Source organism: Leucobacter faecis (assembly GCF_054456635.2).
Genome location: NZ_JBTJEP020000010.1, coordinates 1 through 57,230, shown reverse-complemented (window position 1 = coordinate 57,230; position 57,230 = coordinate 1). Strand labels below are relative to the sequence as shown.

At 62.9% G+C, this 57,230-nt stretch carries 51 protein-coding genes, 2 tRNA genes and 1 pseudogene (1 of these 54 running past the window's edge); 39 read left to right on the top strand and 15 right to left on the bottom strand.

The features are described from left to right. Both ACXR2T_RS09390 and ACXR2T_RS09385 read right to left on the bottom strand, forming a co-directional pair. Positions 1–1,203 carry the 5' portion of a hypothetical protein gene (locus ACXR2T_RS09390; protein WP_489945517.1) on the bottom strand. 582 nt of this gene lie to the left of the window's left edge, so only the first 1,203 of its 1,785 coding nucleotides appear in the window; it begins with the start codon at positions 1,201–1,203; the stop codon falls past the left edge of the window. Between the two features lie 186 nt (positions 1,204–1,389). After that, positions 1,390–1,466, bottom strand: a tRNA-Arg gene (locus ACXR2T_RS09385). A gap of 135 nt (positions 1,467–1,601) precedes the next feature. Here ACXR2T_RS09385 and ACXR2T_RS09380 point away from each other — a divergent pair. From ACXR2T_RS09380 to ACXR2T_RS09365, 4 genes are all read left to right on the top strand, one after another. Next, entirely contained in the window at positions 1,602–2,138 is a 537-nt protein-coding gene (locus ACXR2T_RS09380) for an adenine phosphoribosyltransferase (protein ID WP_458838471.1), read from the top strand. Positions 2,139–2,200: 62 nt separating this feature from the next. Then, complete coding sequence (locus tag ACXR2T_RS09375; RefSeq protein ID WP_458838470.1) at positions 2,201–4,000, top strand: AMP-binding protein; 1,800 nt, start codon at positions 2,201–2,203, stop codon at positions 3,998–4,000. Between the two features lie 83 nt (positions 4,001–4,083). Then, a complete protein-coding gene (locus ACXR2T_RS09370) occupies positions 4,084–5,292 on the top strand; it encodes a cobalamin-independent methionine synthase II family protein (RefSeq protein WP_458838469.1) in 1,209 nt (402 codons plus the stop codon). Positions 5,293–5,563: 271 nt separating this feature from the next. After that, complete coding sequence (locus ACXR2T_RS09365) at positions 5,564–6,829, top strand: CAP domain-containing protein (RefSeq protein ID WP_458838468.1); 1,266 nt, start codon at positions 5,564–5,566, stop codon at positions 6,827–6,829. On the opposite strand, the gene ACXR2T_RS09360 is transcribed toward ACXR2T_RS09365, so the two are convergent. Beyond that, positions 6,819–7,928 (bottom strand): o-succinylbenzoate synthase, encoded by a 1,110-nt coding sequence (locus tag ACXR2T_RS09360; protein ID WP_458838467.1) that lies wholly within the window; start codon positions 7,926–7,928, stop codon positions 6,819–6,821. The two genes, ACXR2T_RS09365 and ACXR2T_RS09360, sit on opposite strands and share 11 nt — an antisense overlap. 387 nt (positions 7,929–8,315) lie before the next feature. On the opposite strand from ACXR2T_RS09360, the gene ACXR2T_RS09355 reads away from it, so the two are divergent. The 3 genes from ACXR2T_RS09355 (at position 8,316) to ACXR2T_RS09345 (ending at position 10,502) form a co-directional block, all read left to right on the top strand. Then, complete coding sequence (locus ACXR2T_RS09355; protein WP_458838466.1) at positions 8,316–8,687, top strand: TfoX/Sxy family protein; 372 nt, start codon at positions 8,316–8,318, stop codon at positions 8,685–8,687. Beyond that, on the top strand, positions 8,684–9,505 hold the full coding sequence (locus tag ACXR2T_RS09350) for a VIT1/CCC1 transporter family protein (protein ID WP_458838465.1): 822 nt from the start codon (positions 8,684–8,686) through the stop codon (positions 9,503–9,505). Before ACXR2T_RS09355 ends, ACXR2T_RS09350 begins: the two co-directional genes overlap by 4 nt. Positions 9,506–9,587: 82 nt before the next feature. After that, entirely contained in the window at positions 9,588–10,502 is a 915-nt protein-coding gene (locus ACXR2T_RS09345; protein WP_458813277.1) for a 1,4-dihydroxy-2-naphthoyl-CoA synthase, read from the top strand. Between the two features lie 65 nt (positions 10,503–10,567). On the opposite strand, the gene ACXR2T_RS09340 is transcribed toward ACXR2T_RS09345, so the two are convergent. Together ACXR2T_RS09340 and ACXR2T_RS09335 are read right to left on the bottom strand one after the other, a co-directional pair. Next, positions 10,568–11,275 carry a LysR family transcriptional regulator substrate-binding protein gene (locus tag ACXR2T_RS09340; RefSeq protein WP_489945520.1) on the bottom strand — a complete coding sequence of 236 codons (708 nt, stop codon included), beginning with the start codon at positions 11,273–11,275 and terminating at the stop codon, positions 10,568–10,570. Positions 11,276–11,323: 48 nt separating this feature from the next. Further along, positions 11,324–11,506, bottom strand: a pseudogene (locus ACXR2T_RS09335) (LysR family transcriptional regulator); the annotation flags it as partial. Positions 11,507–11,684: 178 nt separating this feature from the next. On the opposite strand from ACXR2T_RS09335, the gene ACXR2T_RS09330 reads away from it, so the two are divergent. The 8 genes from ACXR2T_RS09330 to ACXR2T_RS09295 all read left to right on the top strand — a co-directional run bounded on the left by ACXR2T_RS09330 (position 11,685) and on the right by ACXR2T_RS09295 (position 18,843). Continuing rightward, positions 11,685–12,449 (top strand): SDR family NAD(P)-dependent oxidoreductase, encoded by a 765-nt coding sequence (locus tag ACXR2T_RS09330; RefSeq protein WP_458838463.1) that lies wholly within the window; start codon positions 11,685–11,687, stop codon positions 12,447–12,449. A gap of 43 nt (positions 12,450–12,492) precedes the next feature. Next, entirely contained in the window at positions 12,493–13,230 is a 738-nt protein-coding gene (locus ACXR2T_RS09325) for an SDR family NAD(P)-dependent oxidoreductase (protein WP_458838462.1), read from the top strand. 65 nt (positions 13,231–13,295) lie between these two features. Continuing rightward, positions 13,296–14,174: a substrate-binding periplasmic protein gene (locus ACXR2T_RS09320; protein ID WP_458838461.1), complete on the top strand. Its 879-nt coding sequence runs from the start codon at positions 13,296–13,298 to the stop codon at positions 14,172–14,174. A 70-nt stretch (positions 14,175–14,244) separates the two neighbouring features. After that, on the top strand, positions 14,245–15,030 hold the full coding sequence (locus tag ACXR2T_RS09315) for an amino acid ABC transporter ATP-binding protein (RefSeq protein ID WP_458838460.1): 786 nt from the start codon (positions 14,245–14,247) through the stop codon (positions 15,028–15,030). Between the two features lies 1 nt (position 15,031). After that, positions 15,032–15,676: an amino acid ABC transporter permease gene (locus tag ACXR2T_RS09310; RefSeq protein ID WP_458838459.1), complete on the top strand. Its 645-nt coding sequence runs from the start codon at positions 15,032–15,034 to the stop codon at positions 15,674–15,676. After that, entirely contained in the window at positions 15,673–16,317 is a 645-nt protein-coding gene (locus ACXR2T_RS09305) for an amino acid ABC transporter permease (protein WP_458838458.1), read from the top strand. The genes ACXR2T_RS09310 and ACXR2T_RS09305 overlap by 4 nt, the downstream gene beginning before the upstream one ends. 183 nt (positions 16,318–16,500) lie before the next feature. Continuing rightward, positions 16,501–17,808, top strand: a complete 1,308-nt coding sequence (locus ACXR2T_RS09300) for a flavin-containing monooxygenase (RefSeq protein ID WP_458838457.1) — start codon at positions 16,501–16,503, stop codon at positions 17,806–17,808. 162 nt (positions 17,809–17,970) lie between these two features. Continuing rightward, entirely contained in the window at positions 17,971–18,843 is an 873-nt protein-coding gene (locus tag ACXR2T_RS09295) for a PPK2 family polyphosphate kinase (protein ID WP_458838456.1), read from the top strand. Positions 18,844–18,884: 41 nt separating this feature from the next. Here ACXR2T_RS09295 and ACXR2T_RS09290 read toward each other — a convergent pair whose 3' ends face one another. After that, on the bottom strand, positions 18,885–21,137 hold the full coding sequence (locus ACXR2T_RS09290; protein ID WP_458838455.1) for a malate synthase G: 2,253 nt from the start codon (positions 21,135–21,137) through the stop codon (positions 18,885–18,887). A 118-nt stretch (positions 21,138–21,255) separates the two neighbouring features. Between ACXR2T_RS09290 and ACXR2T_RS09285 the strand changes: the two genes are divergently transcribed. From ACXR2T_RS09285 to ACXR2T_RS09275, 3 genes are all read left to right on the top strand, one after another. After that, positions 21,256–21,999, top strand: coding sequence for an IclR family transcriptional regulator (locus tag ACXR2T_RS09285; protein ID WP_458838454.1), 744 nt, complete (start codon positions 21,256–21,258; stop codon positions 21,997–21,999). 83 nt (positions 22,000–22,082) lie between these two features. Continuing rightward, positions 22,083–23,417, top strand: coding sequence for an AMP-binding protein (locus ACXR2T_RS09280; RefSeq protein ID WP_458838453.1), 1,335 nt, complete (start codon positions 22,083–22,085; stop codon positions 23,415–23,417). Beyond that, positions 23,414–24,388, top strand: a complete 975-nt coding sequence (locus ACXR2T_RS09275; RefSeq protein ID WP_458838452.1) for a 1,4-dihydroxy-2-naphthoate polyprenyltransferase — start codon at positions 23,414–23,416, stop codon at positions 24,386–24,388. Before ACXR2T_RS09280 ends, ACXR2T_RS09275 begins: the two co-directional genes overlap by 4 nt. 199 nt (positions 24,389–24,587) lie before the next feature. Here the strand turns inward: ACXR2T_RS09275 and ACXR2T_RS09270 are convergent, their stop codons facing one another. Continuing rightward, positions 24,588–25,001 carry a DUF4229 domain-containing protein gene (locus tag ACXR2T_RS09270; protein WP_458838451.1) on the bottom strand — a complete coding sequence of 138 codons (414 nt, stop codon included), beginning with the start codon at positions 24,999–25,001 and terminating at the stop codon, positions 24,588–24,590. An 82-nt stretch (positions 25,002–25,083) separates the two neighbouring features. Between ACXR2T_RS09270 and ACXR2T_RS09265 the strand changes: the two genes are divergently transcribed. Both ACXR2T_RS09265 and menD read left to right on the top strand, forming a co-directional pair. Then, positions 25,084–25,530, top strand: a complete 447-nt coding sequence (locus tag ACXR2T_RS09265; RefSeq protein ID WP_458838450.1) for a PLDc N-terminal domain-containing protein — start codon at positions 25,084–25,086, stop codon at positions 25,528–25,530. Further along, complete coding sequence (gene menD, locus ACXR2T_RS09260) at positions 25,527–27,350, top strand: 2-succinyl-5-enolpyruvyl-6-hydroxy-3-cyclohexene-1-carboxylic-acid synthase (protein WP_458838449.1); 1,824 nt, start codon at positions 25,527–25,529, stop codon at positions 27,348–27,350. Before ACXR2T_RS09265 ends, menD begins: the two co-directional genes overlap by 4 nt. 104 nt (positions 27,351–27,454) lie before the next feature. Here menD and ACXR2T_RS09255 read toward each other — a convergent pair whose 3' ends face one another. Further along, positions 27,455–28,780, bottom strand: a complete 1,326-nt coding sequence (locus ACXR2T_RS09255; RefSeq protein WP_458813257.1) for an isochorismate synthase — start codon at positions 28,778–28,780, stop codon at positions 27,455–27,457. Between the two features lie 110 nt (positions 28,781–28,890). Here ACXR2T_RS09255 and ubiE point away from each other — a divergent pair, with 110 nt between their 5' ends. Genes ubiE through ACXR2T_RS09240 form a run of 3 tightly spaced genes read left to right on the top strand, consistent with a single transcriptional unit; the run spans position 28,891 to position 32,152 of the window. After that, complete coding sequence (gene ubiE / locus ACXR2T_RS09250; protein WP_458838448.1) at positions 28,891–29,667, top strand: bifunctional demethylmenaquinone methyltransferase/2-methoxy-6-polyprenyl-1,4-benzoquinol methylase UbiE; 777 nt, start codon at positions 28,891–28,893, stop codon at positions 29,665–29,667. Between the two features lie 41 nt (positions 29,668–29,708). Further along, positions 29,709–30,722: a polyprenyl synthetase family protein gene (locus tag ACXR2T_RS09245; RefSeq protein WP_458813480.1), complete on the top strand. Its 1,014-nt coding sequence runs from the start codon at positions 29,709–29,711 to the stop codon at positions 30,720–30,722. Between the two features lie 56 nt (positions 30,723–30,778). After that, positions 30,779–32,152, top strand: coding sequence for an FAD-dependent oxidoreductase (locus ACXR2T_RS09240; protein WP_458838447.1), 1,374 nt, complete (start codon positions 30,779–30,781; stop codon positions 32,150–32,152). Positions 32,153–32,354: 202 nt separating this feature from the next. Here the strand turns inward: ACXR2T_RS09240 and ACXR2T_RS09235 are convergent, their stop codons facing one another. Then, positions 32,355–33,182, bottom strand: a complete 828-nt coding sequence (locus ACXR2T_RS09235; protein WP_458838446.1) for a Sir2 family NAD-dependent protein deacetylase — start codon at positions 33,180–33,182, stop codon at positions 32,355–32,357. 60 nt (positions 33,183–33,242) lie between these two features. Between ACXR2T_RS09235 and pyrE the strand changes: the two genes are divergently transcribed. The 4 genes from pyrE (at position 33,243) to ACXR2T_RS09215 (ending at position 37,108) form a co-directional block, all read left to right on the top strand. Next, positions 33,243–33,797, top strand: coding sequence for an orotate phosphoribosyltransferase (gene pyrE, locus ACXR2T_RS09230; protein ID WP_458813243.1), 555 nt, complete (start codon positions 33,243–33,245; stop codon positions 33,795–33,797). A 172-nt stretch (positions 33,798–33,969) separates the two neighbouring features. Further along, on the top strand, positions 33,970–34,659 hold the full coding sequence (locus tag ACXR2T_RS09225) for a FadR/GntR family transcriptional regulator (RefSeq protein ID WP_458838445.1): 690 nt from the start codon (positions 33,970–33,972) through the stop codon (positions 34,657–34,659). 47 nt (positions 34,660–34,706) lie between these two features. After that, positions 34,707–36,266 carry a gamma-glutamyltransferase gene (locus ACXR2T_RS09220; protein ID WP_458838444.1) on the top strand — a complete coding sequence of 520 codons (1,560 nt, stop codon included), beginning with the start codon at positions 34,707–34,709 and terminating at the stop codon, positions 36,264–36,266. Positions 36,267–36,328: 62 nt separating this feature from the next. Further along, positions 36,329–37,108 (top strand): sulfite exporter TauE/SafE family protein, encoded by a 780-nt coding sequence (locus ACXR2T_RS09215; RefSeq protein WP_458813237.1) that lies wholly within the window; start codon positions 36,329–36,331, stop codon positions 37,106–37,108. On the opposite strand, the gene ACXR2T_RS09210 is transcribed toward ACXR2T_RS09215, so the two are convergent. Together ACXR2T_RS09210 and ACXR2T_RS09205 are read right to left on the bottom strand one after the other, a co-directional pair. Next, positions 37,089–37,625 (bottom strand): hypothetical protein, encoded by a 537-nt coding sequence (locus ACXR2T_RS09210; protein ID WP_458838443.1) that lies wholly within the window; start codon positions 37,623–37,625, stop codon positions 37,089–37,091. The genes ACXR2T_RS09215 and ACXR2T_RS09210 overlap by 20 nt on opposite strands. 166 nt (positions 37,626–37,791) lie before the next feature. Beyond that, positions 37,792–38,580 carry an HAD-IIA family hydrolase gene (locus tag ACXR2T_RS09205; RefSeq protein WP_458813233.1) on the bottom strand — a complete coding sequence of 263 codons (789 nt, stop codon included), beginning with the start codon at positions 38,578–38,580 and terminating at the stop codon, positions 37,792–37,794. Positions 38,581–38,633: 53 nt separating this feature from the next. Between ACXR2T_RS09205 and pgm the strand changes: the two genes are divergently transcribed. Both pgm and pheA read left to right on the top strand, forming a co-directional pair. Continuing rightward, positions 38,634–40,286 carry a phosphoglucomutase (alpha-D-glucose-1,6-bisphosphate-dependent) gene (gene pgm / locus ACXR2T_RS09200; RefSeq protein ID WP_458838442.1) on the top strand — a complete coding sequence of 551 codons (1,653 nt, stop codon included), beginning with the start codon at positions 38,634–38,636 and terminating at the stop codon, positions 40,284–40,286. A gap of 128 nt (positions 40,287–40,414) precedes the next feature. After that, complete coding sequence (pheA, locus tag ACXR2T_RS09195; RefSeq protein ID WP_458813229.1) at positions 40,415–41,356, top strand: prephenate dehydratase; 942 nt, start codon at positions 40,415–40,417, stop codon at positions 41,354–41,356. A 15-nt stretch (positions 41,357–41,371) separates the two neighbouring features. Here pheA and ACXR2T_RS09190 read toward each other — a convergent pair whose 3' ends face one another. After that, entirely contained in the window at positions 41,372–42,031 is a 660-nt protein-coding gene (locus ACXR2T_RS09190) for a helix-turn-helix domain-containing protein (protein ID WP_458838441.1), read from the bottom strand. Positions 42,032–42,303: 272 nt separating this feature from the next. On the opposite strand from ACXR2T_RS09190, the gene ACXR2T_RS09185 reads away from it, so the two are divergent. The 7 genes from ACXR2T_RS09185 (at position 42,304) to ACXR2T_RS09155 (ending at position 51,600) form a co-directional block, all read left to right on the top strand. Further along, on the top strand, positions 42,304–43,131 hold the full coding sequence (locus ACXR2T_RS09185; protein ID WP_458838440.1) for an enoyl-CoA hydratase/isomerase family protein: 828 nt from the start codon (positions 42,304–42,306) through the stop codon (positions 43,129–43,131). Continuing rightward, complete coding sequence (locus ACXR2T_RS09180; protein WP_458838439.1) at positions 43,100–45,283, top strand: acetate--CoA ligase family protein; 2,184 nt, start codon at positions 43,100–43,102, stop codon at positions 45,281–45,283. The genes ACXR2T_RS09185 and ACXR2T_RS09180 overlap by 32 nt, the downstream gene beginning before the upstream one ends. Then, positions 45,280–46,110 carry an enoyl-CoA hydratase/isomerase family protein gene (locus ACXR2T_RS09175; RefSeq protein WP_458838438.1) on the top strand — a complete coding sequence of 277 codons (831 nt, stop codon included), beginning with the start codon at positions 45,280–45,282 and terminating at the stop codon, positions 46,108–46,110. Before ACXR2T_RS09180 ends, ACXR2T_RS09175 begins: the two co-directional genes overlap by 4 nt. Positions 46,111–46,312: 202 nt before the next feature. Then, positions 46,313–47,737: an ABC transporter substrate-binding protein gene (locus ACXR2T_RS09170; protein ID WP_458838437.1), complete on the top strand. Its 1,425-nt coding sequence runs from the start codon at positions 46,313–46,315 to the stop codon at positions 47,735–47,737. Positions 47,738–47,801: 64 nt separating this feature from the next. Beyond that, positions 47,802–48,749, top strand: a complete 948-nt coding sequence (locus ACXR2T_RS09165; RefSeq protein WP_458838436.1) for an ABC transporter permease — start codon at positions 47,802–47,804, stop codon at positions 48,747–48,749. Next, positions 48,709–49,611, top strand: coding sequence for an ABC transporter permease (locus ACXR2T_RS09160; protein ID WP_489945516.1), 903 nt, complete (start codon positions 48,709–48,711; stop codon positions 49,609–49,611). The genes ACXR2T_RS09165 and ACXR2T_RS09160 overlap by 41 nt, the downstream gene beginning before the upstream one ends. 69 nt (positions 49,612–49,680) lie before the next feature. After that, positions 49,681–51,600: a dipeptide ABC transporter ATP-binding protein gene (locus ACXR2T_RS09155; RefSeq protein WP_458838434.1), complete on the top strand. Its 1,920-nt coding sequence runs from the start codon at positions 49,681–49,683 to the stop codon at positions 51,598–51,600. Between the two features lie 3 nt (positions 51,601–51,603). Here ACXR2T_RS09155 and ACXR2T_RS09150 read toward each other — a convergent pair whose 3' ends face one another. Continuing rightward, the gene (locus ACXR2T_RS09150; RefSeq protein WP_458813227.1) at positions 51,604–52,602 is read right to left on the bottom strand and encodes a diacylglycerol/lipid kinase family protein; all 999 of its coding nucleotides are present in this window, start codon (positions 52,600–52,602) and stop codon (positions 51,604–51,606) included. A 73-nt stretch (positions 52,603–52,675) separates the two neighbouring features. Between ACXR2T_RS09150 and serS the strand changes: the two genes are divergently transcribed. From serS to ACXR2T_RS09135, 3 genes are all read left to right on the top strand, one after another. Further along, positions 52,676–53,947 carry a serine--tRNA ligase gene (serS, locus tag ACXR2T_RS09145; RefSeq protein WP_458813225.1) on the top strand — a complete coding sequence of 424 codons (1,272 nt, stop codon included), beginning with the start codon at positions 52,676–52,678 and terminating at the stop codon, positions 53,945–53,947. Then, on the top strand, positions 53,947–54,816 hold the full coding sequence (locus ACXR2T_RS09140) for an HAD family hydrolase (protein WP_458838433.1): 870 nt from the start codon (positions 53,947–53,949) through the stop codon (positions 54,814–54,816). Before serS ends, ACXR2T_RS09140 begins: the two co-directional genes overlap by 1 nt. A 78-nt stretch (positions 54,817–54,894) precedes the next feature. Further along, positions 54,895–54,980, top strand: a tRNA-Ser gene (locus ACXR2T_RS09135). Between the two features lie 555 nt (positions 54,981–55,535). Here the strand turns inward: ACXR2T_RS09135 and ACXR2T_RS09130 are convergent. Beyond that, positions 55,536–56,762: a CAP domain-containing protein gene (locus ACXR2T_RS09130; protein WP_458838432.1), complete on the bottom strand. Its 1,227-nt coding sequence runs from the start codon at positions 56,760–56,762 to the stop codon at positions 55,536–55,538. A 21-nt stretch (positions 56,763–56,783) separates the two neighbouring features. After that, positions 56,784–57,131, bottom strand: a complete 348-nt coding sequence (locus tag ACXR2T_RS09125; protein ID WP_458838431.1) for a hypothetical protein — start codon at positions 57,129–57,131, stop codon at positions 56,784–56,786. Positions 57,132–57,230: the final 99 nt, after the last annotated feature.

Here is a 57,230-nt window from a genome sequence, read left to right as displayed (position 1 = left end):
CTCCTGGGGCGACTGGCTCCACATGACGTTTCCCGTGCGAGGGACGGTGCTGGAAGCTGAGAGAGTGAGCTCCCCGGCATCGGCGCCGGTGACACGAACGACTGCCGTATCTTCACCTTCTGGGTACGTGAGCACGCCCGCGTTCAGCGTGGCGGTTGCCGGGGAAACAATTTCGAGCGTACCGCTCGAAGCGACTAGCGAAACGGGGACTCCCGGGGTTGCTGTTGTAATGCTGAACGAAGCCGTACCGCCGGGCTGGACGTCACCAGTTGCGGGGTCGGTTAAAGAGACCGCCACGTCCGGAGTTGCGTTCATGATGTCGAGAATCGCGTTGAAACCGCTGCCGCCCTCTTCGAGGCCGAGGCTCTTGCACCAGCCCTGAATGTGTCTGCGGCTGTTGCCGGGGTCAGCGGTGTAATTGCCTCCGGCGTAGTCGCTCACACACCAGACGAGAAGCTGACGCACCTGTCGATCGGTGCTGTTGTCGTTTGAAGACCGGTATCCGTCGCCCTGAGGGGAGCTGATGGTCGATTCAACCCAAGCTGCGTACTCTGCTGGGACGAGAGGCAGATCAAAATCGTTCTGGATGAGGTAACTAATGACCTGCTGTTGCTCGGGGGACAGGCGCGGATTGCCGTCTTCTAGTTCTTCTTGTGCCCCAGGGAACGTGCCTGCCTCATTGAGGCGGCCGTCCTCGTCTGTTGACACGCAAGCAGGGTTTGTCTGATCGGTGCAGTAAATCCACTCAGCGACGGCAGTCCTCTCGCCTGAGGTCGCATCCGTTACGAGGCGCAGTGCACAGGCTGCAGGCGTGTTGGCGTTGTCTCCCTGGTTGGCGTAGAGGGGTACAACGTGCCCTGCCTCCAGGTCCGTGATGCGGTTGCCAAAGAGCTGCGTGAGGTTCTCGCCGCCGGCACCAACAGTGACCGTCGCAGGGTTTGAAGGCTGGGGGGCATTGGGCGTGGGGGGCGCAGTAAAGTCGTCTGGGTTCCAGTCCGCTGTCAGCGACTCGGTTGTGCCCACGCATGTGTAAGACCCGTTCGGGTCGTACGGTACCGAATTGATCGGCGCGGGCGCGGCGCCGGCCCCGCCGTCATCAGCAAACGAGGCCGGCACGAAAGCACCGACGAGGGCGGTCGCCGCCGCGAGCGCGGCGACGGGCAGCGCGAGTTTTCGGCGCGCGCCGATAGAAAGCGAAGGCATACGAATATTCCCCTGTGAGTAATCGCACCGAGCGTGCGTGATGAAAAGCCGAACAACTGCTTCGGCGAAAAGTTCTCCCGATTGAAAATTGTAGGTCGACCTAAGGGGATACACAATTCATTTGTGGGTATTGCACTGTAAAACAAAAATCACCCGGCGAGAAATTCTCACCGGGTGATTTTGAAGTGGTGCGCCCGAAGGGATTCGAACCCCTGGCCTTCTGATCCGTAGTCAGACGCTCTATCCAGCTGAGCTACGGGCGCCCTGTCTGCCTGCCTTAGCTTTTCGCCTTGGCTTGCCGACTCGTTAAACATTACACGGGTCCCCTGCAAAACAAAAATCGCACCCCCTAAACGGGCGACTCCCGGGCGGGTCGCGAGATCGCGGTATCCTTGAGCGTGACCGAAAAGACCACGCAGCAAGCACTCGCCCGCGCCGAATCCCTCATCCTCGAGATCCCCGATTATCCGACTGAGGGCATCGTGTTTCGCGACATCACCCCGCTCATCGCCGACGGTTCGGCGCTGCGCGCCACCGTAGACGCGATGATCGCACCGTTCGCGGGCACCTACGACGTCATCGCCGGGCTCGAAGCACGCGGGTTTCTTTTCGCGAGTGCGGCCGCCTACGCGAGTGGTGCCGGGCTGATGCCTATTCGAAAGGCCGGCAAGCTGCCAAGGCCGATTGTGAACGTCGAGTACTCGCTTGAGTATGGCAGCGCCGTTATTGAAGCTCACGGTGACTTTGCACCGGGTGCGCGCGTGCTCATTCTTGACGACGTGCTCGCAACGGGCGGCACGCTCGTGGCGGCGCACGACCTGATGGCGCAGCTGGGGTACGAGGTTGCTGGCACCGCGGTGCTGTTTGAGATCGACGGGTTGGGCGGCCGCGAAGCACTCGGCGGCCGCGAGCTGCACACCGTGTTCTCGAGCTAGGTTCTCGAGCTGAGCCGCGAGGCGGCCCCGCCAAACGCCGGGCTCACGAGACAATAGACCTCATGACCGATGCGACACAGGCCTTCTTTGCGGCACGAGATCAGCTTTTGAGTCTCGCAGGCGACCCTCACGGGGCGCGGCGCGAGTTCGTCTGGCCCGCGGTGGGGGACAGCTTCAACTGGGCGCACGACGTGTTTGACGCGCTCGCGCACGGCAACGACACGACTGCGCTGTGGATCTCTGAGCGCGACGGCCGCGAAACGAAGCTCACCTTCGACGAGATGCGTCGCCGCTCAGACCAGGTCGCCAACTGGATGACCCGCACCGGCCTGCGCCGCGGCGACGTCGCCATGCTCATGCTCGATAACCGCGTCGAGCTGTGGGAGATCATGCTCGCCGCGATGAAGCTCGGGGTCGTGATCCTGCCCACCTCGATCGTGCTGGGGGCGGCAGAGCTCACCGATCGCGTCGACCGCGGCCGCGTGAAGTGGGTGTTTGCGGGGCCAAACGACGCGGTGAAATTCGTGGGGACGAACGGCGAGACCGGGGTGACGGGCAAGTACCGCGGCATCGGCGTGGGCCTCGACGACGGCACACAAGATCAGCGCGCGCTGCTCTGGGACTGGGCCCGATACGAGGAGTCGCGCGCTGCGTCTGACGCGCAGGTCGTCAAGCGCACGGCGAGCGCCGACGCTGCGATCATCTACTTCACGTCGGGTACGACGAGCCTGCCCAAGATCGTCGAGCACTCACACGTGAGCTACCCGCTCGGCCACCTCACCACGATGTCGTGGCTCGGTGTGCGCCCGGGCGACACGCACCTCGTCATCAGCGCGCCCGGCTGGGGCAAACACGCTTGGTCGAGCTTCTTTGGTCCGTGGCATGTGGGCGCCACGATCTTTGTCACAAACTCACCCCGGTTCGACCCGCAGCACCTCATCGCCGAGCTCGACCGCGCGGCCGTGAACACGTTCTGCGCGCCGCCCACGGTGTGGCGCATGCTCATTCAGCACGAGCTCACCGAGAAACCCCGCGCACTACGCGAGGTCGTCTCGGCGGGCGAGCCGCTCAACCCCGAGGTGATCGCGCGCATCAAAGAGTGGTGGGGCCTCGAAATTCGCGATGGCTACGGCCAAACCGAAACCACCGCGCTCATCGGCAACATGCCCGGCGACCCGGTCGTCGCGGGCGCTATGGGCGTGCCGCTGCCCGGCGTCGAAATTGCGCTCATCGATCCGCTCACGGGCGAGGCGGTGACCGGTGCAGGCAGCGAGGGGGAAATCTGCCTGCCGCTCGGTGCGGGTGCTTCTGGCCTCGAATCTCGCTCCGGATCAGGGGCCGCGCCCCGTCCCGTCAACCTCATGACCGAGTATCTCGGTAACCCCGAGGCGACAGCGCGCGCCACAGCGGGCGGCTACTTCCACACGGGTGACGTGGCGGTACGCGGCGAGAACGGTGTCTTGACGTTTGTGGGCCGCACAGATGACATCTTCAAATCGAGCGACTTCAAGGTCTCGCCGTTCGAGGTCGAGAGCGCGCTCATCGAGCACCCCTTCGTCGCAGAAGCCGCCGTCGTCGGCGCCCCCGACGACACGAAGCTCAACATCACCAAAGCGTACGTCGCGCTCGCGGCCGGAGTGCCCGCAGACGCTGAGACTGCCCGGGCGGTGCTGGCGCACGCGCGCGTAGCGTTGCCCGCGTACATGCGGGTGCGCCGAGTAGAGTTCTACGACCTGCCCAAAACGGCGTCGGGCAAGATCCGGCGCGTCGAGCTGCGGCAGCGAGAAATTGCAGCGCACGCAGCGGGCGAGCGCATCGCGACAGAGTGGCGCGAAGACGATTTTCCGGGGCTGAAGGGGTAGTCAGCGCGTCACACTACGACATATGTCGTCATCTGAAGACACGCAGTTTGAAGCGATCTTGCGCCCGCCGATAGCGTCGAAACATGACGAAGATTGAGACCACCACCGCCGGCAGTCTGCCCCGCACGCAGGCCCTCATCGATGCCAATGCGGCGCGCGAGTTCGAGGCCGACGGCTTCACCCTCAAGTCGACGCCCGAGTACGAAGCGCTCGTGGCCGAGGCCGTGCGCGACGTTGTCGAGCGCCAGCGCGAGGCCGGTATCACGCAGCCGGGCGATGGCGAGTTTGGCAAGGCAATGTCGAACGCGGTCGATTACGGCGCGTGGTGGGCGTACTCGTTCCAGCGCAACGCGGGACTTTCGCTCAACGGGCAGACGATCTTCACGCAGCAGCCCGTGCGCTCAGAGCCCGGCAATGTGCGCCTCACGTCGTTCCCAGATCGCCGCGACTGGACAGCGTTCGCCGAGGCGTACAACGACCCCGAGAGTGGCATCTCGACGGGCAAGAACGCAACCGCGTTCCCTGCCACCACCGGCCCCATTAGCTACACGGGCCAGGCGGCGATCGCGGCCGACACGAAGAATCTCGCCGCGGCGCTTGCGCCTGGCGAGACCGGGTTCTTGACGGCGATCGCACCGGGCTCTGCCGCACGCGTTGACAACGAGTTCTACCCGACCGAGCAGGCGCACATTGACGCCTGGGTCGAGTCGCTGCGTGAAGAGTACAAGGCCGTCACCGATGCGGGGCTGATTCTGCAGCTCGACGACCCCTCGCTCGCCGAGAACTGGGACCAGATCAATCCCGAGCCGTCGGTGGAGGATTACCTCGCGTTCACGCAGATTCGCATCGACGCGATCAACGAGGCGATCAAGGGGCTACCGAAGGAGCTCGTGCGCCTGCACCTGTGCTGGGGTTCGTGGCACGGCCCGCACACCACCGACATTGAACTGAAGCACATTCTGAAGACCGTGCTGGGTGCAAACGTCGGCCAGATTTCATTCGAGGCGGCCAACGCTCGCCACGAGCACGAGTGGGCGGTGTGGGAGGAGAACAAGAGCATTATCCCTGATGACCTGGTGCTCGTGCCCGGCGTGATCAGCCACTCCACCAACCTGGTCGAGCACCCCGAGCTCGTCGCCCAGCGCATCGAACGCTTCGCAAACGTGGTCGGCCCGGAGCGCGTGATCGCTGCGACTGACTGTGGTCTCGGCGGCCGCGTGCACCCGCAGATTGCGTGGGCAAAGCTCGATTCGCTCGGCGACGGCGCACGCCTGGCCGCCGCGCGCATCTAGCCTGAGCCTGCGCGCGCTGGCCGCCGTGCTCGTGCCCGCGCTCACCCGCGGCCTGCCGCGCTACTTCAGCTAACAATCGACCTTCACGCACAAGTTTCGCTTGAAACGTGTGCGTGAGGGTCGATTTGTGCGTGAAGGTGGATTGGGCCACGGGCGGCCGTCGAGCACTGGGGGGCGCTCGTGAATCGGGCACCAACGCCCGCCGTGCCCGCGCCGCCGGCCGCTCAGATTCTCCTTGTCCACCACGACAAGTGTGGCTAACGTGTCTTCTATGAAGAAAGATTGCCACGGGCGAGCGTTCAAAATCACCACGACGGTCGCAGTGGCTCTTGGTCTGCTGATGCAGGGCGGGGTCGCGTACGCAGAATCGACTGACGGTGCGCTGGTGGCTCCTGAGCCGCTCTATGGGCCAGAGAAACTCGAAAGCGTCGGTACCGATCCCGACATCGACATCGACATCGACATCGATACCGATACCGATACCGATACCGATACCGATACTGACACTGCGACCGACGCCGACCCAGCCCCACAAGCAGCTGCACCCGCCGCCCCAACGGCGGCCTTAGCATCTGTAGCGAGCGAAGATGCCACAATTCTGCGGCTCGTGAACCAGGCGCGAATTTCGGCGTGCGTGCCGATTTTGAACAGCAACCCCAAGATGAACAAGGTTGCACGAGACTGGTCCAGCAAGATGGCCACGACCGGCGACTTTCACCACAACCCCAATTACTCGACCCAGATTCCCAGTGGTTGGTATCAAGCGGGTGAGAATATCGCGGCCGGGTACGGCAGCGGCCAACGCATGTTCGACGGGTGGATGGATTCTCCGGGCCACCGTGGCAACATCCTGAACCCCGGCTACACTGACATCGGTATCGGCTTTGTCGCGAGCCAGGCCGGCCCGTACGGGTACTACGGCACCTACGGCACGCAGGTGTTTGGCGGCTATCCGGAGCACGCAGGAGGCGTCTTTCTCGACGTGCGCCCCTGGACCAAGTTCTACACAGAGATCGACTGGATGGGCACGAGTGGCTACAGCACCGGCAACAAAGTGCCAGGTTGCGCAACCGAAGTGACCTACAAGCCGAAAGACACCACGTCGCGCGAAGCGATGGCAGCGTTCATCTACCGCATGGAACACGCCAACTACAAGGGCCCCAAGAAATCGCCGTTCACCGATGTGAAACCCGGCGATAAGTTCTACAACCAGATCACTTGGATGCACAAGATGGGCTACTCCACGGGCACCAAGCAGAAAGACGGTTCACTCAAGTACGAGCCGAAGGCGGCCGTGTCACGCGAGGCGATGGCCGCGTTCTTGTACCGGGTCGAGGGCGCCCCCGGGCCCGGCGCAGGCAGCGTGCCGTTCATTGACATGCGCCCCGGCGATAAGTTCTACCGCGAAATCACCTGGATGTACACGTCAGGTCTCTCGACGGGCACGAAGCAGCAAGACGGATCACTTAAGTACGAGCCCAAGAGTAAGGTCACACGCGAGGCGATGGCGGCGTTCATCTACCGTTCTAAGGCGTAGCAAGCAGCGCGTAGCACCGTGCCACCCGCTCCCGCCACCACGCCTCGCGATCCGGAGCCGCGGCATACTGCGCAAGCAACCCTGCATCGGGGGCGGGGCGCCGCACCGCGATCGCCCCGGCCTCGGGCACGAGCGAGTCGCGGGTCACATCGCCCGCGAGCAGCGCGACCGTACCGAGGCCGCAGGCGCCCGCGAGCGCGCCTTCGGGCAGCGCCGCCGCGAGCTGCAGCCCCATCGCGACGCCCACCGACGTGTCGAGCGCGCTCGACACCACGACCGGCAGGCCCGCCTGCTCGACGATCGCGAGCGCGCGGCGCACGCCCCCCAGCGGCTGTGCCTTGATGATGAGCAAATCTGCTGCTCCGGATCGCGCCACCTCGAGCGGGTCACTCGCCTTGCGCACGCTTTCATCTGCGGCGATGCGCACCACGCGGCGCGTGCATAATGTGTGGTCTGAACCCAGACTGTGCTGATCTGGGGTCGAGCTGGTGCTAGATTCGCGGGTGCCGGGATTTAGCGTATTGCCGGTGCTTACGGCGTGGAGCGCCGCGCGTACCTCGGCGAGCTCGGCGATGGTTGCACAGGGCTGCTCGGCATAGTCGAGGTTGAACTGAGCGAGTGCGGTGAGGGCGGTGACCGCCTCAGGGGCGCTCCAGCCGCAGTTGGCGTCGACGCGCACCTTTGCGTGTGGGCCCAAGGCTTCGCGCACCGCACGCACGCGGGCGATGTCGTCGGCGAGGGTTTGGCCGCGCTCGGCGACCTTCACCTTGGCGGTAGTGCAGCCGGGAAAGCGCGCGAGAATGCCGGGCACGTCGCTCGCGGCGACAGCGGGCACGGTCGCGTTCACCTCGACGCTGCGCCTGAGGGCCGGGGGCTGCTCGTTCCAGCCGAAGTCGAGGGTGGCCGCGAGCCAGTGTGCGGCCTCGGCATCACCGTACTCTGGGAAAGGCGAGAACTCGGTCGCACCCTGCGGGCCATCGATGATGACCGCCTCGCGCACACTGATGCCGCGAAACCTGGTGCGCGTGGGGATCGCTACGACTCGTGCACGTTCGAGCACGTCAGCGAGCGGCGGGAGCTGTTGGGCGTTGTCGAACATGCTTCGATCTTGCCACCACTGGCGGTCGAGGGGCAGCGAAGGCCAGCCGGTAGTGATCACGAGCCGGTAGTGAGCACCGGCCGGTAGTGATCACGAGCCGGTAGTGAGCACCGGCCGGTAGTGATGACCAACCGGCATCGAAATGACGAGTCGGCATCGAAAATACGCATTTATCATGCCTACTCGTCATTTCGATGCCGATTGGTGAGTGGTGGAGGGGGCGGGGGCGAAGGGTGAGGGGTGAGGGGGCGAGGGGGCGAGGAGCGGGGTGTGGTGAAGTGGCGGTGGAGCGCTGGTGGAGGGGGTGGTGAAGGGCGGTGGAACGCGGGTGGGGGTGTGGTTAAGGGTGGTGGAGCGCGGGGCGGTCGTGCGCGCTACGCTAGCGACATGAGCACCCGCGCAGAAACGATGGAGTTTCTCACCGATCAGCTGAGCGCACTCCCGGGTGTGCGCACACGCAAGATGTTTGGCGAGTACTGCCTGTATTACGACGAGAAGCCCGTCGCGTTTGTGTGCGACGATGAGCTCTTCGTGAAACCGACCGATGCTGGTCGTGACTACCTCGGCACCCCCGATGAAGCACCGGCGTACCCCGGTTCCAAGCCCTACTTTCGGGTGAGCGGCGACCGCTGGGAGGACCGCGATTGGCTCACCGAGCTCATCAGTCGCACGGCCGCAGCGCTGCCAGCGCCCAAGCCCAAACCCAAACCGAAAGCCAGGCCGCAGCGCGCGCCCAAGCAGAAGAGGGACACACCATGAGCGAAAGCCGCGAAAGCCGCGAAAGCCGCGAAAGCCGCGAAAACTTTGGCAGCCCCGCAAGCCCCGCCGCCCCCGCAAACCCCGCGAACCTCGATGACGTCGAAGCGGCCATTCACCACCTGCATGAGTCGCACGGTGAAAACGTGGGTCAGCGGCTCAACTGGTTGCGCGCCGGAGTGCTCGGCGCCAACGACGGCATCGTGTCGACCGCTGGTGTCGTGGTGGGCGTCGCCGCCGCCACTCCCAGCAACACGGTAGCGATCGCGACGGCCGGCCTCGCCGCCCTCGTTGCGGGCGCGTTCTCGATGGCGGGAGGAGAATACGTGTCGGTGAGTACCCAGCGCGACACCGAGCGGGCGATGATCGCCAAAGAGCAGCGCGAACTCAAAGAACAGCCGGCGGCTGAGCTCGCCGAACTCACCGGTCTCTACCGCAAGCGCGGCCTCTCGCCTGCCCTCGCCCGCCAGGTCGCTGAAGAGCTCACCGCGCACGACGCGCTCGCCGCACACGCCGAGGTCGAGCTCGGCATCGATCCCGAAGAGCTCACGAGCCCTTGGGCTGCGGCCATCTCGTCGTTCATCGCGTTCACTGCGGGCGCGCTGATCCCGCTCGTCATGATCCTGCTGCCGCTCGGGCAGTACCGCATCTTGCTCGCGGCGTTCGCCGTCGTGATCGGGCTGCTGCTCACCGGGTGGATCAGTGCCGCCCTCGGCGGGGCTCCGAGGTGGCGCGCGATCGCGCGCAACGTGCTCATGGGTTCGGCGACCATGGCCGCGACGTACGGCGTCGGCCTGCTCTTTGGGGTCGCTGTCGGGTAGGGACGCGCGATCCGGATCAACATGCGCCGTGCGACAGAAAGGCCTTGGTGCGGTGTGCCGCCGCGCCCAATAGGCTTGGGGCATGACCCAGCAGGTATCTGAGATCTTCGATCCGAGTGTGTGGGAGGTCGCCCCGGGCGCCGCGAACTACACCGACATCACGGCGCACCTGAGCCTCGACGGGCGCATCGCCCGCGTCGCGTTTAACCGCCCCGAGGTGCGCAACGCGTTTCGCCCGCACACCGTCGACGAGTTGTTTGACGCGCTGGAGCGGGTGCGGGTGAATCCGCGGGTGGGCGTGGTGTTGCTTACCGGCAACGGACCGAGTGCGAAAGATGGCGGCTGGGCGTTCTGCTCGGGCGGTGACCAGCGCATTCGCGGGCGTGACGGGTACAAGTACTCAGACCAAGAGGCGGCGGTGGGGCCCGAGGGGCTTGCGCGCGCGGGCAGGCTGCACATTCTCGAGGTGCAGCGCCTCATTCGGTTCATGCCGAAGGTAGTGATTGCGCTGGTCCCCGGTTGGGCGGCGGGCGGTGGGCACTCGCTCAACGTGGTGTGCGACCTGACGATCGCGTCGCGCGAGCACGCCATGTTCAAGCAGACCGACGCCGACGTCGGGTCGTTTGATGCCGGCTACGGCAGCGCCTACTTCGCCCGCCAGGTGGGGCAGAAGAACGCGCGCGAGATTTTCTTCCTCGCCGAAACGTATGACGCCGAGCGGGCCCGCGAGATGGGCGCCGTGAACAAGGTGGTGCCGCACGCCGAGCTAGAGACCGCGGGCATCGAGTGGGCGCGCACGATTCTCGGCAAGTCGCCGACCGCGATTCGCATGCTGAAGTATGCCATGAACGCTGTCGACGACGGGATCGTGGGGCAGCAGTTGTTCGCGGGCGAGACGACGCGCCTCGCGTACGGCACCGACGAGGCCGTCGAAGGCCGCGACTCGTTCCTCGAAAAGCGCGACCCCGACTGGAGTCCGTTTCCGTACTACTACTAACGGGTAGCGCCGTGTGGCGGTGGGTCGCTCGGGGTGCCCCGCAAATGCTGCGGGGCTGCACTCCGTTAGAAACTGGGATCTTGGAGCGGTGAGAGAGCGGCTAACCGCTGCATGAGACGATGCGCGATGCGCATGAACTCGGCGGTCGCGGGAGATATCGCCCCACCTTTCTTGGTGATAAAGGCGTGGCGTTCGTAGTGCGGTGGATCGAGAGGAGCCCAATGGAGGTTTTCTTTCTCGAGGAGTGAGCGAACCACATGGTAGGAAGCGAAGGCGTCTCCGAGCCCTTCTGCCGCGAGCTGGGCTGCGTGAGTGCTGAACTCGACTTCGATGACAGGCTCGAGCCGCCTGCCTTCACGTTGGGCTCGTTCGAGGAGTGAAATGCGGAGCGGGTCGCGCAGCGCCCAACTCGATTCAGCCAGGATGAGCGGGCGCCCCTGCATATCGGCGACGCTCATGCCGGAGGGGTTGGGCAGCGGATCTTTCGAAATATAGATGACCTGATCGGCAAAAATTGCGGGACTTACTTCTAAATCCCGGTCATCAACGGGGAGTTGGATGAGACCAGCTTCAAGCTCACCGGAGCGCACACCGTCGGCCACCTCAGAAGAATTCAATCCTGTGACGTGCACACGTACGCTGGGGTGAAGAGTGCGAAACTCCTTGATGAGATCGGTTAGAAGGTAGAGGTGCGCGCTGCTGAACGTGCCAAACGAGACCATTCCCACCTCGATCGAGCGTAGCCGGCGACTCCATTCTGCAAACTCTTTCATGCTGCGTAGCGCCTCTTCTGCGAGAGGGAGTAGCTGCTTGCCCGCGTCAGTGAGCTGCAGCCCGCGAGAAGTGCGCGTGAACAGAGAAACCTCGAGGCCTTGCTCGAGATTACTGATCTGTTCGGACAAACTGGGCTGAGCAATGTGGTTCTCGGCCGCGGCGCCAGCAAACGTGCCGACGCGTGCGGCCGACGTGAAATATTCAAGTTGGCGTATCGAAGGAAGTGGCATGGTTCACCTTTGAACTGGGCTGCTGGTTGCGTGTCTCGGAACGATAAAGATTTCGGTGGAACGGATGTATTCAGCTCTGAGGTTGCACCTCGAAACGCGTGTAGAGCTGTGGAGACAAGGTGGGTTATAGGTAAAACCTGTAGCCGCCAAGGCTTAATAAGCATTGTCCTGTGTATTGATGCCTGTTGCAATGGTTCGCAACGCAACAAAGGAGTTCAGCGTAATGAATGCATCTCAGCGCACCATCGTAGTCACCGGCGCGGCCTCGGGAATGGGCCGGGCCACAGTGAGCCTGTTTCTTGAGGAAGGTTGGAGGGTCTTAGGGCTTGACGTCGTCGCCTTTGACATGGAATGGGAAGGTGCGGGGACATTTTCAAGTGCCGTCGTAGATGTGCGCTCACGTACTTCAATAGAAACGGCTCTATCAAGCCTTGTTCCTGACGGAGGTCGCATCGATGCGGTTGCGAACATTGCTGGCATTTATCCGCCTACGAGCATTGACACGTATGACGAGGAAACATATCGGCGCATTTTTGATATCAATGTCTTTGGTGTGGTGAACGTAATCGCGGCAACGAAACCTTACATGCTGAGTGGCTCTGCGGTGGTGAACTTTGCGTCAGTTGATGCGTTTGAGGTTTCGCAAGGGCAGCTGTTCTATGGCGCTTCTAAAGCCGCTGTGGTGATGCTTACGAAGGCTCTCGCACTAGAGCTCGCGCCCATGGGTATTCGGGTGAACGGGATCGCACCGGGATGGGTTGCGACCCCGGGCAACGCTGCGACCGGGCGAATGGCCGAGGCCGCGGCGGCGATCCCGCTGGGCCGGGTCGCTGAGCCTGCAGAAATAGCCGATTGGGTCCTGCTGCTGGCTGAACCGCGGTACACCGCCTTCATGACCGGTGACATTGTGACGCTCTCGGGGGGCGCAGTCGTTCGACAGTAGTGTCCCGCAAAGAACACTGAAGTTATAACTGAGGGAGTCGAAGATGACAAAGATTTTTCCGTCGGAAACCACTGTCGTGGTGACCGGGGCCGCACGCGGTCAGGGAGCCGCGCATGCCTCGCTGCTGGGGCGACCAGGGGTGCGCATTATTCTCACGGATGTCCTGGACGACGAGGGAGAGCGAACAGCGGCCGTGTTGCGAAGCTCGGGGGCTGACGCACACTATCGGAGTCTCGACGTTGCGAACCCCGATTCTTGGGCCATGCTTGCCGAGGAATTGCGAGGTTCTTCTCAGCCCCTGCGCGGACTTGTCAATAACGCCGGCATCTTGCGGCACGCGAGCATCAGCGACACAACGCTTGAAGACTGGGCTCTTCACGAGCGTGTGAATGTGCACGGAACGTTTCTCGGGATTCAAGCGTTCGCCCCAATTATGGTCGTCAATGGCGGAGGTGCGATTGTAAATATTGCGTCAACCTCTGCGCTCACTGGCGCGAGCGGATATGCCGCGTATTCAGCGTCGAAGGCCGCGATAGTGGCGCTGACAAAAGTTGCCGCCCTCGAGTACGCGCCAAACGTGCGTATCAACGCAGTTAGCCCGGGTGGCGTCGCTACACAGATGAACAACTATGAACCTCGGGGCGGCTCGAGTGACTCAGCCCCTCTGGGCCGTAGGGCAAGCGTGGAAGAAATCTCGCCGCTCGTGGAGTACCTGCTGAGCGCACGGGCATCGTTTGTGACCGGCTCCAATTACACCATCGACGGTGGGCTGACGATCTAACGTCAGGGAGGGCAACGTCGCCCTCATGACGGGCTCACTACCGAGCAAAGAAAAGGATGAAGAACATGAATTCAAGCAAGAAGTTCACACGGGGTCTCATCGCGGCAGCGGCATGTAGTTTCGTGGCGGCGTCGCTCCTTGGCTGCAGCAGCAGCGCGGGTAGTGACGCTAGCGCGCCGCCCGCTGATTGCACCCCGCAAACCGAGGGATTGACCACCGTCAACGCCGGAGTACTCACGGTCGGGGTGCCCGAAAACCTGCCCTACACGAAGAACGAGGGAAGCGACGCCGACGGGTTCGAAATTGACCTCGTGCGAAAACTCTCAGAAGCGGAATGTCTGGGCGTCAAGTTTGAAGTGATCACCTACGGGAACGGAATTCCCACGATCACGGCGCAGAAGAAAGTCGACATGATCACAGGAGGCTGGTACATCACTCCAGCACGCCAGGAACAGGTGGCGTTCACTGTGCCGACGTTCTACGACTCGATGGCGATCATTTCTGCTGACGGCATCGATACGGTGAAGGGGCTCGAGAAGATAGGAGCGGTAGGTTCTGTCGCTGGATTCTCATGGGAAGCCGACATGAGTAAGGTGCTCGGAAACGAGTTGAAGACATACCCGAGCACGCTTGAGACTAAGCAGGACCTCATGGCAGGTCGCGTGCAAGCCGCGCTCGATGGCTTCGCCGTTGCTAAAGCTGCCTACGAAGGCACCGACTTCCAGGTTGAGATTGCACAGGCTGATGATCGCATCGCCATCACGACTGATCAGCCGATGATCGGTTTTCCAACGTCCAAGGATAACCCCGCACTGACAGACGCTCTAAGTGAACTCATCAATCAGTACCGCGAAGATGGCACGCTTACCCAGATCCTTGCTGACTGGGATCTGCCAGCCGACCTGGTTGTCCCAGCTGACGCGGCTGCAACGGTGAAGAACTAACCGGACCTGGCTCTTGCCACGCGCAGCAACGCGCGTGGCAAGAGCCACCCGAAAGAACGGAGACACACTCATGGGCGTGCCAATCCTTACACGAAATATCGACCTGATGCGGGCCGGTGTAGAAATCAGAAACTTGTCGAAGAGCTTCGGCGATAACCACGTGCTGCAGAGCATATCTATGTCGGTCGAACCCGGTAGCGTGACGGCACTGATTGGGCCGTCTGGGTCTGGCAAAAGTACGCTGTTGCGCTGCATCAATTATCTCGAGACGCCCGACAGCGGCACCGTCACGGTCGGGGCGACGACGATTGATGCGGGGCAAAAAGTGCGTGACAGCCAACTGCTTGAATTGCGACGACAAGTGGGAATGGTGTTTCAGTCATTCAATCTGTTTCCACACATGTCGGTGCTGCGAAACATCGCCTATCCGCAAGAGCAGATCCTCGGTAGGTCCCGGGCTGAATCAGAAGAACGCGCTTTGACTCTGCTCGAAAGGGTCGGGTTGAAAGACAAAGCTAGCCACCACCCCAGTCAGTGTTCGGGGGGACAGCAGCAGCGCATTGCTATCGTACGTGCACTTGCGTTGAATCCGCAGGCGATGCTCTTTGATGAACCGACTTCTGCACTCGACCCCGAGATCGGCCTCGAGGTGCTCGCGGTGATGCGCGATCTCGCTGACAGCGGCATGACGATGATCGTCGTGACACACGAAATGCAGTTCGCTCGTGATGTGGGTGACCACCTTGTCGTGATGGCAGACGGTGGCATCATCGAAGAAGGAAACCCCGAGCAGATTATGTCGGACCCGCAGCAGGACCGTACGAGACGGTTCCTCAACGCGGTGTTGGAGCGTTGAGATGCAGCAGGCATTTCTTGCAGTCATTATTGGGCTGCCCCTCACACTGGCGGTGACCGCTGTCGCGTTCCTGATGGGTGCGGTGCTGGGGTTTCCGATCATGTTGGGGCTTCAGTCACGTATCGTGCCGGTTCGCTGGATACTGCGCTTTGCCGTAGATCTAGTTCGCGCGATTCCGCCCATTGTGTGGCTCTTTCTCATCTATTTTGGCGTGCAGATCGGCACGATCCGGTTCGACTCCTTTACCGCGGCCGTCATCGGCTTAGGACTGATCGCGAGTGCTTACCTGGCTGAGGTATACCGCGGTGGGTACAGTACTTTGCCGCGAGGCCAACAAGAAGCAGCGCTCGCGCTTGGACTCACCCGCTCCTCGACATTTATACGGGTTCTGACTCCTCAGGCCATCAAGACGGTACTCCCGTCAATGAGCACGTTCTTGCTTGCGCTCGTAAAAGATTCATCGATCGCTTCGACGATTGGGGTGATGGACATGGTATTCATGGCTAACCAGTTCGCGAGACAAAACCCAACGGTGCCTGGCCTGACACCGTTTCTCATGGCGGCGGCGGTGTACCTCATCATTAGCATTCCTATTGCCGTGTATGCGCGACGACTCGATGCAAGGCTGAAGGGAGCGAGCTCATGACCTTCATCGAGTTCCTGCCGCGCCTCCTCGACGGTCTCGTCGTAAGTCTTCAGCTCACAGGGATCTCTGTTGCTGCTGGATACATGCTGGGGATGCTATTTGCTCTTGGCACATCGAACCACACCAGGTGGATCAAAATTCCATGCCTCGTACTTGTTGAAGTGGGCAGAGGGATCCCGGCTCTAGTCGTGCTTTACATGGTGTATTTTGGGCTGCCCGCATTTGGATTGCTACTTGAGAACTTCTGGGCTGCCTCGCTCGCACTCACGTACACGGCAGCGGCGTATTCCTCGGAGATTATGCGATCGGGTATCCAATCAGTTGCGAAGGGGCAAAGGGAAGCTGCTAATGCGCTGGGGCTCAAGCGCACCGCGACATTCTTGCGAATCATCCTGCCTCAAGGGCTACGATCCGCGATTCCGGCATTGATGGGACTTGCGATCATGTCCTTTCAAGGCACATCCCTCGCTTACACGATCTCGGTGAACGAGCTGATGAGCCAGGCCTACCAAGTCAGCATGATTACCTTCGAATACCTCAACATCTACATGCTCACCGGGCTCATATACGTCGCCTTCGCACTGCCAGTCATGTGGATTGTGGCATCCATAGAAAAGCGGATGGCGCGCCAAGCTGTATAGCTGGGGAAGGAGATCGGGGTTGCACACTCCGGTGTCGTGCGGATTCAGTGAGTTATAGGTTTTTCCTTCATCACCCAGATTGAGCCGAGTATTTCCCTATGTCAACTTTTCGCATACCTTCGAAATTACTTAACCTTGCGAGTCCTCGACGATGAGGCACGCACCTAAGCAAAGGAGCACATCATGACCCGTTACTGCGTAATCGGCGGCGGTGCCGCAGGCATGTCAGCCCTGCAAGCGCTGCGCGAGGCCGGCTTTGACGTGGACTGCTACGAGCAGAGCGACAAGGTTGGTGGCCACTGGCAACATGACTACGAGGCTCTGCACTTGATTACCTCGCGAGACATGACTCACTTTGAAGGCTTCCCTATGCCGGCGGAGTACCCCCACTTTCCCAGCCGCAAGCAGGTGGTGGCCTACTTGGAGTCGTACGCTCGTGAAAAGGGGCTGTACGACGTTATCAACTTCAACACGACGGTTGAGGCAGTGCGGCCCCTCCCTGCCGACGGGCCAGTTGGCTCTGCTGGCTGGAGGGTTACGTTAAGTTCGGGCGAGAGCGCCGACTACGACGGGGTGTTTGTTGGTAACGGGCATCTTTGGGATCAAAAAGTCCCTCACGTGCCTGGCAACTTCTCAGGGAAACAGATCCACTCGGGTTCATACCAAAACACGGCAGATATTGCTGGTGATCGGGTGCTCGTAGTCGGTGTAGGAAATTCAGGATGTGACCTTGCTGTTGATGCGGCACAGCACCAATTTCAGGTAGATGTTGTCATGCGTGACGGAACTCACTTTCAACCGAAGATGTACTTCGGAGTGCCGCGACAGGAGGTTCCGTGGCTCGCGGACTTCGCCCCTGATGAAGTGGACTTGCTCTCGCGGCTACTCGCTAAGGTCTCGATTGGTGAGGCAAAGAACTACCCGGGCATGCCCGCGCCCAAAACACGTTCGTTGGCTGAAGGTAAAGCCGTGGTCAACACGCTCATGCCGTACTGGGTACACCATGGCCGCATCGGGATTGTGCCGGGAATTGAAAGGTTTGACGGGCAGGCTGTTCACTTCGTCGATGGAACTGTGAAGGTGTACGACACGATTCTGTGGGCGACGGGATTCCATGCAAGCCTTCCGTTTATCGATGAGGGTCTCATTCAACGCAGTAACGGAGTTCCACTGCGTTATGCGGCAGGCATTGTGCCCAAGGGGCTCGAGAAGCTGTACTACATCGGCCTCTCCGCGCCAAGAGGGCCGCAGATACCTGTTTACGGCGTACAAGCCAAGCGCGCGATCAATATGATTCGACTGCACGAGGCATCCCCAAGCGGATTTGCGCCAGTACAGGAATACCTTTCAGAACTGCAAGATGCTAACGCTGTGATCGACATTGTGCGTGCAGTGTGGGAGGACCAGCTCGCTGACACAGACAGACTCCTCGCCGCGTACGCGTCAGCGCACATGGCTGCTGTGCCTGAGCCTGTGGGCACCGTAGGGTGACCTCCTAACAAGCGAAAACTTCGATTCCTCCTTGTGCCCGAGCGCGGCCGCCCGAGGGTGCTTTCTTTTAGGAAAAGCACGACTGGCGGCCGCGGTCGTCTTTAACCCAATCGCCCGCCGCTAAGCTCTTCTCACGAGACCAATCAACAGGGGAAGGCTGCAATGGGGCACCACAAATTCTGGACGAGCGACGTTACCGAACTGCTGCGGGTAGGCGAGGGGTTCTCGCTGCACGACATTGATCCGGGGGCGACGCCCGGCACCGAAGCGACGAAGCACGAGGGCGCGGCCGAGCTTGAGCGCGCCGAGCAGCCGCTGCGCGAGCTGCAAGAAAAGCTCTTCGCGTGCAGTTGGGAAGGCTCGAAGAAGCGCGTGCTGGTCGTGCTGCAGGCGATGGACGCCGCGGGCAAGGGCGGCATTGTGAACCACCTGTTTGGGGCGCTCGAGCCGTACGGGCTGGCGCTGTCGCCGTTCAAAGCGCCGACGGCTGAAGAACGCGAGCACGACTTTCTGTGGCGGGTCGAAAAGCGTGTGCCCAAGCCGGGCGTGATCGGCCTGTTTGATCGCTCACACTACGAAGACGTGCTCATTCAGAAGGTGCACGAGTGGGCGCCCGCAGACGAGATCGAGCGCCGATACGCCGCGATCTGCGAGTTCGAGGCGCGGCTTGCGAACGACGGGGTCGAGATCGTCAAGATTATGCTGCACATCTCGCCCGACGAGCAGATCGAGCGGCTTCTGTCGCGCCTTGACGAACCGTACAAGCACTGGAAGTTTAGCCCCGACGACGTCACCGAGCGCACCCGCTGGCCCGAGTACATGGCCGCGTTTCAGACCGCGATCGAGCGTACCAATGCGCCACATGCCCCCTGGTACGTGGTGCCCGCCAATAACAAGTGGTACGCCCGGGTCGCGGTGCAGCGCATCGTGACGAGCAGGCTCGAGCAGATGGGGCTTGACTGGCCCGACGTGGACTACGACATTGGGGAGCAGCGGGCACGGCTCGAGGCCACCCGCGAACTGCGGTGGCCCTGAGCCGGCCCTGAGCTAGCCCTGAGCCGGCCCGCCCAGGCGCGCTACCTCGCCCCGGCTTTCTTCGCCCTGCGCAGCTCGTGCAGGATCGGCTCTGTGTAACCCGACGGTTGCGCAGCGCCCTCGATGATGAGGCGGCGGGCCGCCTCGAATGCGACGCCGGGGGTGTGGCCGTCGGCGCCAAGCAGCGCCTCGTAGAGCGGGTCGGCCGCATTCTGCTCGTCGACGATGGCGGCGAGGCGCGTAAGCGCGGCGTCGACCTCAGCCTCAGTGATCACACCGTGCGCGAGCCAGTTGGCGAGCAGCTGCGACGAAATGCGCAGGGTGGCACGGTCTTCCATGAGGGCGATGTTGTCGATGTCGGGCACCTTTGAGCAGCCTACGCCCTGATCGATCCAGCGCACCACGTAGCCGAGAATCGACTGGGCGTTGTTGTCGAGTTCACGCGCCACAACCTCGGAGGTGAGGTCACCGGGGGCGGCGAGGGGCGGGTCGAGCAGCTCGACGAGCGTGGCCTCGTCTGCGGCGGCGTCAAACGCGGGCAGTGCGGCACGCGCCGCGAACGCGTCAACCTGGTGGTAGTGCAGCGTGTGCAGGGTCGCAGCCACGGGTGACGGCACCCACGCGGTTGAGGCGCCCGTCTGCACGTGCGCTCCCTTCTGCTCAAGCATGTCGTGCATCAAGTCGGGCATCGCCCACATTCCCTTGCCGATCTGAGCGTGCCCGGTCAGGCCGCACGACACACCGATCCCGACATTGCGTTGTTCGTAGGCGCCTAGCCAGCCGCGGTCGCGCAGGGCTGCTTTAGGGAGCAACGGGCCGGCCTGCATTGAGGTGTGGATCTCGTCGCCGGTGCGGTCGAGAAAACCGGTGTTGATAAAGACGACGCGGTCGCTGGCGGCGTCGATGCACGCCGCCAGGTTCGCTGAGGTGCGACGCTCTTCGTCCATGATGCCCACCTTCAGCGTGCGGGCGGGGAGCCCGAGTAGCTGTTCAACGCGGGCGAATAGGTCAACGGTAAAGGCGACCTCGTCGGGGCCGTGCATCTTGGGCTTCACGATGTACATCGAGGGGGTGCGCGAGTTTGCGAGTGCGCCGAGGCGTGAGGCACCTCGCAGATCTGCGAGCGAGCCGAGTGCCGTCATGATCGCGTCGATCATGCCCTCGCCCGTCCACGCACCGGTGCGATCGAGCACGGCGTCACCCGTCATGAGGTGCCCCACGTTGCGAATAAACAGCACCGATCGGCCGGGCAGGGTCAAAGCCTCACCTGCGGGGTCCAAGAAGGCGCGGTCAGAGTTCATGCGACGTGTGATGGTGCGGTCGCCCTTGGTGAACTGCTCTTCGAGGGAGCCATTCATGAGGCCGCGCCAGTTGCGGTAGCCGAGTGACTTGTCTGCGGCGTCGACGGCGGCGACCGAGTCTTCGAGGTCAATAATTGTGGTGAGCGCCGCTTCAAGCACGATGTCTTGCACGTGGGCCTGATCGGTGCGACCGATCGCGCCTTCGGGGTCGATGACAATCTCGACGTGAAGCCCGTTATGAATAAGTAGTACTGACGAGGGGGCGTTGGGGTCGCCCCCGTAACCAGCGAACGCGGCTGTGTCCTCGAGCTGCGCGACCGCGCCGCCCGCGAGCGCCACCTGCAGGGTGCCCGCCGCTACGGTGTAACCGACCGCATCGGCGTGGCTGGCGCGGCCTGATCCGGCACTGCCAGAGAGAGCGCCGCTTGAGGTGGCATCGCCCGAAACGGTACGAAGCGGGGCGATCTGGTCGAGCAGATCGCGGCCTCGCGCAATAACCGCCGCACCGCGCCGCGCATTGAATCCCGCGCCGGGCGCGAGATCGCCCTCGCGCGAGATTGCGTCGGTGCCGTAGAGCGCGTCGTAAAGCGACCCCCACCGGGCGTTGACGGCGTTGAGCGCAAACCGGGCGTTCAAGATGGGCACGACCAGCTGCGGGCCGGCCTGCAGCGCGACCTCGGGGGCCACGTCTCGCGTGGTGACCTGCACCTCGCCGGGGGTGGGCGTGAGATACCCGATGCGGGTCAAGAATGCGCGGTACGCGGCGGGGTCGGGGCGGCCGGGGTGCTCGCGGTGGTAGCTGTCGATTTGGGCCTGTAGGTCTTCGCGCACCTGCAGCAGCTCGGCGCCGCGGGGGCCGAGGTCGTGCACAATATCGCTCACGCCGGCCCAAAACTGGGCGGCATCGAGATTGTGTGCGCTGAGGGCTTCTTCGGCGAACTCGGCGATGGGGGTCGCGACCGAGAGGTCGGCGCGGTTGACGTAGGCGGTCATGCGGGGCTCCTATGCGCTGCATTTGAGGTGTGTTGAAGAGGTGTGGCTCCAACGATAGAACGAAACCGGGTCAAATGAAGTAATCATTTCACATCGTGAAATTGGTATGGTGGATGCTATGAATGAACAGCAGGGCGCGGGCCGGGGCGGAGTGCAGTCGGTCAGCAGAGCGTTCGCGCTACTCGAAGCGCTGTCTGAAGCGGGAGCGCCACTGCCGCTCGCCGACGCGGCAGCGCAGGCCGGGCTGCCTGTGCCCACCGCGCACCGGCTGCTGCGCACGCTGCACGACCTCGGATACGTGCGCCAGCTCGAGAACAGAGACTACTCGCTGGGCGCCGGCCTCATCGGGCTCGGCGAACGCGCCCGCCCGCCGCTCGCCGAGCGGGCCGCTTCGGTGCTCGCGAGGCTCGAAGACGTGTCGAGCGAGACCGCCAACCTCGCGATGCTCGACGGCGATCTCGTCAGCTACGTCGCGCAGGTCGCGTCGCGGCACCGCATGCGCATGTTCACCGAGGTGGGGCGGCGAGTGCTGCCACACGCGAGCGGTGTCGGCAAAGCGATGCTCTCGACCCTGCCCGAGGGGCGGGTGCGCGCGATCGTCGCGCGCACGGGGCTGCCCAGGTATACTGAGACGACCATCTGCGACGTCGACGCGCTGCTCACAGACCTCGCCGAAACGCGCCGCTGCGGGTTTGCGATCGACGACGGTGAACAGGAGCTCGGCGTACGCTGCATCGCGGTCGCGGTGCCGGGCCAGGGGGTGCCCGCGGCCGTGTCGATCTCGGGCCCCAGCGTGCGCATGACCGACGAAATTGTGGGCACCGCCGTACCCGAGCTCATCAAGGCGGCCGCTGCGTTCTAGAAGACCCCGCGGCCTCGCGGCACAGCGACCCCGCGGCCTCCCGGCACAGCGACACCGCGGCACGCAGCGGGTACCCTGGGGGAGTGACTTCTCCAAGCTCGCTTCGCGTGATTCCCGTTTCTGACCGCGCCTGGCTGATGGCGGCGCTCGGCGATGCGCTCGCTGGCGGCGCACCGATTCTGCCGGTCGCTAGCGCCACCCACGAACCGGCGGCCCCGGCGGCTGCAGCGGCCCCGGCGGCTGCGTCTACGGCTGGTTCTGGATCCGGCACCGACGCGGCAACGAACTTCGCGGCCGAACTGCAGCGGGCCGAACTGCCTGAGGGCACTGCGGTCGTGATTCGCACCTCGGGATCGAGCGGCGTGCCGAAGGCCGTCGCCCTGTCGGCGGATGCGCTCCGGGCGAGCGCCGAGGCGACGCACGCGCGCCTGGGCGGGCCTGGACAGTGGCTCGTGACGCTGCCCGCGCAGCTCGTTTCGGGGCTGCAGATGCTCGTACGCAGCGCGGTCGCGGGCACGCAGCCAGTATTTTTTGACAGCAAGTTTGACCCCGCGGCGCTGCTCGAAGCGGCCGAAGCGATGACCGGCGCAAGGCGCTACGTGTCGCTCGTGCCCGTGCAGTTGGCGCGCCTGCTCGATCTCGCCGAGCGCGACGCGGCCGCAGCCGAGGCGCTGCGCCGATTCGACGCGGTGCTCGTAGGCGGGCAGGCCGTCACGCTCGAATTGCGCCGCCGCGCGCACGCGCTGGGCATCGCGCTCAAGCGCAGCTACGGCATGAGCGAGACCGCCGGCGGATGCGTCTACGACGGCGTCGAGATCGGCGACACGCTCGTGCGCATTCGCGCAGGTGAGGTGCAGCTCGCGGGCCCCTCGCTCGCGCTCGGCTATGTCGGTGACGCCGCGCTCACAAACGAACGGTTCATCACCGAGCCCGCGGGTGAGCGCTGGTATCGCACGGGCGACGCGGGCGAGCTGCTCGGCGGCATGCTCACCGTCACCGGCCGGCTCGATCGCGTGATCATCTCGGGCGGCATCAACGTCTCGCTCGACGAGGTCGAGCGCGTGGCGCGCGCGCTGCCCGGCTGGGGCGACACGATCGCGCTGGGTGTTCCGGATCGCGACTGGGGTGAGCGCGTGCACCTCGTGCGCGCCAGCGAGCCGGGCGGTGCTGGTGTTGGTGTCGCCGTTGGTGTTGCCGTTGGTGTTGCTGGGGCTAGCTTCGCCGAGGTGGGCGAGGCGCTGCGCGCGGCGCTCAGCGTTGCCGCCGTGCCGGTGGGGGAGACCGTGGTTGACGTGATCCCTCGACTGGCGGGCGAGAAGCCCGACCTGGTGGCGCTGGCGGCGCTGGTGTCATCGGCGGTGCCGGTAGCACCGAACTCGGCAGAACTTGATAGCAACCACACGAAGGAGCAGGCGTGAGCCACGCGAAGAACCGAAGCAAGTCGGGTAACCCCGCGGTGCGGGCGGCGGCCGACAAGATGGTCGACGCCGGGCTGAGCTCCACGATCACGTGGCGCAACTGGGTGGGCGGGGCGCGGCTGCGCACGCTGCCACTCGCGGTCGCACCCGTCGCCGCCGGAGCGGGTATCGCCTCGATGCTGCGCGGGTTCTCGTGGCCGCTCACACTGCTCGCTCTCGCCGTGGCCGTGTTCTTGCAGATCGGCGTGAACTACGCCAACGACTACTCAGACGGGGTGCGCGGCACCGACGAGTTTCGGGTGGGGCCCGCCAGACTCACCGGGTCGGGGCTCGTGAACCCCAAGAAGGTGCTCGTACTCGCGTTCGCGTTCTTTGGGCTGGCGGCTGCGTCAGGGCTTGTGGCCGTCATAATGAGTGGCCGCTGGTGGTTTCTCGCCCTCGGCGTGCTCGCGATCGTGGCGGCCTGGTTCTACACCGGCGGTAAGCGGCCCTATGGCTATGCAGGTTTGGGCGAAGTGATGGTGTTTATCTTCTTCGGCCTCGTTGCGACGGCGGGTACCGTCTACCTCCAAACCGACCTGCACGCGCAAGAGGTGTGGTTCGCGGGCACCGGGGTGGGGCTGCTTGCTGTTGCGGTGCTCGTGATCAACAATGTGCGCGATATCGCCACCGACACGCTTGCGGGCAAGCGCACGCTCGCGGTGCGCATGGGTGACCGGGCCTCACGCATCTTGTTTGTGGTGTGCGTGCTGCTGCCGTTCGCCGTCCCGGGCATCTACGTGGCGATCTACCCGGCGATGATGTTCGTGTGGCTTGTGCTGTTCATCGCGGTGCCGTGCGCCATCATCGCGCTGACCGCGAAAACGCCCAAGGAGCTCATTCTCGTGCTGCAGCTCACGAGCTTCGCGGCCCTCGCCTACGGCGTGCTGCTGGGCGTCGGCTTCAGCCTGGCGGGCGGTCTGACGGCCTAGGCTTGGCGCCGGCGGCTGGCGGCCGGCGGCTGGCCGCCGGCCGCTGTGTGCCGCGCTAACCCGGTGCCACCCACGAAACGGCATCAGAATGACGAGTCGGCCCGATAAGTACGTACTTATCGGGCCGACTCGTCATTTCGATGCTTACTCGTCCCCACAAGCCGAGGTGCGGCACGAGAGCCGCGCGACCGAAGCCCGTCTACGCTTCAGTGCGCTGCTCGGGGTCCCCGGCTGATTCAGCCGGCGCTACCACTGCTGATTCAGCCGGTGCTACCCCTGCTGACTCAGCCGGTGCCACCTCGGTTGCCGAAGCCTCCGAAGCCTCCGATGGGGCCTCGCCGTCGAGCGCATCGTCTTCCTCAACGTCATCGGCGGTGCGGTCGCGGCTGCGCCAGTCGGCGATACTCTGCGCCGCCTGTGCGCGCGGGCGCGACAAAAAGATCACCGAAAGCGAGACGCTAATGAGCGCGGCGATCACTGCTGCCACGCCGCCCGAGAGCGCAAGAGTGAACCCCAACTGCAGGCCCAGCCAGTAGACAATGCCAAAGGGCACCACGAAAAACAGCAGGCGCAACGATACGTACATGGTCCAGGCAGAACGGCTCGATTTCACCCGCCCAAGTTTAGCTGTGACGCCTGAGCAACTCCGCAGCGCGGGGGCCGCTCGAGGGCACCCGGGCGGGTAGCATGGAGTCATGGTGCGATTCGGAATCATTGGGATCGTCATCGCCGTTGCGTTTACGCTTTATGCGCTCGTCGACGCGGCGATGACCGACCACAACCGTGCCCGTGGGGTAGCGAAGCCCGTGTGGGTGGTGCTCATTGTGGTGCTGCCCGTGCTGGGCGGCATTCTGTGGTTTGTGATCGGCAAGGGTGACGAGTCGCATGCGGTGCGCCGGGCACCCGACGATGACCCGCGATTCACCGGCACCAAACTATCGAGCAGCGAACTCAACACACACATGGCCGATCTCGAGAAGCGTCTACGCGAGCTCGACGACGAGGTGTATCCCGGCGAAGCTGGCGAAAAGGGTGAGCCTGGCGGCCCCACAACATCTAGCGGCCCCGCAAAACCCAACGGCGATGAGCCCAAGGGCGACGGTTCGAAGGGCCCGCGCCCCGACGGCGACGCCAAGCTGTGAGCGCACCCGCCGCGGCCTCAATCTTTGCGGTTGAGCTGCTCGCTGAGTTGGTGCGTCGGGGCGTGCAAGACGTCGTCGTATGTCCCGGATCACGCTCGCAGGCCTTCGCTCTCGCCGCTGCCGCCGCCGAAAAGGCCGGCGCGATCAGGCTGCATGTGCGCATCGACGAGCGTTCGGCGGGCTTCTTCGCCCTGGGCGTTGCACGTGAAACGGGGCTGCCCGCGCCCGTCATTGTGACGAGCGGCACCTCGGTCGCAAACCTGCTGCCTGCCGCTCTCGAGGCCCACGAAGCTCGGGTGCCGATGCTGCTCATCACGGCAGATCGCCCCGCCCAGATGCGCGAGATCCGCACCAACCAAACGACGCACCAGGCCGACATTCTGCGCGAGGCATCGCGTTTCTCGCTCGACATCGAACCGCCCGAATTTGGCGCGGGCGGTGACCTCGCTCGCGACGCGGGCCGTGACCCTGGCCGGATCGCGGCCACCAGTCTCGCGCGTGCGCTGGGTACCGCGGGCGGCGCTCCCGCCGGGCCCGTGCAACTAAACGTGCAGGTGCGCGAGCCGCTTTCGGGCACTCGCGGATTCGACCAGATGATTGCGCAGGGCTTCACCGCTGCAGCGGCCGAAGGGGTAGCGGCCCGCGAGCGACTGGCAGCGCAAGCTCAGCGGTCCGGCGTGACCGTCACCGATCACGGCGACGGCTACACGACGACCTTCGGGTCGAGCGCAGACGAGACCTTCGGGTTCGCGGGCGACACGCTCGCGGTCGTCGTAGCAGGCGAGGGCGCGGGGCCCGAAGCCGAGGCGTTCGCGCACGCGGCGGGAGTGCCGCTGCTCGCCGAGGTGGTGAGCGGCGCGCGCTTCGGCCGCGAGGCGATCATGGGCTATCAGACCCTCATCGACACCCCCGAGGTGGGCGGACTGATCGAGCAGGCGATCGTGTTTGGGCACCCCACGCTCAACCGGCAGATTCCGGCGCTGCTGGGCCGCGACGACGTCGATGTGATCGTCGTCGACCCGCACGCTGACACCGCGCACTATGACCCGCACCGGTCGGCCCGCGTCGTGCGGGCGGCCCGCGTCGGCGAGGACCACGATCCGCGTGCGCTGCGCCGCTGGCTCGGCGCCTGGGTGCTCGCAGACCGTGAGCTGCAGCGGGAGCGCAGCACGGTGCACGAACCCGATCTCGAGGCCGCGCTCGCCAACGGATACAAAGAGCGCAGCGCCTACGCGCGCGCCGAAGTCGCCACGATGCGCGAGCCGATCACCCGCGACCTGCTCGCCGAGACCGTGTGGCGTTCGACCTGGCCGCACGACCGGCTGATGCTCGCGGCGTCGAGCCTGGTACGCGCGCTCGACAAGATCGCGCCGGCCCGCCGCATCGAAGTGCGCTCGAACCGCGGGGTCGCCGGCATCGACGGCACGATCGCGACCGCGCTTGGCGTCGCGGCCGCGAGCCAGGGCGACGCCGACACGGCGCGCGCCGCGGGCACGACCCGCGTGCTCACGGGCGACCTCGCGTTTCTGTACGACGCCGGATCCCTGCTGCGCAGCCCCGGCGAGGCACAGCCCCGCATTCAGGTGTTTGTGGGCAACGACGGCGGCGGATCCATTTTTGACGGTTTGGAGGTGGCGGGGAGCGCGCCCGAGGGTACGTTCGACCGTGTCATGTTCACCCCGCACGAGGCCCAGCTCGAGCAGCTTGCCGCGGGTTACGGCTGGGAGTACCAGCGCATCACGACCCGTGGCGAGCTCGAGCAGCTGCTCACCGTACCGGTGACGGGCCCCTGCATCGTCGAGGTGCCGCTCGCCCGGTAGCCCGGAAGCACTCCTGAGCGCCCCGCGAACAGCATCAATCTCGCGAATAGCACCTCGATGCGTGAAATATTGATGTTTTACGAATGATTGATGTGCGAACTGGGTTACCGGGCGAAAGCCTCGGTGACCGGTCGAAACTTTGAGACGGTTTCGCGCAGCTCGCCGGCCGGGTCGGACCCCGCTACGATGCCGCCGCCGGCGCTCGCGAGCACCCGGCGAGAGCCGGTCACGGCGTCTGGCCCACTCAGCTGAGCGCAGCGCAGTGCGATCGCCCACTCGCCGTCGCCCGCATGGTCGATCCAGCCCACGGCGCCCGAGTAGCGCCCCCGGTCGAACGGTTCGAGCTCGTCGATCGCATCGATTGCGTCGCGGGTGGGAGTTCCCGCGACCGCCGCCGTCGGGTGCAACGCATCGACGAGTGCGAGCGACGATCCGGCCTCGCCGAGGGTCGCGCCTAGGTCGGTCGCGAGGTGCCACACGTTGGGCAGCTCGAGCGCGAACGGTTCTTCGTTCGTGCGCAGGCCGGTGACGTGGGGTGCGAGCGCGGTCACCACGCTCTGCACCGCGAACGCGTGCTCGTGCTGTTCCTTCGAACTCGTGAGCAGTTCGTCCCGGGCGCGCGCATCGCGCGCCGCGTCTTCGGTGTGCCTGCCGCGGGTGCCCGCGAGCACGCGCGCCGACACGCTACCGCCGGTCGAGCGCACGAGCGTCTCGGGACTCGCCCCGATGAGCCCGTCGACCGCAAACGTCCAGCAGTCGAGGTAGCGCTCCGCGAGCCGGGCGATGGGCGCGCGTAGGTCGGCGCCCGCCGTGAGCTCACCACGCACCTGCCGTGCGATCACAATTTTCTCGAGCTCGCCGCGAGCAATGCGCGCGTCTGCCTCGGCGACGCCAGCCAGATAATCGCGCACGCTCGCGGCGGTCTGCGAATGGAGATCCGCGAACTGCACACCGGGCCACGGCCCCGGCGCAATCGCCGCGGGCAGCTCGGGAGCATGCGGGTCGGCGGCTGGCTGATCCGGATCGTGCGTCGTAGCGGCCGTGGGCGTGTCAGCGGTGTCGTGTACGGTCGTGACCCACCAGATATCGCGGTGCTGCGCGACGAGCGTGCGCGGCACGATCAGCGTGCTTTCGGTCTCACTGCCGTCAGCGAAACTGAACGCACCGAACGCGACGAGGCCCGACCCTGGCACGCCAACCGGGTCATCGATGGTGGCGTCTGCCACGACCCGCTGCCAAGCGGCGGCGGCGTCGCGAAACCGCGAGGGGCCGCGAAACGTGAGGCGCAGAGCCTCGCCCGCGCCGATCGCGCCGCGGTCGCCGCGCAACCACACGAGCGGGGCAGCGGGGTCAGTGAGGGGGAGCAGGTCGACGCCGCTTGTGAGCGGGCGCGTTACCGCGTGAAGCCGGGGTGTGCTGGGTGTTGACACCCCACTAATCTACCCGGGCGGGCTGAAAGCAGTCGGGTCGTGCGATGGTTTGGGGGCTTTGCGTCGCCTTGGCCAGCTCGCGTGCGGATTCACGGGATAGCATGGAGTACGTGACTCGCCCAGACACCTCCACAAAGCACGCCGACGAGGTTTCGGCCATGTTCGATGAGGTCTCCCCTCGATACGACCTCATCAATGACGTGCTAACGGTGGGTAACGACCGCCTGTGGCGCATCGCGACCACCAAGGCGGTGGGGCCGCGCAAGGGAATGCGGGTTCTCGACCTCGCCGCGGGCACCGGCACGTCGTCGGCTGCGCTCGCGGCTCACGGTGCGCACGTGGTGGCCGCCGACTTCTCGGAGGGCATGCTCGCTGAGGGGCGCAAGCGTCACGCGGGCAACGACCTCATCGAGTTCGTGTGGGCCGACGCGACGCAGCTGCCGTTCGAGGACAACAGTTTTGATGCGGCAACGATTTCGTACGGACTGCGCAACGTGAGTGACCCTCGCAAGGCGCTCGCTGAGATGCGGCGCGTGGTAAAGCCCGGTGGCCGCGTGGTCATCGCAGAGTTTTCGACGCCGCCCGCTGCTGCGGTGCGCGCACCGTATGCCTGGTACGGCAAGCACGTGCTGCCGCGCATCGCCGGCGTGATTAACCGCGAGGCCGCGGGCGCCTACCGCTACCTGAACGAGTCGATCGAGGCGTGGCCTGCGCAAGAGGAACTTGCCTCGTGGCTGCGCGAAGCCGGGCTCGAGCGCGTCGCGTACCGCAACCTGACCTTTGGCATCGTTGCCCTGCACCGCGGCTTCGTACCGCGCGAAGAGGCTGCTGCTGCCGCTGAGAAGTCTGCCACCCCAAAGCCCTCAAACTCCGGAGACGACAAGTGATCCGACCTAGCGCCGCCGATACCGCTACCCAGGCGCTGCCCATGCGGCTATTTCAGGGAGCGCAAGATCGTCGCCACGCAAAGGAGCTGCAGCAGCAGCTCGAGCTGATCGAGAGCGAACTGATGACGCATCTCGACTTTGCGTCGCCGGTTGCAGACGCGCCCGCGCGCTACCTCATGGAGGCGGGTGGCAAGCGTATTCGACCCATGCTTACGCTCTTGACGAGTGAGCTGGGCAGCGGGCCGAACGAGCTCGTGCGCCGCGCGGCTCAGGCCGTTGAGATGACGCACCTGGCGTCGCTCTACCACGACGACGTCATGGACGACGCGAAGCTTAGGCGCGGAGTGCCCGCCACTCAGACCGTGTGGTCGAACTCGGTGGCGATTCTCGCTGGTGACCTCTTGTTTGCGCGCGCTTCGACGCTCGTTTCGGGCATGGGCGAAGAGGCGATTTTGCTGCAGGCGCGCACGTTCGAGCGGCTGTGCCTGGGCCAGCTGCACGAGACTGTCGGGCCGCAGGCGGGCGAGGCACCGATTCCGCACTACATTCAGGTGCTCGCCGACAAGACCGGCGCTTTGATTGCGACGGCCGCCCGTATGGGCGTCATGTTCAGTGGCGCCCCACTCGAATATGCCGATGCGGTTATGGAGTACGGCGAGCGTATCGGTGTGGCATTTCAGCTCATCGACGACGTCATTGACCTGTCGCCCAAGAAAGAGCAGACCGGCAAGAAGGCCGGCACTGACCTGCGGGCCGGTGTTGCTACGCTGCCACTGCTCTTGCTGCGCGAGCGTGCGGCGGCGGGCAACGAGGCAGACGCTGCGCTGCTCGCGCGCATCGACGCCGGTGTGTCAGCGATCGCTGAGGGCGCGGATCCCGCTGTGCTCGACCCCGAGGTGACTGCGCTGCGTGAGCACGAGGTCACCCGCGAGACCGAAGAAACGGCTCGTCGCTGGGCGACCGATGCTGTGGCAGCGCTCGACGTGCTGCCGAAGTCGTCTGTGAAGCGTGCGCTGGAGCGCATGGCCGACTCGATTGTCAATCGCGAGGGCTAGGCACCGACCTAGATTGAACATTCCGAGTGCGGAATGGAAGGGAAGACTTTAGAACCATGGAGACCATGCGACTGGCGATTGTTGGCGCAGGCCCGGCGGGCATCTACGCCGCAGACCTGCTGCAGAAGGCGGAGCGCGATTTTGAGGTCGAGATTGACCTCTTCGAGCAACTACCTGCCCCCTACGGGCTGGTGCGCTACGGCGTCTCGCCCGACCACCCGCGCATCAAGGGCATCATCAACGCGCTGCGCGACGTGCTCGACAGTGGCAGTGTGCGGTATTTCGGTAACGTGCGCTACGGCCAAGACATCACGCTCGATGATCTGAAGCAGCACTACCACGCTGTGATCTTCTCGACCGGCGCGATCCGTGACGCGTCACTCAGCATTCCCGGCATCGAAGCTGACGGCTCGTACGGCGCCGCCGATTATGTGAGCTGGTTCGACGGGCACCCTGACGTGCCCCGCACCTGGCCGCTCGAAGCCCGCGAGGTCGGCGTTATTGGCAACGGTAACGTTGCGCTCGATGTATCGCGCATGCTGATCAAGCACGCCGACGACCTGCTGCCCACCGAGATTCCGCAGAACGTCTACGAGGGGCTCAAGCAGAACCCCATCGAAGAGCTGCACCTGTTTGGCAGGCGCGGCCCGAAGTATGTCAAGTTCACGCCGCTCGAGCTGCGCGAGCTGGGCGAGCTGCGCGATGTCGACATGGTGATCGACGAACGCGACTTTGATCGCGAAGACGCATACGCCGACGAGGTGCTGGCGAAGAACAAGCAGGTGCTTGTCATGACGCGCATCATGGACAAGTGGCGTGCGGAGCAGCGGGAGCGCGAGGCGTCAGGTGAGGTGGCCTCACGTAAGCTGCACCTCCACTTCTGGTCCAAGCCTGTAGAGGTGGTGACCGAGGAGGGTCGCGTTGTGGGCCTGAAGATTGAGCGCACCGCACCCGACGGTGAGGGCGGTGTCATCGACACCGGTGAGTTCGAAGTGATCCCGATGCAGTCGCTGTACCGCGCCGTCGGCTACTTCGGTTCACCCGTCGACGAGATTCCTTTCGACGAAGCGCGTGGCGTGATTCCCAACAAGCAGGGCCGGGTACACAACCTCGAAGGCAACCAGGTGCACGGTGTGTACGCGACCGGCTGGATCAAGCGCGGTCCCGTAGGCCTCATCGGCCACACGAAGTCTGACGCGATGGAAACGCTCGAGTGCCTCATGGCCGACCGCGACTGCTGGTGGAACCCCGAGAACCCGTCGGGCGACGCCGTGCGCGCGCTGCTGCACGACCGCGAGGTGCCCTACACCGATCTCGAGGGCTGGCACCGACTCGACGACCACGAGATCGGGCTGGGCGAGCCCGAGGGTCGTGCCCGCATTAAGGTCGTCTCGCGCGACGAGATGACCCGCATTTCGCGCGGCGAGTAGGCTCGCGCCCGCAACACCCGTTGTCATCCTGCGCGAGCGCAGCGAGTCGCAGGATCCAGTGCGTGTGGATTCTGCGACTCCTTCGTCGCGCAGAATGACGGGGCGTTGCTAGCTCACAGAATGACGGGGTGTTGCTAGCCGCAAAACCCGTTGTCATCCTGCGCGAGCGCAGCGAGTCGCAGGATCCAGCGCAGCGAGGACGTTACAGCAGCTCGGCGACCGCTTCGAGTACCTCGCTCGTGCCGCCCTCGATGCGCAGCGTGATGGACTCCCGTGCATCAACTTGTGTTGGCCCACGGTTGATCACAATGATAGGAATTTCGCGTCGCTCGGCGCGGTGTACCAGGCGCAGGCCGGTGTTCACCGCGAGCGAGGTGCCCGCGAGAATCAGTGCGTCAGCGTGTTCGACGAGGCTCGCGGCTGCGCGAAACACGGGCAGCGGAACCATCTCACCGAAGTACACCACGTCGGGTCGCAGGAGCCCACCGCAGGCCGGGCAGTCAGGCACAACAACACCGCCTGGGGCGCTCACCGCCGCGTCACCGTCGGGCGCGATCTCGGCCCCCGCGTGTGCGAGCGCGTAACCGGGGTTCAGCTCATCAAAGCGGGCAAGCACGGCCGTGCGGGCGTACGTGCGGTTGCACCTCGTGCAACGGGTCACGTCCCCCCGCCCGTGCAGTTCTACGAGCGTGCGGGATCCGGCGACGCGATGCAGGCCGTCGACATTCTGGGTCGCGACGCCCGAGACCTGCCCGCCCATTTCGAGCCGGGCCAGCGCGAGATGGCCCGCATTGGGAGAGAGCGAGGCCATGCGGTCTGCTCCGACCCGGGCGCCAGCCCAGAACCTGCGTCGATACGCCGCGTCAGACATGAACTCGCCGATGCGCATGGGGGAGCGGGGAGGGGATCCGGCGCCTCGGTAATCGGGGATCCCTGAGTCGGTCGAGACTCCCGCGCCGGTGAGCACCGCGGCCTGACGGCTCGAAAGAATGTGGGCGAGGCGATCGAGCTCTGACGCTGTGACTGACATGCGATCCTCTCAGGCAGGGTCGGGCGAGGTAGAGCGAGGCGGGGCGGTAGAATTACACGCATGACCACCGCGCGCGAACAGCTTATCGACCTCATCACGAGCGAGGCCGTGTTTCACGGCGACTTTACGCTCACCAGTGGCAAGAAGGCCACCTACTACATTGACCTGCGCAAGCTGTCGCTCGATCACCGTGCGGCTCCACTGATCGGCCAGGTCATGCTCGACCTCATCGACGACATTGACGGTGTCGTTGCCGTGGGCGGCCTCACCATGGGCGCGGACCCGATCGCCTCGGCGATCATGCACCAGGGCGTCGCGGCAGGCAAGGTGTACGACTCGTTCGTCGTGCGCAAGGAGCCCAAGGATCACGGCCGCGGCCGCCAGGTTGAGGGCCCCGACCTTAACGGCAAGCGCGTCGTCGTTGTTGAAGACACCTCGACGACCGGCGGATCCCCGCTCGCCGCGATCGAGGCGCTGAAGAAGGTTGGCGCTGAGATCGCCGCCGTCGCCGTAGTCGTCGATCGCCAGGCCCCCGCGAAGGCCCGCATCGAAGAAGCTGGCTACGAGTACCGCTTCGCGATTGGCCTCGAAGACCTGGGCCTCGCCCCGCAGTAAGTATCCGTTTGACACGTCAGCCCGCGCCATATGGCGCGGGCTGACGTGTTCTCGGGACGACACCCGTCGTCACTGGGCCAGCACAAATGATGATACGTTGGTCTGACCAATGGCGTGTTGTGCGGTGTTGTGGTGTGGAGAACAGGGGTAGGCAAAGGTGGACTGGGCGGCGATGGGGCGTGTTGAGACGCTGTCGGTGCCCGACCGTCTCTCGATTGACTTTGAACGACTCATCCTCGACGGCACACTGAAACCCGGCGACAAGATACCCCCAGAGCGCGAACTGGCCGAGCACCTCAAGGTTTCGCGCGCTTCGATCCGGGACGCCTTGCGAGAGCTCGAGAACCGTGGCTTCATCGACCGTAAACCAGGGCGGGGCACGATTGTGCTGCAGCAGGGCGACCGTGCGCAGATCGACAATGACATGCTCGACGCGATTGCAACGCTGCGCCCCGAACTACACGACATTATGGAACTGCGCGCCATAGTTGAGCCGCCCATTGCCCGCATCACCGCGGGGCGGGCGACTTCGAGAGATCTCGCGCAACTACGTGAACTCGTCGAGGCGATGGAGGGCGATATCACGAACGAGCGCTACGCCGAGCTCGACCGCGCATTTCACCAGGCCATCGCCCAGTACGCGCACAACCCGCTGCTCGCCTTCATCAACGAACAGATCGCGCAGCAGATCGAGCCGAGCCGAGCAGGGCGCTACCAAACCAAGGCACGACGCAGCGCCTCAAGTGCCGCGCACCGCCGCATCTACGAGGCGATCGCGGCGGGCGACGGCGCGCTCGCCGAGCAGGAAGCGCGCGACCACGTGCACTCCATCAGCCATGAAATCGCACGGGCCGCAAAGTAGCGCCCGGTGACCAGCCGACAGCAACCCAACGGAGGGCCAGCAGCACCATGAGCACCAGCACGATCGACACCACCCACGCCCACCCCCGCGGGGCGATCTCGACCTCGCACCACCTGGCCACCGAGGCGGGAGCGGCCGCGCTCGAGGCGGGTGGCACCGCGATCGACGCGGCCCTGGCGGCCGCAGCGACCCTCTGCGTCGTGTACCCCAACAATGTCGCGCTCGGCGGCGACTTGGTCGCCCTGGTCAAAGACCCGACGGGCAAGATCCACTTCTTGAACGCCACCGGCCCCGCCGCCGCGGCCGAGACGCTTGAAGCGCTGCGCGACAAACACGGCGAGCAGCTGCCACTGCGCGACATCGACACGGTGAACCTGCCCGGCGGCATCTGCGGCTGGAACTCGCTGCACGAGCTCGGCGCGAACCTGCCCTGGGCCGACCACTTCGAAGCGGCCAGACGACACGCGCGTGACGGTTTCGCCAACTCGAAGTCCGTTGCACAGGCGCTCATCGACGAGAGGGCGCACCTCGAACAAGACCCCGGTGCCCGCGAGATCTTCTACCCCGAAGGCCGCGCAATCGCCGAGGGCGAGACGCTCACGCAAGCCGCACTCGCAGCATCGCTCGACGCGCTCGCTGCGGGCGGCTCGCACGAGTTCTACGAGGGAGAGCTGGCTGGACGCTGGATCGCAGGGCTCCAAAAGCTCGGTTCAAAACTCACGCTCAATGACGCTAAAGACTACGGCGCCGCGTGGGAGCCCGCGATCGAGGGAGACTATGCCGACCTGCGCGTGATCACGGGCCCGCCCAACACGTCGGGGTTCATGCTGCTGCGCGCGCTCCAAGAAATCACGGCGGGCATCGAAGACCCGCTCGGAGCCGGGGCTGGCGAGCTGGCGCAGGCTTTCGCGCGCGCCAACGCGGTGCGCGCGAGCCACCTGGGTGACCCGAAGTTCGGGTGCAAATCGGGCGACGAGCTCATCACGATTGTCGCTACCGAGCACCCGCTTCCGGGGCGGCCGAAGGCCACCGGCGACACGGTGGGCCTCAGCGCGATCAGCGACGACGGCTGGGCAATCTCGCTCATCAACTCGGTGTACCACGGCTTTGGCGCGGCCATTCTCGAACCCGAAACTGGCATTCTGTTTCAAAACCGTGGCACCTCGTTCTCGCTCGACCCCGCCGCCCCTAACGCCTTCGCGCCCGGCAAGCGCCCGAGCCACACGCTCATGCCGGTGCTCGTCATGAAAGGTGAAAGCCTCGAGTGGGTGCCCGCCACCATGGGCGGCTCGGGCCAGCCGCAGATTCACGCGCAGCTGCTACTGCACGCGCTCGCCGGCGCCACCCCGCGCGAGGCGACGCACGCCCCGCGCTGGATGGTGCGCGAACCAGATGCGCACGGCGTCGTGACGATTCTGGTCGAAGAAGACGTACCCGCCGTCACCCGCGCGGCGCTTACAAGATCCGGATTCGAAATAAAGATCGTGCCGCCGCGCTCAGAGGACCTCGGCCACTCGAACCTGATTCGTGTGACGGCCGCGGGCTACGAGGCCGCAAGCGACCCGCGCAGCGACGGCTCAGCGATCGTCGTGCCCGCGCATGCCTAGCCGCCATGCGCGCAACGGCAACAGACTTCATCACAACAACAGAAACTAGGTAGTTCACCGTTATGGCCCCAGAAATTCGCCCCAAAGCACACTTCTTGATTCTCGTCGGCATCGCCGGCGGCCTGCTGTCGGGGCTCTTCGGCATCGGCGGCGGCACGATCATCGTGCCGGCGCTCGCGATCTGGCTGTCGATGCCGCAGAAGCTGTCGGCTGGCACCTCGGTGCTCGCGATTTTGCCGACGGCAGCGGTGGGCGCGACGACCTACGCGCTGCAGGGGCACGTCGACTGGGTCGCCGCGATCTGCCTCGCGCTCGGCATGATCATCGGCGCGCAGGTGGGCGCCTACCTGCTGCACAAACTGTCGGTCGATTTCGTGCAGTGGGCGTTCATGATCTTCCTCGCGGCGATCATTGTGACCCTGTGGTTCGTGGTGCCCAGCCGCGACGCAAGCATCGACATGGACTTCTTGACCGTCTCCATGCTCGTGATCACCGGCTTCATCACCGGCATTCTCTCGGGCATTCTGGGGGTGGGCGGCGGCGTCGTCGTCGTGCCGGTGCTGATGTTCTTCTTCGGCGCGAACGATCTGATCGCGAAGGGCACGTCGCTGCTCATGATGATCCCCGGATCGATCTCTGCGACGCTCGGCAACCTGCGGCGCCAGAACGTCGACTTCAGGGCTGCCGCTTTCGTGGGCCTCGCCGCGTGCCTCTTTGTGCCGCTCGGTTCGCTGTTCGCGGGCTGGATCGACCCGTTCTGGGGCAACGTGGCGTTCTCGCTCTACCTCGTGTTTATTCTCACCCAGATGATGGTGCGCTGGTTCAAGAAGCGGGCGAAGTAGCGGGCGGTGCCGTCGTCGCGGGTGCGCTAGCGCGCCTGCGGCGCACCAGCGCCACGATCCACTCGGTGACGAGCCACACCCAGCTCGCGAGCCAGACCGTCGCGGCAATGAACAGTAGTACAGTAGACAGCTGTTCCCCCTGCGGGGTCGAAGACATGCCGAGTGCAAAAGTCACCACCGACCCGTAGTCACCGCCGTCGCCCCCGTCGACGAGCGAGCACGCCGACAGCACGAACGCGATCGAGGTGATCCACGCCGCAACGCGCCCGCGCGCTGCGCCGCTCGTGCCCGCGCCCAACACACCGCGCTGCCGCAGCATGCCGGTGCCGGCGATCACGCACTGCAGTGCGTATCCGAGCGCGAGTGGCAGCAGCGCGAAGAAGAACACGATCAACATCCAGCCAGGGAAGGCGAAGACCTTGATCGCGAGGCCGAGCACCGGGGCGATAATGAGGGCGAGCCCGGCCGCCCGGGCACGGTTATGCTGTGGGTCAGCCGTGCGCAGAGATGTATTCATGGACTGAGTGTGGCACACCGGCCCGCGGCGGCGGTAGCGCCGGGCCCAATGATCCGGATCAAAAATATGCGCGAGAAATTCCGTTAATGAGCAGTCGTTAAACGGAACTTCTCGCGCATATTTTGCGGCGGCGGCCCAGGGGCGCGGCAGCGGCAGGGCCAGAGCCCTACAGCAGGTCGGCGACCGAGTTCAGCACCTCGTCGGGGCGAAACGGAAACCGCTCGATCTCGGCGCGGTCGGCGATGCCGGTCATCACGAGCACGGTGTGCAGACCCGCCTCCATGCCCGCGACGATGTCGGTGTCCATGCGGTCGCCGATCATGCCCGTGTTGTGCGAGTGCGCACCGATCTTGTTGAGCGCCGAGCGAAACATCATGGGGTTGGGTTTGCCGACCACGTAGGGCACACGCCCCGTCGCCTTCGTGATGAGCGCGTTGATGGCGCCCGTCGCGGGCAGCACGCCCTCGGTGCTGGGGCCGGTCGCGTCGGGGTTCGTCGAAATGAACCGGGCGCCGCCAATGATCAGCCGAATCGCTTTCGTGATCGCCTCAAACGAGTAGCTGCGTGTCTCGCCCACGACCACAAAGTCGGGGTTCGCTTCGGTCATGATGTAGCCGGCGTCGTGCAGCGCGGTGTGCAGGCCCGCCTCGCCCACCACGTACGCCGAACCGTCGGGCTTCTGCTGTTTCAAGAACGCGGCCGTCGCGAGCGCGCTCGTCCAGATCCGGTCCTCGGGCACATCGATGCCGCTCGCGGCGAGGCGCGCGCTCAGATCACGCGCCGTGAAGATTGAGTTGTTCGTGAGTACCAGGTAGGGCGTCTCGGTGTCGCGCCAGTGCCCCAACAGCTCGGCCGCACCAGGAATCGCCTGGTTCTCGTGCACGAGCACGCCGTCCATGTCGGTCAACCAGCATTCAATGTCGTCGCGGCGGGGGTGCTGCTCTGCATGCGTCATGTCTTTAGCGTAGTCCCGGTGCATGAATCGTGGGTTACTGGCAGACTGGAATCATGCATGAGCGAGCGGGCCGGCCGGCTACAGGCGAAGATCTGATCGATGTCGAAGCCCTAATTGCGGCGTATTTTGCTGAGGTGCCAGACCCCGAGATCGCGGCGCAGCGCGTCGCGTTTGGCACTTCGGGGCACCGGGGATCGTCACTCAAGCGCTCCTTCAACGAGGCGCACATCGTGGCGATCTGCGCGGCGATCGCCGAGTATCGTGCGGCGCAGGGCATCGAGGGGCCGCTGTTCATTGGCTCCGACACCCACCCGCTTTCGGTGCCCGCTGAGCTGACTGCGCGCGAGGTGCTCTCGGGGGCTGGCGTCCACGTGCTGGCTAGATCCGGATCAGGAGACGAACTGTTTGTGCCGACCCCCGCGCTCAGCCACGCGATTCTCACCCACAACCGGGGCCGCGCCGCCGACGACCCGCAGCGCGCCGACGGCATCATCGTGACTCCGAGCCACAACCCACCGAGTGACGGGGGCATTAAATACAACCCGCCGCACGGCGGGCCCGCCGACTCAGACGCGACCGATTGGATCGCGCAGCGCGCCAACGAGCTGCTCGAGCACGGTGTCGCGTGGGTGCCGCGCGACGGGCGTGACGAGGTCGACGGTGCACCGATTGGGCGCTACGACTTTCTCGGCGAGTACGTTGAGTCGCTCGGTGAGGTCATCGACGTTGACGCGATTCGCCGGGCGGGCGTGCGCATGGCGGCGCACCCGCTGGGCGGGGCGAGCGTCGCTTACTGGGCGGCCATTCGTGACCGGTTTGATCTCGACCTGACCGTGCTCGGGCCCGGTGTCGACCCGCAGTGGGGGTTCATGCACCTCGACTGGGACGGCAAGATTCGTATGGATCCGTCGTCTGCGAACGTGATGAGCACGGTGGAGGGGTACCGCGACGATTATCCGATCGTGACGGGCAATGATGCCGACGCCGACCGGCACGGCATCATGACCTGCGACGGTGGGCTCATGAACCCCAACCACTACCTCGCGGTCGCGATCGACTACCTGCTCGAGCACCGCCCCGACTGGCCGGTCACCGCGGGCATTGGTAAGACGCTCGTGTCGTCGGCTCTGATCGACCGGGTGGTCGCCGCGCACGGTCGCACTCTGCTCGAGGTGCCCGTCGGGTTTAAATGGTTCGTGCCGGGGCTGTCTGACGGCAGCGTCGTGTTTGGTGGCGAAGAAAGCGCGGGGGCGTCGTTTCAGCGCTTCGACGGTAGCGCCTGGAGTACCGACAAAGACGGCATCTTGCTGGCGCTGCTCGCCGCCGAGATTCTCGCGGTCACCGGGCAGACGCCGTCTGAACGGTACCGGGAGCTTGCTGACCGTTTTGGTGAGCCCGCTTATGCGCGCATTGACGCGGCCGCGACGCCCGAGCAGAAGGCTGCGTTGGCCCAGTTGTCGCCAGAAGACGTCACCGCTACAGAACTCGCGGGTGACCCGATCACCGCGATCTTGACCACGGCTCCCGGCAACGGGGCCAAGATTGGTGGGCTTAAGGTGCAGACCGAGCATGCCTGGTTTGCGGCCCGCCCCTCGGGCACTGAAGACGTGATGAAGATCTATGCGGAGTCTTTCAAGGGGGAGTCGCACCTGGCGCTCGTGCAGCGAGAAGCGCAGGCCCTCGTCGAGCGGGTGCTCGGGGCATAGGGCCTACTTTCGTCATCCTGCGCGAGCGTAGCGTCTGCTTTCGTCATCCTGCGCGAGCGTAGCGCCTACTTTCGTCATCCTGCGCGAGCGTAGCGAGTCGCAGGATCCACCCGCGGTACCCTGTGAACATGACGCACGCACCCGCCCCGGCCCGCCGCTACTCCTACCTGGGGCCCGCCGGCACGTTTACCGAGGCGGCGTTGAAGCAGGTCACCGAGGCCGAAGGTCAGGAGTGGTGCCCCGTCGATAACCTCGGCGAGGCGCTGCAGCACGTCGTCACGGGCGCGAGCCACGCCGCGATGATCGCGATCGAGAACTCGATCGACGGCGGGGTAACGGCGGCGCAGGACGCGCTCGCCACCACCCCCGGCCTGCGCATTATTGGCGAATACCTGGTGTCGGTGAACTTTGTGCTCGTCGCACGCCCCGGTACGCGGCTCGAAGACATTCGGGTCGTCTCGGGCCACCCCGTCGCTTACGCGCAGTGCAGGGCGTGGCTCGACGAAGCCGCCCCGCAGCACAAACACCTCGTCGCAACCTCAAACGTGCAGGCCGCCGCCGATCTGTTTGACGCCGCCAAAGGCGTCGATGCGGCCATCGCGCCGCCCGGCATCGACGCACACTTCGACGTTGACGTGCTGGGCGAGAAGCTCGCAGAGAACCCCGACGCGATGACACGGTTCGTGCTGGTGAGCGGAGCGGGCCCCGTGGCCGAGCCCACCGGCGCCGACAAGACGTCGCTCATCGTCGAGCTGCCCGAAGACCGCGCGGGCGCGCTGCTCGAGCTGCTCGAACAGTTCTCGACCCGCGGCGTGAACCTCACGCTCATCGCGTCGCGTCCCATCGGTGACCGCATGGGCCGCTACCGCTTCGTGCTCGACGCCGAGGGACACGTGAAAGACGAACGCGTCGCTGACGCCCTGCTCGGTGTCAAACGCTTCAGTCCCAAGGTCGTATTTCTGGGGTCGTACCCGCGCGCAGACCGGGTGAGCGCGAGCGTGCGCGACTCACACGATGACGAAACCTTTCGTGAGGCGCGCGACTGGTTGCGCACCATGATTGGTGGGTAGTCGGCGGGCGTCTTGTTACAACGTGGGAGACGTGGTGACCCAGATCGAGACAACCGGCTCGTCGCTGATGTTTCGGTACCAGTGGGGTTGTGAACTGGCGAAAATGATGGAATCCCCTGGTCCGAGTTCGTAACAGATATCCCCGACGTGGACTTCTTTACGCCCACGAAGAACAATTCCGAACTCCTCGCCGGGATGAGAGTAGGGCGAGTGTTCTGTCGAGTGACCGGGTTGAGTCTCCATCCACACAGCTGTAAGAAAATGATCCTCACCCTCGGCGAGATAGGTGTAGCGCTCTCCATCCACGATGTCGTGGCTCGTGACCCCTTGAGCCGGTTGGCGCTGATCAACGCGTACTACTCGAGCAGGTGGGGTGGAGACATCAATAAGACGTGCCAGGGAAACCGAAAGCGCATCGGCGAGGCGTTTGAGGAGCATAACTGAAGGATTGCCGATGCCGCGCTCGAGCTGACTGAGGGAGCCGATGCTAATGCCCGCCTGCTTAGCAAGTGCCTCGACAGAAAGGCCACGGGTGTGACGAGCCTGGTGGATCGCGCGGCCTATGCGCTCTATGAAGTTGCCAGACTCCTCCGTCTTTTCGACCTCGATCGCAGTGCGCGGTACGACCGACGCAAAGTCATCCGTGGCGTCCTTTGCCCGTTGTGTTGGCCTCATCGTGCTCCTTAATTCGGCCGGCACGTCCGGCAATTCGTGGGTGCGCGTCCTGCAGTGTCAGCGACTTTCACTATAGGAGCCTTTGGCGTTTGGGGCGAAGTTTGTCTATTCATCGGTTGACACGAGGATGTTTTCGCATTATCAATAGTAATGAAGATTTTCATTACTTTGAAGATCATCATTAAACACAACCTTATTCATCTCAATGAAGGCTGAATGAGAGTAAACGCGCCGTATGGCGTTCCTAACAATGATGTTGGAAAGGTGGAGCAATGCCATCTGTTCTGTACCGCGTGCATGAGCATGTCGCGCGGATCTCACTAAATCTTCCCGAGCGAAGAAATATGCTTGACGACGACGTCGAAGCTGAGCTTGATGCCGCGCTCGAGCGTGCCCAGCGCGACGCAGACGTACGCTGCATCATCCTGACTGGCGAGGGAGAGTCGTTCTGTGCGGGCTGGAATCTTAATCTCGACGTAGAAAATATGGATTCCTCGGTGTGGGAAGAATGGGCGAGCAGTAACGACGGTGCGGCCCGACGACAGAAATGGTGGCGCTGTCGCAAACCAGTCGTTGCGGCAGTGCGCGGATACTGCTTGGGGGCGGGTTTCGAACTCGCCCAGTTGTCGGATTTCGTTGTGGCATCGGAAGATGCAATCTTCGGTGAAACTGAGATTCGCTACTCGCTCATCTCGTATGCACACACGATTTGGTTGATGGGGATCCGCAACGCAAAGGAAGTAATGATGCTTGGCGAGAAATTTGATGCTGAGCGAGCACGAGACTACGGCTTGGTTAATCGTGTTGTGTCAAGCGAAGAGCTTGAGGACGCGGCATTGGAGCTCGCGAAGCGCCTCGCAAAGATGCCCACGGAGACCATGCAATTAATGAAATACATGATTACGAAATCGGCGGACGTGCAGGGATTGAGTCATATGCACGATTGGGGTCTGGATCTTTTTGCGCTGAGCAAAGTCATTCACACCCCGGAAAAACAGGAATTCGCGAAGATCGCGAACGAATCAGGCATGCGTGCGGCACTCGCATGGACACGCGAGGAATTTGGAGATGACTTTGATCGGAGGGCCCGCCGTGGTTGAGAGCACTGTAATCGCGAAGGATGCTGGCATTGCACGGCGGATACGAGAGTTCATCACACCAGACAGTGTCGCGATCGTCGGAGCAAATGAAGGTAACGGTTTCGTTCGCAACCTCGTCAAGGCGACCTCGAAGCTTGAATTCACACTGGTTAATCGCCGCAGCACAGAAGTATACGGACGACCTACTGTGCCGACGCTAGATGACGCCGGCGACGGAATTGACCTCGCGGTTGTGAGTGTGCCCGCTGCGAGTGTCACTCCGACTATTGCGCAGGGTATCGATCGTGGGATCCGCAACTACATCATTCATGCTGCTGGGTTTGGCGAAGCCGGCCCGGAGGGCCGTGCAAGACAGGCCGAACTGCTTGAGCTTGCACGCCATCACGACGTGAAGTTTCTCGGGCCCAACTGTCTCGGGTTTGCCAGCTACGTGCACGGTGTCCCGCTTCATGGTGCTACGCTCCCCGCGGGCCTCGACGCCGGAACCGTTGGAGTTATCGCGCAGAGTGGCTCTGCCAGCATCGTGGTGATGAACAGTGCGCGGGCCTTTGGGTTCAGCCACATATTTTCGACCGGTAATGAGGCCTCGGTCACGAGCGAGGACATCCTCGAATTCATGCTCGTAGATGATGCGACACACGTAATTCTCATGTTCATCGAGTCTCTTCGTGACGGAAGGCGATTTCTTCGACTCGCGGAGCAGGCCCGGGCGGCAGGTAAACCGATCGTCGCACTGAAGGTGGGGCGTTCAGCGGCAGGGAGACGCGTCGCTATGAGTCATACGGGAGCCATCGCTGGATCAGACGAGGTGTACGAAGTCGCACTGCGCACAGCTGGAGTCATCCAGGTGTTCGACTTCGATGAAATGATCCAAACTGCCAACGTACTCGCGACACCTCGGGTCGGCACCCGCATGCGGCGGCCATCGGTCATCGGGATCTCGGGCGGTGAGCTCGGACTCGTCGCTGATGTCGCCGACGATCTCGGGGTTGAACTGCCTCAGTTTTCAGAAGCCACGCGCATCGAACTTGCTGGACTGATGGGAGGATCTACCCCTGACGGAGTGTCTAATCCACTCGATTTTGGAAATGGCTACAGCCCGAAAACATTCGAGACCTCGTTCCGCAGTGCTCTTAGCGCATTAGAACGGGATCAGAACGTCGACGGAGTCGTGCTCATCCAAGACTCCCAGGACAGTCTCGAGCCGGGATACCGACCGTTCTACCGGATGGTGACAGAGGCCTTCGCGGGCCATCCGGGGGACATGCCCATGCTGCACATCTCGAACCTTGCAGAGCCTCACTGTGAAGAGATAATTGCGCCGCTGGCCGCTCGCGGAATTCTATCGCTCGCGGGTACGCGGACAGCGCTGCGTGCTGTTGGCAACGTGGCCGCTTTTGCCCGGCTCGGATCACAACGGGAGTCACGGGAAAATCACTTGGATGCCGCGACCGAACGTCTGCGGACGGACCTCGAGTCGTTTGTGGCAGGGCATCGCGCACGATCTGACCTCCAGTATGTGGCGGAGTCTGACGCGCTCTCGTTCATCGGTTCCTGTGGACTACCGGTTGCAGCTGAGATGACCGCAGATTCGGTGGAGGCCGCGGTATCAGCGGCCGAGCGAATCGGTTACCCCGTCGTCATCAAGATATGGTCAAACACTGTCGTGCACAAAGCTGCTGCTGGCGGAGTCATATTGAACGTACGCGACGCAGCAGCAGTTCGGGTCGCCTACACCGACATCGTTGAAGCGGTCGAAAGTGACCATCCGGGTGCCGCCAAAGGCGTCATCGTTGCGCAACAACTCAGCGGCGCGGTCGAACTCATTCTGGGTGCGATAGAAGACGAGACCTTCGGCACGTTCGTGCTACTGGGGATCGGCGGTGGACTGGTCGAAGCTCTCGATCGCACGAGCCTGCTGCCGCTACCTGTGGACCGTGACCATGCTGAATCGCTGATCTCGCAGAGCGCGATTGCTCCTGCCTTAGCGCATCTACGGATCCCGGCTAGCTCTATTGCTGAGACAGTGCTCTGTTTCGGCAGGCTCGCAGAAGCGAGCACTGGGTTGCTGAGCGAATGTGAAATTAACCCGTTGATCGTACAGCGTTCTGGTGAACACTGGGCCGTCGATGCCCGCATGAAACTGCAGTGAACTCGCACAAGGAAGAAGGAATCAAAATGCACCTCGAAGTAGAAACTCACGGCTCGCTCGGTGTTATCTGGCTCAATAGGCCTGAGAAGCTAAACCCGCTCACTGACGAGATGATGCTCGGGATGCGAGAAGCCATCGGAAAGTTTGAACAGGATCCGGCAGTCCACGCCATTGTCATCCGTGGCAGAGGTCGGGCATTCTCAGCAGGTTTTGATATCTCAGCCGATAGTAAGCCACGTTCAACCGTGCTTGAATGGCGCGCACACTTTCGGAATGGCAATGACACGTTTCGTGCGATCCGGAACTCCCAAAAGCCTGTCATCGCGGTAACCCATGGTCCGTGCATGGGAGGCGCGTTTGAAATGGCACTGTCGTGCGACATCGTGATCGCGACCCCTGAGTCATTCTTCGGAGAGACCGAGGTTCGCTTCGGGGGAACGGCTATGTTCATGATCTTGCCGTTTGTGGCCTCACCACGACTCTCGCAGCGCCTTTTGCTCACTGGGGACCGGCTGTCCGCTGAGGAGGCCCTCGCCGAAGGCGTGATCACTCACCTGGTAGCCGAGAGCGACATCAACGAGAAACTGCAGGAGTACGCCAGGAAATTCGCGGCCTTGCCACCCGGAACCGCCGCCATGAATAAGCTAGCGCTGCGTCGTGTATTTGATCTGTGGGGCGCAGCCGAGGCGACCGAAATGTCGGAGGACCTTGCGATTCACGCAATTATGAGCAAGGAAGGCACCGCCGTAGAGTTCGAACGGATCACCCAAGAGCAGGGACTTGCCGCAGCCATTCGTTGGCGGGACGCGCAGTTTGATGCCGCATGAGCGACTCCAACACTCTGTCAACACATCTCAATGAGGAAATGGAAGAACAGAAATGAAAACAATACGAATGGCAGGAGGCGCCGTTTGCACTGTCGCAGCGCTCCTGCTAATGGCGGGATGCAGTGCCGCATCCACCGCACAGCCGACCTCGAATTCGGAATCTGTCGATGAAGGGACTCCCCAGAGCGGCGGAACCCTCACTATGGCGCTCCACGCAGAAGTAAACAGCCTCGACCCTGCTTCAGGGACGGGCGCAGGTAATGACTACCTGGCTTCAATAATCTACGATCCCCTGCTCAATCTGGCGGAGGACGGCAGCGTTGAACCGGGCCTCGTGACCGAGTGGGATACTCCGGGCGACGGGACGATCCATTTGACTTTGAGGGATGATGTCGTCTTCCATGACGGTACTCCGTTCAATGCTGATGCAGTGAAGTTCAACCTCGATAGGTTCGTAGCGAGCCCTAATGCTGCACGCTTAAGCGCAGTTGAGAGCGTTTCGGTGGACGGAGAGTTTCAAGCCACGGTACACCTGAAACCAGAAGACCCCGCAGTGGGGCCCACCCTGGTGGAGTTTGCGAGACAATCAGGCGCGATGGTTTCCCCTACTGCAGTTGAGTCTGAAGGCGAAGGCTTTGGACTTCAACCCGTGGGCACAGGACCGTTTAAGTTCGTGAGTTGGACTCGGGATCAAGAAATGGTGCTGGAAAAGAACCCGGACTACTGGCAGGAAGGACTGCCGTACCTTGACGAGCTTGTGCTGAAGCCAATCCCAGATGAAGCAACCCGCACAAACCAACTCCGTTCGGGGGAACTAGATCTGATATATCAGGTGCAACCTAAGGATCTGTTGCTGCTCGAGCGCGCCGACGAGATAAAGACAGTCTCGCGCCCGAGCAACGGATGGGACATGGTGACGTTCAACTCGGGCGAAGGGATTCTGAAGGACCCAAAGGTGCGTCGAGCCCTGAACTTGGCAATTAATAGGCAAGCAATCATCGACAACTTGTTCCAAGGATCAGGGACACCAGGGCAGGGGCCCATTACGCCGAGTCACCCTGGCTTCGACCCCGATTATGTGCCGAACCCTCCCGAGGGCGATCAGGTTGCGGCGCAGAAGCTGCTGCGGGAAGCGGGTATTGCGGAGGGAACGAAGATCAGGTTAGGGACTCCCAATATTGCTCGATTTGAACAGATCGCGCAGTCGGTGCAGCAAGATTGGAAAAAGGTTGGCATTAACGCAACGATCGAACGCTTTGAAACCACGGCTGGGCTTGAGCAGCTTTCGACGGGTGATTTCGAAGCGATCGCCTGGTATTACCTGGGGCACCCTGACCTGGACGGAGTTACCACGAACCTCTTTCATTCAGACGGCCCCAACAACTACTGGACAGGCAATTACAGCAACCCAGAGGTAGACAAACTACTTGAGCAAGGCCGAGTAGAGACGGACGCTACAAAACGTCAACAGTTCTATGCCGACGCACAGAGAATTATCGTTGATGAGTCTCCCGGCGCAGTCTTGCGCTACTTCGACGATACTTTCGCGTACCGTACCACCGTTCACGGTCTCACTCAACGGGCAGATTCAACGCTGAATCTGCACGAGGCGTGGGTTTCCCACTAGCCACTCGACGGGGCCCTGCGTGGAGCACGGGCCCCATTCGAGAACACTTTCAGGAGGAACTCCCATGCGGTTTCTTATTCAACGAACCGTTTCAACGGCGGCGGTACTCTTGCTCGTCTCGCTGTTTGCGTTTTCCATTCTGCATTTGCTTCCAGGTGATCCGGCGCTTGCGGTACTGGGAATGAATGCGCCGCAGGAGGAAATCGCGCAGCTGCGAGAGAAGATGGGCCTAAACGCACCGATCCTGCAACAGTATGGCGTCTGGTTGTGGGGCGTGCTCCATGGTGACCTTGGAGTCTCCTTTCGAGACGGTCGCCCCATTAGCGGCATCATTCTTCAACGACTCCCCGCGAGCCTATTCCTCGGCGTGTGGGCACTCACGTTTGCGACCTTTGTTGGGGTGCTCACAGGGATGTATGCAGCACTACGACGAGATCGTTTGGGCGACTGGGTTGCCTCTGGAGCAGCAATGGCAATGATGGCGGTGCCGGGCTTTGTATTGGGCCTCGCTCTGATCTATCTCTTTGCGATTCAGTGGCACATCTTTCCGGCCGGAGGATACGTTTCACCGTTCGAAAACTTTGGTGAGCACCTGAGATTTATGGTGTTGCCAGTCCTCACGCACGCTGCCGTCACGATCGCCATGGCGATGAGGATGACGCGATCGTCTTATCTCGATGTTGCGCATTCTGACTTTATGCGAACAGCGTGGTCCAAGGGTCTCCCGCGCCATCAGATCCTGTTTGGGCATGGTCTTCGAAACTCATTGCTTCCCGTAGTGACACTCCTTGGACTACAAGCCGGATACCTCCTGGGCATGGCAGTTGTTGTTGAAGTTGTCTTCGATATTCCTGGCATCGGGAAGATGCTCTTGGACGCTGTGATCGCTCGTGACTACCCACTAGTTCAGGCGGGGCTACTCGTCGTTGCCAGCATCTACGTCATTGCTAACTATCTCGTGGATGTCTTCTATGCCGTACTTGACCCAAGGATCCGAAATGTCTCAGCCTGATACCGTCGCAGTTGCAGTCATCCCGGAGGAACCCTCACGAAAAGGCATCGTGGCGCGGATTTGGAAGAAGCGTCTTGCTCGCCCAGCCATCATCGTGCTCGTGCTACTCATTGCGCTTGCGGTTTCCGCGCAGTGGATCGCGCCTCACGATCCGTTCGTTGCTGTGGGGCCTTCACTCGATGGGCCTAATAGAACATCCTGGCTTGGCACAGATGAGATGGGCCGAGACATTCTGTCGCGCCTTCTCTACGGCGGGCAGGTGTCTCTGGGCGTCGCCGCGATCTCGGTCGCCGGAGCGCTCGTGATAGGCATGCCAATCGGTCTCGTAGCGGGGTTCGCCGGCGGAAAAATCGACGGCATCTTTATGCGCGTTATTGATGGCATGCTCGCGTTCCCTGCACTGATCTTGGCCCTTGCACTCGCAGTTATCATCGGCGAAGGAATCGTGACGGTTGTGGTCTCGATTGTCTTTATCGCGATTCCGAGCTTCGCCCGTCTGGTTCGTGCGGTCACGATGCAGGCTAAGGCGCTGGGGTATGTCGAAGCGAGTATTTCGATAGGTACGTCCAAGCTGAAGATTGCGGTGCGGCACATCATTCCAAACATTATGGGACCGCTCTCAGTCCAGTGCACGCTGAGCGCAGCCAGCGCCATTTTGCTCGAGGCCTCGCTGAGTTTCCTTGGGGTTGGCATCCCGCTGCCCAACCCAAGTTGGGGCGGGATGATCAAGAGCGCAGTGCCGTACCTTGAGCTCGCACCAGCGATTGTGCTTATTCCTGGAGTATGCATTTTCATCGCGGTCATGGCGTTGAACACCGTAGGAGACGCCTTGCGCGATGCTTTGGACGCCCGGATCGACTAATAGATGTCAGAACACTGCGGCGCAGCTTGATGTAGACAGTGTCTTTCACACGTTCGAGAAAGAGAACTCATGAGAAATGAACTCCCCAGTCCTGCAGACGCCCCGACGCTTGAGGTTGAGCATCTCTTCGTTGACATTCCGGCGCCAAATGGCCGCAAGATCCGCATCATCGATGACCTGTCACTAACGGTCTACCCAGGCACATGTCTCGGCATCGTTGGTGAGTCTGGATCTGGTAAGAGTGTCACGTTGCTCAGCCTGTTCGGACTCCTCCTTGGCGCTAACGCGGAGATCACGGTTAGCCGGTTCAAGTTCGCTGGGCAGGACATCGATCCGAGCGACCGAGAAGCGATTCGTGGGCTATTACGCAACGAGGTTGCGGTCATTTTTCAGGACCCTATGACGAGTTTGAACCCGGTGATGCGTGTCGACAAGCAGATAGCAGAGGTGGTGCGTCAACAGCGGGACGTGCCAGCCCGTGAAATTGAAACGCGCGTCGTTGAGCTGCTAGGGATGGTGGGAATACCTGATGCGGAACGTCGAGCGCGCCAGTACCCGCACGAGTTTTCTGGTGGACAGCGGCAGCGCATCATGATCGCCATGGCTGTTGCGAAAGAACCCAAACTCATCATCGCAGATGAGCCCACCACAGCACTTGACGTCACAACGCAAGCTCAGGTGCTTGACCTGCTACGTGGCGCGCAGAAACTTGTCGGGGCGGCCACTATCTTCGTAAGTCATGACCTGGGTGTGGTGGCGCATCTTGCGGACACCGTAGCAGTGTTCTACGGTGGACGACTCATGGAATATGGAGAGACGAGCACAATCTTTACGGAGCCGCGTCACCCGTACACAGCAGCGCTCTTGCAGAGCATTCCGCCATTGACGATTACCCTGCCGCGGCTGTTGACGCTTCCTGGCGAGCCACCGGATCCGCGCGCGCGTCCGAGTGGATGCGTATTTCATCCACGTTGTCCAGTGGGACAAGACCGGGCGATCTGTGCAGAAACGCCACCACCATTGACGAGTCTGGTTGGTGGCCGTGTGAGCGCGTGCCACTTTCCAGAGGAAACAGTAACTGTAGGCGCGCTGCGTCTCACTGGTCCGCGTGTTTCGGTCCCTCGCGAGACCGAAACACTAACCTCGCCTCTTCAGATAGATGCAGCCGGTCTCGTTGCGAAGGACGGGCCAGTGCTTGAGGTGCGAGAGCTCGTCAAGGACTACCGGCCGCGGCGGGTGCGTCGGCGGCATGGAGAAGCCCCCGCCGTTGACGGAATTAGTTTTGAGCTCGCGGCGGGATCCACTGTCGCGCTCGTCGGCGAATCCGGGTGCGGAAAAAGCACGACGGCCAAGATGGTCGGTCAACTGATCGAACCGACGTCCGGATCAGTTTGGTTTGAATCAGTTGCATACACGTCGATGAACACCAAACAGCGATTGGACTTTCGCCGCCGCGTGCAGTTCGTTTTTCAAGACCCTTACGCCTCAATGAATCCACGTATGACAGTAGGGCAGATTATGGCGGAGCCACTTGAGACACATCACCTGGGAACGCGTCACGACCGTGAGTCGCGAGTATATGAGCTCCTAGAACGCGTCGGGCTTCGGCGAAGAGACGCTGAAAAGTTCCCGCACCAATTCTCAGGCGGGCAGCGCCAGCGTATCGCTATCGCTCGCGCCCTGGCCCCGCGGCCAGAAATGTTGATCCTGGATGAGCCCGTTTCTGCTCTGGACGTCTCGGTTCAAGCTCAAATCCTCAACCTTCTCAAAGATATTCAGGAAGAGATGAAGATGACATCCCTGTTCATCTCCCACGACATGTCGGTGGTGCGGCAAATTTCGGAGGAAACGATCGTGATGTTGGCTGGAAAAATTGTCGAGCGTGGGCCCACTGAACAGATTATTTCTGATCCGCAGCATCCATACACGCGATCTCTGCTTGGTGCTGTACTTACCGTTGACTCCATGCCAGTGTCAACACTCGGGTAGCCGCTACCCGTGTGCGACCCACTCGGGCAGCACCCGCACGATCAGGGCGCCCGGGTCGACTGACCCGTTCACGGCGGTGGCGAGACCGAAGTCGTCGCCGTCGAGCTGCACAGGCTCGGGCTCCGCGACCGATAGCGCAAACCGTTTCGCCTGCAGGTAGGTGACACTCTTCGTGTCGTTCACAAGGTCGATGATCTTGCGGCCCGCCTTCGTTTTACGAAGCACACCGTTCTCCCACCCCAGCTTGTTCCAGATCCGGAGCCAAGAGAAAGGCCCCAGCGGCCGAAGGGCCACGACATCGAGCTTGCCGTCGTCGAATTTGGCGTCGGGAATGAGTAGCACGCCGCCGGGCATCAGCCCGCAGTTGCCGATCATGACGGTGTAGACAGCGAGCTGCGAAGCCGGTGCGCCGTCGACCGAGTAGTGAATGTCGAGCGGGCGCTCCTTGAGCATCGTGCGTACGCCAGCGTCGACGTAGGCGAGCCAGCCGACCCGCTTTTTGAGCGACGCCTGCGTGGTCGAGATCGTGCGGGCGTCGAGCCCCATGCCGGCGAGCACGAGAAACACGTGCTCGTCTTCGACGTCGCCCTCACGCAATATCTTCGCGACTCCCAGGTCGATCGCGCGGCCCCGACCGAAGAACGCGGCCCGCGCACAGTCTTCGAAGCGGCCGAGCGGCACCCCCAGGTTGCGCGCGAGGAGATTGCCCGTGCCCTGCGGCACGAGCGCGAGCGGGGTGCCAGAACCCCGCAGCGCTTCGGCCACCGCCCGAATCGTGCCGTCGCCGCCGCTCGCCAGTACGACGCTCGCGCCGTCTGTGAGCGCGCGCCGCGTCGCTCCCCGGCCCGCGTCGTGCTCGTCGGTCTCGTACCACCTGGTGGGCGCCCACCCCGCGAGTTGCTCTTGCGCCGTAACCGCGGCCTTGAGCGCTGCAAGGTTCGTCTTGAGCGGGTGGTAAACGACGGCCGCGCTGGGCTGGTGATGCGCGGGTGAAGCATGCATGTGTGTAAGCGTACCGGCCGAGGCATTCCACGGTCTCCCCAAGGCACAGCCGCCCCAAGGTAAGCTAGTGGCTGTGATCGATCCAGTACTGCTCCGCAACGATCCTGAGACCATCAAGCGCTCACAGCGCGCCCGAGGAAATGACGAGGCGGTGGTCGACGAGGCGCTCGCCGCCGACGCCTCGCGTCGCCAGGCCCTCAGCGAGTTCGAGTCGCTGCGCGCCGAACAGAAAGAGTTCGGCGGCAGGGTGAAGCAGGCGCCCAAGGACGAGAAGCAGGCGCTCATTCAGCAGGCCCAGCAGATCGCCGCCGGCGTGAAGGCGGCCGAAGCCCGCGCGAAGGCTGCCGAGGCCGAGTTTGATGAGATCGCACTGCGCATCGAAAACGTCGTTATCGACGGCGTACCCGCGGGCGGCGAAGAGAACTTCGTGACCCTGCGCACTGTGGGCGAGCAGCCCACGTTCGACTTCGAGCCGCGCGACCACCTCGAGCTCGGCGAGATGCTCGGCGCGATCGACATGGAGCGCGGCGCAAAGGTGAGCGGTGCGCGCTTCTACTTCTTGCGCGGCATTGGTGCACGCCTCGAGCTCGCGCTCATGAACATGGCGCTCGACCGCGCCCTCGCGCACGGCTTCACACCGCTCATCACACCCACACTCGTGAAGCCCCAGGTGATGCAGGGCACCGGGTTTCTCGGCGAGCACGCGAGCGAGGTGTACCACCTGCCCGAGCAGGACCTGTACCTCACCGGCACGAGCGAGGTTGCGCTCGCCGGTTACCACTCAGACGAGATCATTGACCTCGCGCGTGGCCCGCTGCGCTACGCCGGCTGGTCGACCTGCTACCGCAGCGAGGCCGGGTCGCACGGCAAGGACACCCGCGGTATCTTGCGCGTGCACCAGTTCAACAAGCTCGAGATGTTCGTGTACACGACGCCCGAAGAGGCCGAGGCCGAACACGACCGTCTCGTTGCCTGGCAGGAAGAAATGCTCACTGCGCTGGGTCTGCACTACCGCGTGATCGACGTTGCGGCGGGCGACCTCGGGTCGAGTGCCGCACGCAAGTTTGACATCGAGGCTTGGGTGCCCACGCAAGACGCATACCGCGAGCTCACCTCGACGAGCAACTGCACGACCTACCAGTCGCGCCGCCTCTCGACCCGCTACCGCGGTGAGAGCGGCAAGACCGCGCCCGTCGCAACGCTCAACGGCACGCTCGCGACCACGCGCTGGCTCGTCGCCATTCTCGAAACGCACCAGCAGGCCGACGGCAGCGTGACCGTGCCCGAGGCGCTGCGCCCCTTCCTCGGTGGGCTCGAAGTGCTCACCCCCGAGTCGGGCCTGTAGTGCTCGCCCCGGTCACCGCCCAGGCGCGGCACCTCATCGCCCTCGACCTCGACGGCACTGTGCTCGAGCACGGTGAACACGGGGCCGGCGAGATTCCCGAGTCTGGGCACATTGACCCAGAGCTCGCGCGCGCAATTCGTGCGCTGCACGAGGCGGGCCACGAGGTGATTGTAGCCACCGGGCGCTCGGTCGATGCGACGCTGCCCATCATTGAGCAGCTCCGGATCCGCCCAGAGTGGGTCATCGCGGCCAATGGCGCAGTGACACTCAAGCGTGACGCGTTGGCGACGCGCGCGTACCGGCACGAATACGTTGAAGCGTTTGATCCGACGAGTGCGCTGAAGAAGATTCGCACGCAGCTCGCGACCGCGCGGTATGCGGTGGAGCTGGCGTCGGGTGGCTTCTTGTACACCGACGATATTCCCGCGGGCACGCTGCCGCAGCAGAAACGACGCGTAGCGTTCGAAGAGCTGCTCGGGGTGCAGGCGAGCCGCGTGATCGTGTTCTCGCCAGATGAGCGGCTCGAACGGTTCATGAGCGTTGTCGAGTCGTTGGGACTCACCCACGTGTCGTACTCGGTGGGCACCTCGTCGTGGCTCGACATTGCGCCCGACGGCGTGACGAAGGCGAGTGCGCTCGAGGTGCTCGCCGCGCGCCTCGACATTCCCCGCTCGCGGGTGTTTGCTGCTGGTGACGGCCGCAACGACATCGACATGCTGCGCTGGGCGGCCCGCCACGGCGATGCGGTCGCGATGGGGCAGGCGGCGCCCGAGGTGCAGGCGGCCGCTGGTCGCGTCACCGGCACGATCTCTGAGGTGGGCCTCTTGACCGCGCTGCGCGATCGATTCCCCGAGCTTGGCGCGCTGTAGCGCTCGAAACCACGCCAACTTTCGCGCACACCGTGTGCCAGTTTCGTATGCGGCCGCGGTTTTGCTAAGCTCGTGCGCGGAGGGTTGTCCGAGCGGCCGAAGGAACTAGTCTTGAAAACTAGCAGGTGAAAGCCTCAGGGGTTCAAATCCCCTACCCTCCGCCACAGGGGCAAAATCGCTGAAATTCAGCGGTTTTGCCCCTTTTCTTTGGTTCCTCGCTAGATCGTGTGGACTAGGGGTTATGGATTATAGGCAAAAACTTGCGGATAGGGTTGCGCGTGTCTATGTTCTTCCCACGCCCACCCTGTTCGCTCCGAGAGCCCCTCTTCCGCGCTAAAATCAGTGCCGTAAACGGCTGGGCCAAGAGCTGGTTCAGCGGATCGGGGCCGTCGTCGCTGCGCGGTGGGCTCGCTCGGTACGATGGTGAAGGTGTGGGCCACGTGCAGAAGCCCAGCATGTTTAATGAGAGCCCATTCTTGTGAAAAGGTGTTGCCTGCGGATCAGCCCTGCAAGGAGAATGTACGCTCTTCTGAGCCGATCGTGGGTGTACCACCACTGTTTTCCTGTGGGCGAGCGGTACCAGGCAGATGGACTAGCGGTACCAAGTGCGCCTACTTATCACAGGTTCACGAAACTACTGAAACGCAAAAGGCTCCACCAGGCAAGTTAATGCCAAGTGGAGCCTATTGGTTTCTGAGGGCCGTAGGCTCTCGGAGTTGTTACGTTAGGTAACGGTGGATGAATGCTGCCATAGCTTCACGAGTGACCGGAGCCTTCGGCGTGTAACCAATCTTGCCGTTAGGGAGTCTCACACCCGTAGTAATGCCAGCATCGTTCATCCATACTGATTCCTTGTAGAACTTCGCTCCAGGCTTCATGTCTGCATAAGGGTGACCGCTTGGAACATAACCGCTCACGCCTGTCATGCGGTAAAGGAACGCAGCCATTGCCTCACGAGAGATTGAATCTTTTGGCTTGTAAACATACGTGCCGTTAGACAGTTTCGTTCCGGTGCTGTATCCCATGTCTTTCATCCATGAAATCTCTTTATAGAACTTGTGATTGGTTCCAACATCAGCGAATGGTTTCTTGCCATTGGGCTTGTAAGTCTTGGAGCTTTCATCTGCTCTGAACAAGAACGCAGCCATAGCTTCACGAGTTACGTTATCTTTCGGGAAATACATCTTACCCGCAGGGGTGCTTGTGCCTGTGGTGTATTTGTTATCCCACATCCACTTGATTTCCTTGTAGAACTTGTCGCCTACCTTCACATCAAGAAAAGGCATCGGAGCTGGGGGAGGAGTGGTCTCGCCACCATCACCGTTATCGCCACCATCACCACTGCCATCAGCATTGATGTCATACTCAAAATAGTCTGTAGCCGTAGCATTGGTCGCTAGAATCTGAACATAATATGGGTGATCACCCCTATAAGCAATACCAAAACCCACATGATTGAATGTCGGGTCAATCATCTTTCCTCTACTGTTATCGTGATCTTGTCGATACCACTCAAACACGTTTCGATTACCGTCTGGGTAACCTGTTGAAAGGTTCTCAGCTGCGCCAGTCCAGCCCTCACCATTCGTGAGAAGTGTACTGAAATCGCTAGGCCGCAAAAGTCCATTTTTAATGATCTCATTAGCTTTCTCCTGAGCTAATTGATCAAGCCGCTTATTGCCCTTCAGTGGGGCAACGTCATGATCCTCTCGATACACATTCGTTCGTGTATACATCTGGCTTTTGTGAAGCCTGATGGTTTCTGCTGATACTGATGCTGTATCCACATTTTCAACAGTGGTTTCTGCAATTGCTTCAGGTGTGACCGGCACCTCAACCTCGGTAGCAAAAGCAGCTCCTGCTCCGCCCACGAGCATCGTTGAAGCAACGGCCACAGTAGCTGCTACCCCCAACAATGTCTTGAATCTTGTTCTCATTGGTTCCATGGCTTCAGTCCTCCTGTTGTGTTAGAACGTCTTTTTGTAGCGGTAGATGAATGCTGCCATTGCTTCACGAGTCACCTTGCTACGAGGAGCGTAGTGAACCCGACCGTTGGGCTGCGTAATGCCGGTAGTGATGTTGGTTGATTCCATCCAGGTTGATTCCTTGTAGAACTTGTCACCAGGCTTCATGTCAGCAAACGGGCGACCACTGGGGTTGAACGCAGGCTTACCCGCCATGCGATACATGAATGCCGCCATAGCCTCACGGGAAACATTGTCATAAGCCTTGTAATGCACCTGACCGTTCTTCTGCTTCACACCCGTGGTTGAGTATTCGAAGGCTTCAGCACCGGCGATATTGCGAGTGAGCACCAAGCAATATTGCGATTGAGCGCCGCGGAATCGCGCTGGTGAGCACCAGCAATAAGTGCTGCTGCTCACCAGCGGGCGGGGTTAGCCGCGGGCGGTACG

Coding starts and splice junctions, on each gene's coding strand:
- ACXR2T_RS09375 (WP_458838470.1), top strand. CDS start 2,201: ATGACCGATGCGACACAGGCCTTCTTTGCGGCACGAGATCAGCTTTTG.
- ACXR2T_RS09370 (WP_458838469.1), top strand. CDS start 4,084: ATGACGAAGATTGAGACCACCACCGCCGGCAGTCTGCCCCGCACGCAG.
- ACXR2T_RS09365 (WP_458838468.1), top strand. CDS start 5,564: ATGAAGAAAGATTGCCACGGGCGAGCGTTCAAAATCACCACGACGGTC.
- ACXR2T_RS09360 (WP_458838467.1), bottom strand. CDS start 7,928: ATGTTCGACAACGCCCAACAGCTCCCGCCGCTCGCTGACGTGCTCGAA.
- ACXR2T_RS09355 (WP_458838466.1), top strand. CDS start 8,316: ATGAGCACCCGCGCAGAAACGATGGAGTTTCTCACCGATCAGCTGAGC.
- ACXR2T_RS09350 (WP_458838465.1), top strand. CDS start 8,684: ATGAGCGAAAGCCGCGAAAGCCGCGAAAGCCGCGAAAGCCGCGAAAAC.
- ACXR2T_RS09345 (WP_458813277.1), top strand. CDS start 9,588: ATGACCCAGCAGGTATCTGAGATCTTCGATCCGAGTGTGTGGGAGGTC.
- ACXR2T_RS09340 (WP_489945520.1), bottom strand. CDS start 11,275: ATGAAAGAGTTTGCAGAATGGAGTCGCCGGCTACGCTCGATCGAGGTG.
- ACXR2T_RS09330 (WP_458838463.1), top strand. CDS start 11,685: ATGCCTGTTGCAATGGTTCGCAACGCAACAAAGGAGTTCAGCGTAATG.
- ACXR2T_RS09325 (WP_458838462.1), top strand. CDS start 12,493: ATGACAAAGATTTTTCCGTCGGAAACCACTGTCGTGGTGACCGGGGCC.
- ACXR2T_RS09320 (WP_458838461.1), top strand. CDS start 13,296: ATGAATTCAAGCAAGAAGTTCACACGGGGTCTCATCGCGGCAGCGGCA.
- ACXR2T_RS09315 (WP_458838460.1), top strand. CDS start 14,245: ATGGGCGTGCCAATCCTTACACGAAATATCGACCTGATGCGGGCCGGT.
- ACXR2T_RS09310 (WP_458838459.1), top strand. CDS start 15,032: ATGCAGCAGGCATTTCTTGCAGTCATTATTGGGCTGCCCCTCACACTG.
- ACXR2T_RS09305 (WP_458838458.1), top strand. CDS start 15,673: ATGACCTTCATCGAGTTCCTGCCGCGCCTCCTCGACGGTCTCGTCGTA.
- ACXR2T_RS09300 (WP_458838457.1), top strand. CDS start 16,501: ATGACCCGTTACTGCGTAATCGGCGGCGGTGCCGCAGGCATGTCAGCC.
- ACXR2T_RS09295 (WP_458838456.1), top strand. CDS start 17,971: ATGGGGCACCACAAATTCTGGACGAGCGACGTTACCGAACTGCTGCGG.
- ACXR2T_RS09290 (WP_458838455.1), bottom strand. CDS start 21,137: ATGACCGCCTACGTCAACCGCGCCGACCTCTCGGTCGCGACCCCCATC.
- ACXR2T_RS09285 (WP_458838454.1), top strand. CDS start 21,256: ATGAATGAACAGCAGGGCGCGGGCCGGGGCGGAGTGCAGTCGGTCAGC.
- ACXR2T_RS09265 (WP_458838450.1), top strand. CDS start 25,084: ATGGTGCGATTCGGAATCATTGGGATCGTCATCGCCGTTGCGTTTACG.
- ACXR2T_RS09245 (WP_458813480.1), top strand. CDS start 29,709: ATGCGGCTATTTCAGGGAGCGCAAGATCGTCGCCACGCAAAGGAGCTG.
- ACXR2T_RS09240 (WP_458838447.1), top strand. CDS start 30,779: ATGGAGACCATGCGACTGGCGATTGTTGGCGCAGGCCCGGCGGGCATC.
- ACXR2T_RS09235 (WP_458838446.1), bottom strand. CDS start 33,182: ATGTCAGTCACAGCGTCAGAGCTCGATCGCCTCGCCCACATTCTTTCG.
- pyrE (WP_458813243.1), top strand. CDS start 33,243: ATGACCACCGCGCGCGAACAGCTTATCGACCTCATCACGAGCGAGGCC.
- ACXR2T_RS09225 (WP_458838445.1), top strand. CDS start 33,970: ATGGGGCGTGTTGAGACGCTGTCGGTGCCCGACCGTCTCTCGATTGAC.
- ACXR2T_RS09220 (WP_458838444.1), top strand. CDS start 34,707: ATGAGCACCAGCACGATCGACACCACCCACGCCCACCCCCGCGGGGCG.
- ACXR2T_RS09215 (WP_458813237.1), top strand. CDS start 36,329: ATGGCCCCAGAAATTCGCCCCAAAGCACACTTCTTGATTCTCGTCGGC.
- ACXR2T_RS09210 (WP_458838443.1), bottom strand. CDS start 37,625: ATGAATACATCTCTGCGCACGGCTGACCCACAGCATAACCGTGCCCGG.
- ACXR2T_RS09205 (WP_458813233.1), bottom strand. CDS start 38,580: ATGACGCATGCAGAGCAGCACCCCCGCCGCGACGACATTGAATGCTGG.
- pgm (WP_458838442.1), top strand. CDS start 38,634: ATGCATGAGCGAGCGGGCCGGCCGGCTACAGGCGAAGATCTGATCGAT.
- pheA (WP_458813229.1), top strand. CDS start 40,415: ATGACGCACGCACCCGCCCCGGCCCGCCGCTACTCCTACCTGGGGCCC.
- ACXR2T_RS09190 (WP_458838441.1), bottom strand. CDS start 42,031: ATGAGGCCAACACAACGGGCAAAGGACGCCACGGATGACTTTGCGTCG.
- ACXR2T_RS09185 (WP_458838440.1), top strand. CDS start 42,304: ATGCCATCTGTTCTGTACCGCGTGCATGAGCATGTCGCGCGGATCTCA.
- ACXR2T_RS09180 (WP_458838439.1), top strand. CDS start 43,100: ATGACTTTGATCGGAGGGCCCGCCGTGGTTGAGAGCACTGTAATCGCG.
- ACXR2T_RS09170 (WP_458838437.1), top strand. CDS start 46,313: ATGGCGCTCCACGCAGAAGTAAACAGCCTCGACCCTGCTTCAGGGACG.
- ACXR2T_RS09165 (WP_458838436.1), top strand. CDS start 47,802: ATGCGGTTTCTTATTCAACGAACCGTTTCAACGGCGGCGGTACTCTTG.
- ACXR2T_RS09160 (WP_489945516.1), top strand. CDS start 48,709: ATGCCGTACTTGACCCAAGGATCCGAAATGTCTCAGCCTGATACCGTC.
- ACXR2T_RS09155 (WP_458838434.1), top strand. CDS start 49,681: ATGAGAAATGAACTCCCCAGTCCTGCAGACGCCCCGACGCTTGAGGTT.
- ACXR2T_RS09150 (WP_458813227.1), bottom strand. CDS start 52,602: ATGCATGCTTCACCCGCGCATCACCAGCCCAGCGCGGCCGTCGTTTAC.
- ACXR2T_RS09130 (WP_458838432.1), bottom strand. CDS start 56,762: ATGGAACCAATGAGAACAAGATTCAAGACATTGTTGGGGGTAGCAGCT.